The 41917-nt window shown below is 70.8% G+C and carries 33 protein-coding genes and 4 pseudogenes; 18 read left to right on the top strand and 19 right to left on the bottom strand.

Features of this window, described 5'->3' with window-relative positions; genetic code table 11:
* Positions 1-433: 433 nt before the first annotated feature.
* Positions 434-3115 (bottom strand): pyruvate dehydrogenase (acetyl-transferring), homodimeric type, encoded by a 2682-nt coding sequence (gene aceE, locus ACGF8A_RS33085; RefSeq protein ID WP_393114226.1) that lies wholly within the window; start codon positions 3113-3115, stop codon positions 434-436.
* 113 nt (positions 3116-3228) lie between these two features.
* Entirely contained in the window at positions 3229-3969 is a 741-nt protein-coding gene (locus ACGF8A_RS33080) for an SDR family oxidoreductase (protein ID WP_393114224.1), read from the bottom strand.
* Positions 3970-4352: 383 nt separating this feature from the next.
* On the opposite strand from ACGF8A_RS33080, the gene ACGF8A_RS33075 reads away from it, so the two are divergent.
* Together ACGF8A_RS33075 and ACGF8A_RS33070 are read left to right on the top strand one after the other, a co-directional pair.
* A complete protein-coding gene (locus ACGF8A_RS33075) occupies positions 4353-4724 on the top strand; it encodes a cupin domain-containing protein (protein WP_393114230.1) in 372 nt (123 codons plus the stop codon).
* Positions 4725-4959: 235 nt separating this feature from the next.
* Positions 4960-5256: a transposase gene (locus ACGF8A_RS33070; protein ID WP_393114222.1), complete on the top strand. Its 297-nt coding sequence runs from the start codon at positions 4960-4962 to the stop codon at positions 5254-5256.
* A 17-nt stretch (positions 5257-5273) separates the two neighbouring features.
* On the opposite strand, the gene ACGF8A_RS33065 is transcribed toward ACGF8A_RS33070, so the two are convergent.
* On the bottom strand, positions 5274-5558 hold the full coding sequence (locus ACGF8A_RS33065) for a hypothetical protein (protein ID WP_393114220.1): 285 nt from the start codon (positions 5556-5558) through the stop codon (positions 5274-5276).
* A 174-nt stretch (positions 5559-5732) separates the two neighbouring features.
* Between ACGF8A_RS33065 and ACGF8A_RS33060 the strand changes: the two genes are divergently transcribed.
* On the top strand, positions 5733-6272 hold the full coding sequence (locus tag ACGF8A_RS33060) for a MarR family winged helix-turn-helix transcriptional regulator (protein WP_393114217.1): 540 nt from the start codon (positions 5733-5735) through the stop codon (positions 6270-6272).
* A 59-nt stretch (positions 6273-6331) separates the two neighbouring features.
* Here the strand turns inward: ACGF8A_RS33060 and ACGF8A_RS33055 are convergent, their stop codons facing one another.
* From ACGF8A_RS33055 to ACGF8A_RS33045, 3 genes and pseudogenes are all read right to left on the bottom strand, one after another.
* Positions 6332-7297 (bottom strand): MFS transporter, encoded by a 966-nt coding sequence (locus ACGF8A_RS33055; protein ID WP_393114215.1) that lies wholly within the window; start codon positions 7295-7297, stop codon positions 6332-6334.
* A gap of 67 nt (positions 7298-7364) precedes the next feature.
* Positions 7365-7736 (bottom strand): annotated as a pseudogene (locus ACGF8A_RS33050) (MFS transporter); the annotation flags it as partial.
* A 193-nt stretch (positions 7737-7929) separates the two neighbouring features.
* Positions 7930-9051 (bottom strand): NAD(P)-dependent alcohol dehydrogenase, encoded by a 1122-nt coding sequence (locus tag ACGF8A_RS33045; protein ID WP_393114213.1) that lies wholly within the window; start codon positions 9049-9051, stop codon positions 7930-7932.
* A 401-nt stretch (positions 9052-9452) separates the two neighbouring features.
* Here ACGF8A_RS33045 and ACGF8A_RS33040 point away from each other — a divergent pair, with 401 nt between their 5' ends.
* The 4 genes from ACGF8A_RS33040 (at position 9453) to ACGF8A_RS33025 (ending at position 14851) form a co-directional block, all read left to right on the top strand.
* Positions 9453-10517 (top strand): MBL fold metallo-hydrolase, encoded by a 1065-nt coding sequence (locus ACGF8A_RS33040; RefSeq protein ID WP_365452457.1) that lies wholly within the window; start codon positions 9453-9455, stop codon positions 10515-10517.
* 808 nt (positions 10518-11325) lie between these two features.
* Positions 11326-13263, top strand: a complete 1938-nt coding sequence (locus tag ACGF8A_RS33035; protein WP_393114210.1) for an FAD-binding protein — start codon at positions 11326-11328, stop codon at positions 13261-13263.
* Between the two features lie 10 nt (positions 13264-13273).
* Positions 13274-14176 carry an LLM class flavin-dependent oxidoreductase gene (locus tag ACGF8A_RS33030; protein ID WP_393114208.1) on the top strand — a complete coding sequence of 301 codons (903 nt, stop codon included), beginning with the start codon at positions 13274-13276 and terminating at the stop codon, positions 14174-14176.
* Between the two features lie 147 nt (positions 14177-14323).
* Positions 14324-14851: a hypothetical protein gene (locus tag ACGF8A_RS33025; protein WP_393114206.1), complete on the top strand. Its 528-nt coding sequence runs from the start codon at positions 14324-14326 to the stop codon at positions 14849-14851.
* 246 nt (positions 14852-15097) lie between these two features.
* On the opposite strand, the gene ACGF8A_RS33020 is transcribed toward ACGF8A_RS33025, so the two are convergent.
* The 11 genes and pseudogenes from ACGF8A_RS33020 to ACGF8A_RS32970 all read right to left on the bottom strand — a co-directional run bounded on the left by ACGF8A_RS33020 (position 15098) and on the right by ACGF8A_RS32970 (position 26879).
* Positions 15098-15502, bottom strand: coding sequence for a hypothetical protein (locus ACGF8A_RS33020; protein WP_393114204.1), 405 nt, complete (start codon positions 15500-15502; stop codon positions 15098-15100).
* A 103-nt stretch (positions 15503-15605) separates the two neighbouring features.
* Positions 15606-15896: pseudogene (locus ACGF8A_RS33015) on the bottom strand (transposase); the annotation flags it as partial.
* Between the two features lie 112 nt (positions 15897-16008).
* A pseudogene (manB, locus tag ACGF8A_RS33010) lies at positions 16009-16362 on the bottom strand (phosphomannomutase/phosphoglucomutase); the annotation flags it as partial.
* Between the two features lie 15 nt (positions 16363-16377).
* Entirely contained in the window at positions 16378-18078 is a 1701-nt protein-coding gene (locus ACGF8A_RS33005; RefSeq protein ID WP_393114202.1) for a glycoside hydrolase family 13 protein, read from the bottom strand.
* A complete protein-coding gene (locus ACGF8A_RS33000) occupies positions 18075-19307 on the bottom strand; it encodes a Gfo/Idh/MocA family protein (protein ID WP_393114200.1) in 1233 nt (410 codons plus the stop codon). The genes ACGF8A_RS33005 and ACGF8A_RS33000 overlap by 4 nt, the downstream gene beginning before the upstream one ends.
* Positions 19304-20320, bottom strand: a complete 1017-nt coding sequence (locus ACGF8A_RS32995) for a glycosidase (RefSeq protein ID WP_393114228.1) — start codon at positions 20318-20320, stop codon at positions 19304-19306. The genes ACGF8A_RS33000 and ACGF8A_RS32995 overlap by 4 nt, the downstream gene beginning before the upstream one ends.
* Before the next feature lie 62 nt (positions 20321-20382).
* Positions 20383-21276 carry a carbohydrate ABC transporter permease gene (locus ACGF8A_RS32990; RefSeq protein WP_393114197.1) on the bottom strand — a complete coding sequence of 298 codons (894 nt, stop codon included), beginning with the start codon at positions 21274-21276 and terminating at the stop codon, positions 20383-20385.
* A gap of 1 nt (position 21277) precedes the next feature.
* Positions 21278-22240 (bottom strand): carbohydrate ABC transporter permease, encoded by a 963-nt coding sequence (locus tag ACGF8A_RS32985; RefSeq protein ID WP_393114195.1) that lies wholly within the window; start codon positions 22238-22240, stop codon positions 21278-21280.
* Between the two features lie 5 nt (positions 22241-22245).
* A complete protein-coding gene (locus ACGF8A_RS32980; RefSeq protein WP_393114192.1) occupies positions 22246-23517 on the bottom strand; it encodes an extracellular solute-binding protein in 1272 nt (423 codons plus the stop codon).
* Between the two features lie 111 nt (positions 23518-23628).
* Complete coding sequence (locus ACGF8A_RS32975; RefSeq protein ID WP_393114190.1) at positions 23629-24660, bottom strand: LacI family DNA-binding transcriptional regulator; 1032 nt, start codon at positions 24658-24660, stop codon at positions 23629-23631.
* 1019 nt (positions 24661-25679) lie between these two features.
* Positions 25680-26879 (bottom strand): hypothetical protein, encoded by a 1200-nt coding sequence (locus tag ACGF8A_RS32970; RefSeq protein WP_393114188.1) that lies wholly within the window; start codon positions 26877-26879, stop codon positions 25680-25682.
* Between the two features lie 84 nt (positions 26880-26963).
* On the opposite strand from ACGF8A_RS32970, the gene ACGF8A_RS32965 reads away from it, so the two are divergent.
* From ACGF8A_RS32965 to ACGF8A_RS32915, 11 genes and pseudogenes are all read left to right on the top strand, one after another.
* Positions 26964-27941 carry an ABC transporter substrate-binding protein gene (locus ACGF8A_RS32965; RefSeq protein ID WP_393114186.1) on the top strand — a complete coding sequence of 326 codons (978 nt, stop codon included), beginning with the start codon at positions 26964-26966 and terminating at the stop codon, positions 27939-27941.
* Positions 27942-28045: 104 nt separating this feature from the next.
* Positions 28046-29044, top strand: a pseudogene (locus ACGF8A_RS32960) (FecCD family ABC transporter permease); the annotation flags it as partial.
* A gap of 329 nt (positions 29045-29373) precedes the next feature.
* Complete coding sequence (locus ACGF8A_RS32955) at positions 29374-30381, top strand: FecCD family ABC transporter permease (protein WP_393114183.1); 1008 nt, start codon at positions 29374-29376, stop codon at positions 30379-30381.
* A gap of 20 nt (positions 30382-30401) precedes the next feature.
* Positions 30402-31223, top strand: coding sequence for an ABC transporter ATP-binding protein (locus tag ACGF8A_RS32950; protein WP_393114180.1), 822 nt, complete (start codon positions 30402-30404; stop codon positions 31221-31223).
* Between the two features lie 57 nt (positions 31224-31280).
* The gene (gene amiA, locus ACGF8A_RS32945) at positions 31281-31394 is read left to right on the top strand and encodes a streptamidine family RiPP (RefSeq protein ID WP_240499128.1); all 114 of its coding nucleotides are present in this window, start codon (positions 31281-31283) and stop codon (positions 31392-31394) included.
* 91 nt (positions 31395-31485) lie between these two features.
* Positions 31486-32334: a hypothetical protein gene (locus ACGF8A_RS32940; RefSeq protein ID WP_393114177.1), complete on the top strand. Its 849-nt coding sequence runs from the start codon at positions 31486-31488 to the stop codon at positions 32332-32334.
* Positions 32331-33812, top strand: a complete 1482-nt coding sequence (locus ACGF8A_RS32935) for a CocE/NonD family hydrolase (RefSeq protein WP_393114175.1) — start codon at positions 32331-32333, stop codon at positions 33810-33812. The genes ACGF8A_RS32940 and ACGF8A_RS32935 overlap by 4 nt, the downstream gene beginning before the upstream one ends.
* Entirely contained in the window at positions 33809-35188 is a 1380-nt protein-coding gene (locus tag ACGF8A_RS32930; RefSeq protein WP_393114173.1) for a YcaO-like family protein, read from the top strand. Before ACGF8A_RS32935 ends, ACGF8A_RS32930 begins: the two co-directional genes overlap by 4 nt.
* An 11-nt stretch (positions 35189-35199) precedes the next feature.
* Positions 35200-36417 (top strand): SagB/ThcOx family dehydrogenase, encoded by a 1218-nt coding sequence (locus tag ACGF8A_RS32925; protein WP_393114170.1) that lies wholly within the window; start codon positions 35200-35202, stop codon positions 36415-36417.
* Positions 36414-38153, top strand: a complete 1740-nt coding sequence (locus ACGF8A_RS32920; protein WP_393114168.1) for an ABC transporter ATP-binding protein/permease — start codon at positions 36414-36416, stop codon at positions 38151-38153. The genes ACGF8A_RS32925 and ACGF8A_RS32920 overlap by 4 nt, the downstream gene beginning before the upstream one ends.
* Positions 38150-39934, top strand: a complete 1785-nt coding sequence (locus tag ACGF8A_RS32915) for an ABC transporter ATP-binding protein (RefSeq protein WP_393114166.1) — start codon at positions 38150-38152, stop codon at positions 39932-39934. The genes ACGF8A_RS32920 and ACGF8A_RS32915 overlap by 4 nt, the downstream gene beginning before the upstream one ends.
* Before the next feature lie 486 nt (positions 39935-40420).
* Here the strand turns inward: ACGF8A_RS32915 and ACGF8A_RS32910 are convergent, their stop codons facing one another.
* A complete protein-coding gene (locus ACGF8A_RS32910; RefSeq protein ID WP_393114164.1) occupies positions 40421-40906 on the bottom strand; it encodes a Fur family transcriptional regulator in 486 nt (161 codons plus the stop codon).
* Positions 40907-40971: 65 nt separating this feature from the next.
* A complete protein-coding gene (locus ACGF8A_RS32905; RefSeq protein ID WP_393114162.1) occupies positions 40972-41799 on the bottom strand; it encodes a class I SAM-dependent methyltransferase in 828 nt (275 codons plus the stop codon).
* Positions 41800-41917: the final 118 nt, after the last annotated feature.

Genomic DNA, 41917 nt, shown 5'->3' with positions numbered 1-41917 from the left:
CTCGGGCGAGTAGACCTTCATCACCATAAAAGATGCCTCCTACCCGGCCCCTGCCGGGGCCGGGATCAGAGGTGTCCACCACTCGGGGACAGGTCCCACCCTCGGACGGCACTCCACCAGCTCCGGACCCGGCTGCGGCAGCAACGGCTCGATCAGCGACCACAGTTCATCCGACACAATCCACGGCCGTGACTTACGTTTTCCCACGAACACACCAACGAGCGGACAAGCCAACAGTCATATGATCAACCACTTCTGTCAGGATCTCTAAGCCAGCGCGTCACGGTGCCCTCGGTGACGGGTTCGCCGAGGGCCGCCGGGTCACGGAAACCGCCATGATGTCGTTCAGCACCTCACGGCTCGGCAGGGCGCGTCCCCCGAACCTGTCGTCCATGGCCTGCGCCATGCGGGGTCGGTCGCGGCACATCGCCGCTCACAGTTCGAGGCCGTAGCGCGCGCGGGCCTCCGCCACGGTCGCCTGAGGGATCTGCCCGGCCCGGGTCAGCCGGTCCAGTGCGGTCACCACGATCGACTCGGCGTCCACCCGGAAGTAGCGGCGTACGTCCTCACGCGTGTCGGACAGACCGAAACCGTCGGTGCCCAGGGAGTAGTAGTCCTGCTCGATCCACTGGCTGATCTGGTCGGGTACCTGCCGCATCCAGTCGCTGACGGCCAGCACCGGCCCCGGCGCACCGGCCAGGGCCCGGGTGACGAACGGCGTGCGCTCCTCACCGCGCATCCGGGCGTCGTCGGCGCGCATCGCGTCACGGCGCAGTTCGGTCCAGGACGTCACCGACCACACGTCGGCGTGCACGTTCCACTCGGAGGCGAGGAGTTCCTGCGCGCGCAGAGCCCAGTGAATGGCCGTGCCGGACGACAGGAGTTGCAGCCGGGGCCCGGTCGCCGCGCGTTCGGCGGGCCGGAACCGGTAGATGCCCCGGACGATGCCCTCCTCGATGCCCGGCACCGGCGGCATGGCCGGCTGGTGCTTGGGCTCGTTGTACACGGTCAGATAGTAGAAGACGTCCTCGGGTTGCTCGCCGTACATCCGGCGCAGACCGTCCCGGACGATCACCGCGATCTCGAAGGCGAAAGCCGGGTCGTAGCTGACCGCCGCCGGATTGGTGGAGGCCAGCAGATGGGAGTGCCCGTCCCCGTGCTGCAGGCCCTCACCGGTCATGGTCGTGCGCCCGGCGGTGCCGCCCACCACGAAGCCGCGGCCCATCTGGTCGGCGAGTGCCCAGAACTGGTCGCCGGTGCGTTGGAATCCGAACATGGAGTAGAAGATGTAGAACGGGATCATCGGCTCGCCGTGCGTGGCGTACGAGGTCGCCGCGGCGGCGAGTTCGGCCACGGAACCGGCCTCCGTGATGCCCTCGATGAGCAGCTGCCCGGTCTTGCTCTCCTTGTAGTGGAGCAACTGGTCCGCGTCGACCGGATCGTAGTTCTGGCCCAGCGGCGAGTAGATGCCGGCCGTGGGGAACATCGACTCCATGCCGAAAGTACGGGCCTCGTCGGGGATGATCGGAACCCAGCGTGCCCCGCTCGGCTCGCGCATCAGGTCCTTGACCAGTCGGACGAGCGCCATCGTGGTGGCGACCTCCTGTTGGCCGAAGCCCTGCTCCAACGCCTCGAAGGGCTTGGTGGGCGGCTGCGGCAGAGGCTTGGCGGTCACGCGCCGGAGAGGGGCGGGACCGCCAAGCGCGGCCCGGCGCTCGCGCAGGTACCGCACCTCGGGAGAGTTCTCCCCCGGGTGCCAGTACGGAACCTCGTCGCCGGCGAGCGCGCTGTCGGGGATGCGAAGCTCCAGCAGGTCGCGCAGGTCGCGGAACTGGCTCATCGTGAGCTTCTTCATCTGGTGGTTGGCGTTGCGGGACTCGAACGCCGAGCCCAACGTGTGCCCCTTGACCGTCTGGGCGAGGACCGCCGTCGGCGTGCCACGGTGCTCCACCGCGGCCCGGTAGGCGGCGTACACCTTCAACGGCTCGTGTCCGCCACGTGAGTTCGCGAACAGCTCGACCACCTGCGCATCGCTCAGCGAGGCGGAGACGGCGGACAGGGCGTCGCCGGTGAAGAAGTTCTTGCGTATGTAGGCAGCGTCCCGCGCGGCCAGCGTCTGCATCTGCGCGTCGGGCACCTCGCCCAGGCGCCGCACCAGGGCGCCGGTGTCCTGCTCCAGCAGAGGGTCCCAGGCCTCGCCCCACAGGGTCTTGACCACGTTCCAGCCCGCGCCACGGAACCGTGCCTCCAGTTCCTGTGCGATTTTCGAGTTGGACCGTACCGGCCCGTCCAGGCGCTGCAGATTGCAGTTGACGACGAACGTCAGGTTGTCCAGGCCTTCGCGGGAGGCCAGCGTCAGGGCGGCCATGGACTCCGGCTCGTCCATCTCCCCGTCGCCCAGGAACGCCCACACCCGCGAGGCGGAGGTGTCCTTGATGCCGCGAGCCTGCAGGTAGCGGTTGAAGCGGGCCTGGTAGACGGCGCCGATGGCGCCCAGCCCCATGGAGACCGTCGGGAACTCCCACAGCCACGGCAGCCGCCGGGGATGAGGGTAGGACGGCAGGCCGTGACCGCTCGCCTCCCGCCGGAAGGCGTTCAGTTGCTCCCTGCTCAGCCGCCCTTCGAGGAACACCCGGGCATAGATGCCAGGCGAGGCGTGCCCCTGGAGGAACAGCTGGTCGCCCGAGCCGTCACCGTCCTTGCCCCGGAAGAAGTGGTTGAACCCGATCTCGTACAGCCAGGCCGCCGACGCGTAGGTGGAGATGTGGCCGCCCAGCCCCAGACGCGAACCGCGGGTGACCATCGCCGCTGCGTTCCACCGGTTGAGCGCGGTGATCCTGGACTCCATCGCCAGGTCACCGTCGAACTCCGGCTGCGCGGAGGCCGGGACCGTGTTGATGTAGTCCGAGGACAGCAGCCCGGGCAGGGACGTGCCCGACTGCGCGGCGAACTCGTGCACCCGACGCATCAGGTACACCGCCCGCTCCGGCCCGGCGTGGCGCACGACAGCGTCGAGGGAGGCCTGCCATTCGGCGGTTTCCTCGCGGTCACGGTCGGGTAGCTGGTCGAGCTCACTGATCACGGGGTTCTCAGCGGGCCGGAACGGTTCACTCATGGCAGCCTTCCTGTCACGGCGTGGGTGTCGGCGACGCCGACCGCGGACACGGTGGCTGTCGCGGGGCGACTAGTGGGGAAGCATGGGCGACGATGTGTCGCCGTCCGGTGGACTCAGCGGCTCTTGAGCCACTGGGTGAACGTGTGATGGCCCACGTGGGCGTCCGTGCCGGGAAGCAGCGCTCGCTTCTCGAGCACCGCGCCGAAGAACGGCGCCCGCGCGTCGGCGATCACCGTGCCGGGGCGGCCCAGGGCGGTCAGCAGCTCGGCGGTGACCTCGTCGAGCCGGACCTCTTCGGGCCCGGCTGCCTCGAGGACCCCGAACAGCGGCAGGCCCACCGCGACATGGGCGAGCGCCCCCGCGACGTCGTCCGCCGAGACCGGCCGCAGCAGCAGCGGTGGCACATGCACACCGTCGGGCCGGATGCCGGCGGTCGCGGTCGCCTCCACCGACTCGTGGAACGGCGTGGCGCGCACCAGGGAATACGGAACGGTGGTGTGCCGTACCAGGTCCTCCTGTGCCGTCTTGGCACCGAAGTAGCCCGAGCGGACCCGGCCGGCGCCCACCACAGACAGTGCCACATAGTGTTCCACGCCCGCCACGGTGGCGGCCTTGAGGAGGTTGCCCGTCGCGGTGGTGAAGAACTTCGTGCTGACGTCCTGATCCTGTGAGGGTGCGTCGGTGACGTCCACCACCACGTCGGCCGTCCGCAACGCCTCGGCGAGGCCTCGTCCGGTGCTGACATCGACCCCTTCCCCTCGGGAGACCGGCACGACCTCCACCCCGTGGTCCCGGAGCCGGGCGACGGTCCTGGAACCGATCAGACCAGTGGCACCTGCAACGACGACTCTCATCCGGATCTCTTCCGTCGAGGGGGCCGATGACCCCGCTGGGTGTCCGTCGACGACGGTGGCGGACGTCGGCGTGCCACCGTGTACACCACATCTAGACAGAACTGGTCCGGATCGTGTGACACCGAGCCGGACGCCCTGGTGCCGGACGCGGCCGACCGTCGCGCCGTGTCACAGATCCGGCTGACATCCGGTCAGGAGGGTCGAGCGGTCTTCACGACCGGACATGACCACCTGACGGCGGACGATGTGCCGCCCGGACAAGGTGGAACCACGGAAGGTGCGACTCAGTGTCGGAGAGCTCACAGCACACCCAGCACGGCCACGACGGACACGGCCACGGAACCGGCGGCGAGGACGGGCCGAACTGGACCCGAGCGGCGAGGATGCTCCAGGACGCCTCCCCGATCATCGTTCCCGAGGGTGCCTCGGCGATGACCATCCACGTGCAGTGGGAGCCCGGTGACCCCGGCACCCCGCCGCACCGTCACTCCGGCCCGGCGTTCGGCTATGTCATCAAGGGCGCGGTTCGCTTCGAACTGGAAGGCGAGCCCGAGCGCGTCATCGAGGCCGGCGGAACCTTCTGGGAGCCGGGCGGCGACGCCATCCACTACCAGGACGGCAACGCCCTCTCCGACGAGAGGACCGAGTTCGTCGTCACCATGATGTGCGCCCCCGGCAAGCCCATGCTCGAGCTGGTCGCCGAGGAGGAGCTGAAGGAGCGCGCCCACCTGCGCGCCCCGCGGCCCACCGCCTGACAGTGAAGGTTGGCCATGGCATCGCCCGGAGGTCTGGCTCTCCGCCTGACTGACGCTTCGGTTGTCCTTCTGGGGAATCGTCGGCCTGCCGGGCGATGCCGCTTGGCGCGTGGCCGGCCGGGTGACTGTGACCTGATAAAAGCCTGGCCAGAGGTCCCATCACTGTCTTGTCCGTCTGCCCACTCTCGCGCGCGCCCTTGCGTACGCGAGAGTGGGCAGGGCAGCACACACCAGCATGGCAGCAGACGAGATAGGCGTCATCGGCGGGATCGACACCCACACCGATCTCCACCAGGCCGCGGTCATCGACGGCATCGGCCGGCACCTGGCCACCGAGCAGTTCGAGACGACCCCGGAGGGATACCAGCGGCTGCTGGAATGGCTCCGATCCCACGGAGAGGTCCTCGCCGCCGGGGTCCAAGGGAACGGCGCCTACGGTGCGGAGATCGCACGCTTCCTCACCCTGAACCAGGTCACGGTGGTCGAGGTGGACCGGCCCGCCGACCGCAAGTCGAGGCGGCACAACGGCTAGTCCGACCCCATCGACGCCTACGGGGCCGCGACCGCCGTGCTGTCCGGCCGGGTCGGCGGCACGCCCAAGGCCCGCAACGGGACCGTGGAGGCGATCCGGGCTTTGCGGGTGGTCCGCAAGAGCGCGGTCAAGTCGGCCAGGGACCGCTTCGCGGCGGCGACCGCCGCGCGGGCGTCGCCCTCGTCGGCAAGCCGCACCTCGCCGATGACCTGCTCTGTCGCGGGGTTGTGAAGCGGAGGTGTCTCGGTCCCGTGAGGGGTGAAGAAATGCCCGTCGATGTAGATCTGATGGATCTTGCGCACGGCTGTGTCCCTATCACTCGTGTGCGATAGCGGCGTGCTCCGCCAGTCGGCGGCTGCGGGGCGGGCGCCTGGGACGCCCGCAGCGATGTTGATGCGCCGCATAAAGTCTGACTAGCAAATCGTCTGCAAGGCCACCTATGTGTTGATCAACACAGTCTTTGGTAGGCTTCCTGCATGTCCACGGCTACGAGTGCGTCCCAGCAGCAGGATCCCGGCGGTCTCCAGCGAGGAACGAACTTCGGCTGGTCCCTCGGCATGGTTCTGCGCCGCTGGCACGAGTACGTCGAGGTGGCTCTCCAGGAACTGCCTCATGCCAGCCGCGGGTACCACATCCTGGCTGTGGTCGTGCACGAGGACGTGCCTACGCAAAGTGCGCTGGCCACACGTCTCGTGATCGACCGCAGCGTGATGACCTACCTCATCGACGATCTCGAGGCCGCCGGACTGATCGAGCGGCAACGCGATCCGCGTGATCGCCGTGCCCGGCGCATCGTGGCCACCGAGCTGGGCCGGCAGGCGCTGGCCGCTGCCGAGGAGCGCGTCGCTCACGCTGAGGACCAGGTCCTGCGCGGTCTTCCGGAGGAGCAGCGGGGCTTGTTCCGCGATGCCGTGGAGCGTGCCGCGGAGCACATCGTCGCGGCCACGCCGGAGACGGATCCGTGTCTTGCGGTGGCCAGGGTGTTCCCTCAGCCCGAGGTGACGCCCGGCCTCTGAGCGTCGAGGTGGCGCCCCGCGCGCCTCGCCGCCTGGCTGGACCATCCCCCCGTCGGGCTTCACCGCAGTGGGTGTGCCCCGTGCTTTTGAACAGGGATGAGGGAAGCGATCACAAGGGCGGCTGCTCCTGAGATCGCCAGGACCGCAAACCCGTAGGCGTATCCGCATTCGGCCGGCAGGCCCTCGGGAGGCGTGTGCGCGCTCAGGATGCCGCTCATCACCGCTACAGCGACCGGACCCCCGATGGTGCGGACGTTGGCTGTCACACCGTTGGCCACGCCGGTCTGGTCCGGGCGTACGGCAGCGACGATGACGTTCGACATCGTCGAGAAGGCGATGCCTAGGGACACGCCCATCAGCGCCAGGGCAGAGGCGATGTGCCAGGCCCGGTCGTGCGCGACCGCGAGGCCGACCACTGCGACGACTTTCAGCGCCGAGGCCGTCACGAGAACATGGCGCGCCCCCAGTCTCTCGACCAGCCTGGCCGAGGCGAGACCGGCGAAGAACATCGTCACAGTCATCGGCAGGAGCCGCAGGCCGGCTTGGGTGACGCTCGCCCCGAAGTCGTAGACGGCTTGCGGGGCCGTCTGTACGAAGACGGGCAGGAAAGCCATCACTGCGAACAGGCTGACCCCGAAGAGCAAGGAGACGAGGTTCGTCGTCCATACTGCGGTGCTGCGCATCATCCGGATGTCGACCAGAGGCCGGTCCGAGCGCTTCTCCACGACTACCCACCACGTGGCGAGCGCCACGGCGGTCACGAGGGGCGTGATCACCGCGGGCGATGCCCAGCCCCATCGGGACGCCTGGGCCAGCGGGACGAGCAGTGCCAGGAGCCGGCCGGCCATCAACGTGGCGGCGAGCCAGCTGACGGGAGTGGGGTTCCGCGTGGGGGAGGGCGGTATGACGACGCGGGCCGCCACGGCGGCCGCGACGATCAGCGCGACAGGGATCCGGAACGGCGAGCGGATGCCCAAGGTGTCGGTCAGTGGCCCTGCGAAGACGACGCCCACCCCACCGCCCACCGCGGCCAGGCTGCTGCAACACCGACGGCACCTGGTGTCTGTTCCTGTGGCAGCGCGTCGCGGATGATGCCAATGTCAGCGGTAGTACGCCACCGCCTGCGCCCTGGACCACCCGTCCGACGAGCATGAGGGAGATGTCGCGTGCCGCTGCGGAAATGACCGAGCCCGCGGCCAGGGTGAGGAGCGAGGCGACCAGGACGCGATCCTTGCCGTAGCGATCGCCCAGGCGGCCGACAAGGGGCGTGCACACCGAGGCGGAGAGCAGAAAAGCGGTCATGACCCAGGCGATCAGATTCTGCGTCGTGTCGAGGTCCTTCTGCAATGCGGGCAGCACCGGGTTGATCAACGACTGCAGCAGAGCGAAAGCGAAGACGGCAAGGAGAAGGACGAGCAGGGTCGTTCGGGTAGAAAGGGCACGGGAGGCCGACAGTGAACGCATGGGTCACCCGACAGCGCACAATGATGCGGCGAGGGGGCAAACGGCTGGCCGGCAAGCGCCTGTCATGTTTCGGCTGGCCGGTGAGATGAGAATCCGGGAGCGGGGAGTGTGATGTCGGGTGGCCGGGGAGCCGGCGGCGTGAGCACTGCCCGCGATGCGGTGACGCACCCGTACCCGGGGCGCGTCCGACCCGTCAGCTGACCGGACCGGCGAAGCGCAGGACAGGCTTGACGACTTCACCTCGGGCGGCGTCGTCGAACGCGGCGTTGATGTCCTCGAAGTCGTAGAAGCGCACCAGGCGGTCGACAGGGAAGCGGCCGGCCTGGAACAGCTCGACGAGCTGAGGGATGAACCGCTGCGGAACGGCGTCGCCTTGGACGATTCCCGCCACGCTCTTTCCGAGAGCGAGCTCTGAGGCGGGTACTGCTGCTTCCGGCGACCCGCCCGCGACGAGCCCGACCTGCCCCATCGACGCCAGGGACGCGACCGCGTGGCCGAGCATTTCTGGACGGCCCGTGGTGTCGAGGACGAAGTCGACGCCCCTGGGTGCGATCTCCCGGATGGCCGCGGTCACATCGCCCTGACGGACATCGATGGTGTGTGTCGCACCCAACTCCTTCGCCAGTGCCAGACGTTCGGCATGGACGTCGACGGCGATGATCTTTGCCGCGCAGGCCACCCGGGCTGCCATCAAGGCACCGAATCCGACGGCGCCGACACCCAGTACGGCGATACTCGCTCCCGCCGGGAGTGAGAACGAGTTCATCACGGCCCCGGCACCTGTCTGCAGGCCGCAGCCGAGCGGGGCCAGCAGTTCCAGCGGCGCGTCCTTGGGCACCTTGACGGTGTTCGAAACGTTTGTCAGGGCATGCGTCGCGAATGACGACTGCCCGAAGAAGTGGCCGTTGAGCTCTGTGGTCTCGCCGTCCTTCGTGCTGATGCGGCGGATCCCGCGGCTGCCATCGAGCCGGGCGCCGGAGAAGTTGGCGGTGAAGGCCTGATCGCAGTACGCCGGGTGCCCCTTGAGGCAGGGTTCGCACCGCCCGCACGACTGGAATGACAGAACGACGTGGTCACCGGGCTGCACGTCATCAACCGACTCGCCGACTTTCTCGACGACACCGGCGCCTTCATGTCCGAGTACGTGGGGCAGGCCGACCGGTATGCGCTGGTGCCAGGCGTGGGCGTCGGTCTGGCAGATGCCTGTGGCCACGAGCCTCACGAGGACTTCATCGTCCTTCGGTTCGTCGAGCTCAAGCTCATGGATCACCAACGGATCGCTCTGGCCCTCGGCTACTGCTGCCCGGATGCGCATGACGGGTCCTTACGGGTGACTGGCGTTGTGTTGGCAACGCAATGATTGATGTACGCAAACAATGTGCGGCAAAGAACGTCTTGTCAAACGAATGTGCTTCCAGCCACACGACGCCCAGTCGCGTCCGTGTGTGTCGAGTTACCTAGCGTGATAGAAGCAGCTCACGGGCGGTCTTGGCGCCCGATGGGCGACGGTCGAGTCGGTGGCGGCGGAGAATCGTTGCGATTGACAGATGTTTTGTCGCGCAACATGCTTGCCGGGCAAACGTTCCGCGGAGGCGTTGAAGCCCTCAGTGCGCGGCAGCAGACGCCGCCAAGAAGACTGCCTCTCCTCATCCGGTCCGCGCCGATGACACACCTGCCGGGCCCGGGGCCTCCGCCCGGTCACAGACAAGGACGACCATGGCTAGCAAGTACGGCGACTTCTACTCGACGAAGTGGGGCTTCCCGAAGGCTCTGGCTTCCGAGCACGTGCCGTCTCCGAAGCAGTTCATGCCGGAGTACCTCAACGACCCCTCCTTCTACGAGAAGGGTTACCACGTCGAGAACGTCGGCGACGGCGGCAACTTCTACTGGGTCACGAGCCCGTCCGGCTACGACGGCGGCTTCGTCGTCACGGGCAGCGGCGTCATCGTGATCGACGCTCCGCCCGGACTCGGCGAGAACATCCAGTCAGCGGTGCGCTCGGTCACGAGGGAGCCCATCACGCACCTGATCTACAGCCACTGGCACTCGGACCACATCGGTGCCGCGTCCCAGTTCGGGCCCGAGGTCAAGATCATCGCGCATGACATCACACGCGAGCTGCTGACCCGCTTCCCCGACAAGTACCGCCCGCTGCCCACCGAGACCTTCCACACGGACGCGGAGCTCGAGGTCGGCGGCGTCAAGCTGGAGCTGTCGTACAAGGGTGCCGACCACTGCCCGGGCAACATCTACATCTACGGCCCCGAGCAGAAGGTCCTCACCAAGATCGACATTGTGAGCCCTGGCTCCGTGACCTTCATGCACTGCGACGTCTCGGAGAACATCAGCGGTTTCTACCAGGCCCACGACGACATTCTCTCCTACGACTTCAAGGCACTCATCGGTGGCCACATCTCCCGCTGGGGAACCCGCGAGGACGTCGAGATCGTGCGTGAGTACTGGCACGACGTGCTGAACTTCTCCCAGGAGGCCCTCCGGGAGATGAGCAACAACGAGGCCCTGCTGGGCTTCATCGAGGGGCTGGGCCGTGAGCACCAGCTCGTCGGCGGCGAGAACTGGATCAACTCGATCGCGAACTACGTCACCGAGAAGACCCTCACCAAGACGACCTCCAACGGTCAGACCTGGCCCGAGCGGCTCGCCGGCGCCACCGTCAACACCAAGTACCACGCCTGGACCGTCGCGGAGACCTCTCGCACCGAGCGGAGCCACTTCGGTTACCAGAAGGAAGGCAACGGCGGTCCCTTCTACATCGCCTGAGCAGTAACACCGTCAAAGGGTGCGGCCGCCGTCCACCGGCGGCCGCACTCCGGGCCGAGTGATGAAGCGATCTTGTACGGGCCGCCGCCTCTCGGCCCCGGGGCCCCGGCCGAGGACCGGCTCGTCGCATTCGTCAGCGCTTACCTGGACTATCTGCTGGACAACCTGACTCTCCAGCGCACCTCGGAAACCGCCGCGGTATACGCCCGGTACCGAAACGGGGCCTACCGGTTCTGGTACCGCCACACCGCGATGCTGCTAAATGCCACACCCGACCCCGAGCACGCCGCTCACGCACTACTGGCCGCCCTGGCACCGAACACGTAGCCGCCCTCCTCCCAGAAATGGGCGAGCAACGGACACGCGCAGGCCTGATCCGCCTCGCCCGCTCAGCGACACAACTCTGTAGCCCGTAGAAGAGGAGGACTTCTATGTGGGGCACGCCGAGACCGGCGACCCCTTGTTTGTGGGCGTGCGCACCTGTGGCAACCGCGCAGCGCCTTGTCGCATGCGCCGGTGAAGCGGCCCTCACTGCCAGCAATTACGCATCCCACCTCTCGTCGCCTCCAAGGCGCCACTGAGTCTCGTCGCGCCATCCGTGAGCGCCGACGTCCGCTGGCGGCAGTGAACTGCATAACAGTAATTGCTCTCTGCTTTTGTTCGGACGCTCTGCGCAACAGTACGTGCCCCGAATGGAAGCTTATGCCTGATTGCTTCGATCATTCTGTGGCTGCCGCAATGATTTGCCGCTGTACATTATTGAGACAGCAACGCATTCTGGTGGCTCGCATCAGGGATAGGACAGGCAATGGAACTGGGAGTCGCCCTCAATCCGTCGGAGTCCGGCGGCGTCAGTGGCAGGCTGGTGGAGCTCGCCAGGCTGGCCGAGGAACGCGGTCTTGCTTTGGTCGTCGTGGACAGCTCCGGCGCGGCCGATCGCGCGCAGAACAAGTCCGATACGAAGCTGGGCCGGGAAGGGGACAGCAGCGATGCCCACCTCCGCACAGCCGTCATGGATCCTTGGACGGCTGTCGCCTGGCTGGCTGGGAAGACAGGCCGCATCAGCCTGGGTGTGCACCTTCAGGACGTGGTGGGATCCTCGCCTTCGGACGCCTCGGTGCCCTACCGCAGCGTGGTCGCGAAGGCCGCAGAGAGCTTGGAGGCGCTGGCGCCGGGCAGGATCATCACCGATTCTGCCGCGTGGGTGAACGCCCCTCACGACGCGTCGGCGGAGGAGTTGGCCGCCCTGGCGGAAGGCGGCCGGCCGGTCGTCGTACCCGTCGACTCTGCCAGCGAAGTTGAGCGGCTCGCGGCTCTCTCCGAGGCCGGCTCCGTGGCCTCCCGGCGTCAGCGACCGCTCGCGGCACGCTCTCGTCGGCGGCCCGGGATCGAGTACGACTCTGTTCCCCAGTCCCTCGTGGATGACGCGGTCGAACCGGGCGATCCCGGATATCGCGGTGTCGCGTCCAACTATCTGCGAGGTGGCGCACCTGGACTGGTCCTGCGCCCCAAGACAGCTCAGGAAGTCGCGGACGCTCTCAGTTTCGCGAGACGCCATACGCATCTGCCACTCGGCATCCGAAGCGCCGGCCATGGCGTGAGCGGCCGCTCGACCAACAAGGGCGGCATCGTTGTCGACGTGGGACGGATGAACGCCATCACTGTGCTGGACGCTACGGAGCGCCTGGTGCGGATAGGTCCTGGCGCGACCTGGAAGCAGGTGTCGGCCGCCCTGCACCCGCACGGCTGGGCGCTCGGCTCCGGTGACTACGGCGGTGTCGGCGTCGGCGGACTGGCGACCGCCGGGGGCATCGGACTGCTCGGCCGCGCGCACGGCCTCACCATCGACCATCTGCGCGCCGTGGAGATGGTGCTGGCCGACGGTCGTCACATACGGGCCAGCGCCGAGGAGCACCCTGAGCTGTTCTGGGCGGTGCGTGGAGCCGGCGCGAACTTCGGCGTCGGTACGGCGTTCGAGTTCCAGGTGGATGAGGTCGGGCAGGTCGGCTACGCACAGCTGGGGCTCTTCACGACGGACATTGCACAGGCGTTGACCGATTTCGGCAAGATCGTTTCCCAGGCGCCTCGTGACACCACTGTCTTCTTGATCACCGGACGTCCCCGGCAGGGCAACTGGAACATCCAGCTCCTCGGAATCGTCGACAACCCCGATCCCGACATCATCGTGGAGCGGCTGACGCCCTTTGCGCAGATCGGAACGCTCACCCAGCAGCAGGTTGTGGTCACGCCGTACGCAGGCGTCATGGGATCTGCAGCCGATGTCGGCCCGGAAGGCCACAGCGGCTTCGGTGACCCGGTCTCCCGCTCGGCCTTCCTGCCCGAGCTCACCTCCGAATTCGCCCGCGACGCCGCTGACCTCCTGCGCACCGGTCCGGTGTACTTCTTCGAACTCCGGGCGATGGGTGGGGCCATCGCCGAGGTCCCTGCCGACGCAACGGCCTTCCCCCACCGGACATCCGCCTTCCAAGTGACCGCCATGGGCGGGAACCACGACAACCTCAATAAGGTCTGGGACCCGCTGCGCCACCACTTCGACGGCCTCTACCTCAGCTTCGAGACCGATCCCCGGCCCGAGCGACTCCACGACGCCTTCCCACCCCAGGTCCTGAACCGGCTGCGGGAGGTCAAGCGCCGATACGACCCGGACAACCTTTTCCGCGACAACTTCAACATCGACCCCCACCCTGATCTGTCGGCCACCTCGGCCGACGCACGCGAAAAGTGAGGAGCTCCCCGTGAGCGATTACGGACACGAGCTGCTCTTCGGCTCGTTCATCACCCCGTCTGCCGGCGCGGCCCAGCAGGTCGTCGACCTCGCCGTGACCGCCGACCGCGCGGGCCTTGACCTCGTCACCTTTCAGGACCACCCCTACCAGGCTTCGTTCCTGGACACCTCCACACTCCTCACGTACGTGGCCGCCCGCACCGAGAACGTCCGTATCAGCGCGAACGTCACCAGCTTGCCCCTACGCCCGCCGGCCGTCCTGGCGCGCGCGGCGGCCTCGTTGGACCTCCTCTCCGGCGGACGCTTCGAACTGGGCATCGGTGCCGGTGCCTTCTGGGACGGCATCGAGGCCATGGGAGGCCGTCGGCTCACGGCCGCACAGGGCGTCGAGGCTTTGCGCGAGGGGATCACCGTCATCCGCGACCTGTGGGACACCGACGTGCCCGGCGAAGTCCGGCACCACGGCCGGTACTACGAGGTCAACGGGGCCAGGCGCGGTCCACGGCCTGCACACGACATCGCCATCTGGGTCGGCGCGTACAAGCCCAGAATGCTAGCCCTCACCGGCGCTGTGGGCGACGGCTGGCTACCCTCCATGGAGTATCTGCCCAGGGGAGTGGACTCGCTGCCGGAGATGAACGCCCGCATCGATGAGGCAGCGGTATCGGCAGGACGTTCTCCGTCGGCCGTGCGCCGCTTGATGAACTTCATGCAGGTCCAGTTCTCGCCCACCTCACGCGGGCTGCTCAACGGCCCTCCGCAGACATGGCCGGAGCAGATCGCCCATCTCGCACTCGAGCACGGCATCAGTGCGTTCATCATCGGTGGCGACCACGCGGCGACGATCGAACGATTCGGCGCCGACGTGGCCCCGGCCGCCCGCGAACTTGTGGCACAGGAGAGATCCCGCTGAGAACGCCAACCTCCCAAAGATCGCAACGTCAGAACGTGTGGCAGCAGTCGTCCTCCCGCCCTGCTTGTCACCTCTGCCTAGCTTGGATCCGCACTGAAGGCCATTGCCAGATGCCAGCATGAACAGGGGTCGGCGCAGGCTCGCCGATTGGCCAAGGCCGCTTATGTGGGTGCCACGCTCACCGGGAACCTGCGGGACGTCCCCCGCCTGCTCGACCACGCCCGCCGGGCCGCTCCCGGTCCGGAGTCTTTGCATGCCGCCGTCGCCACGGCGATCTACCTGCTGAACAGCTACGGAGACATCGACACCGCGCACCGCGTACTCAGTGCCGCGATAGGCCTCCAGCGCAAGCCGTACGGCCCGACCGACACCACGCTGTTGGACGCCATGTTCACTCTGCTGATGGTGTGCTTCTACGGCGGCCGGGCCGAACTGTGGCCGGCCTTCGACGAGGCCTTGGCGCACTTCATCTCGCCACCGAAGTCGCTGCAGGTCACCCGGGCCACCCTCGGTGACCCCGCACACGCCCACCCCGACAGCTTCGCCCGTCTGGACGCCCTGGTTGGCTCGGCGCTCAAGGCGTCGGATCCGGTGCAGGTCGTGCGGGTCGGTATCGCCGCATCGTGCGTCGACCGCTTCGGCCCGCTGGATGCGCCTTTGTGGCGCATCGGCTAAGGCGAACGGGCGGCCGACAACGCCTTCCCTGCCGGCACATGTCGTCTGTGCGTTCTGACGACTTCCAGAAAGAGCGCCGGCCCCAGTCGACGAGGCCGCCGGTGTATCCGCCGTCGGCCGAGACCAGACAGATGATGTCACGTGCAGACGGCGCAGCCGGGTCAGCAGGCCCACCGCGACGGCCAGCAGCAGGTCGAGGTAGTCGGTCACAGGCGGCAACGTCGATGCTCAGGCTTCCGGGATCGGTCATGATCCAGCGGACGATGCGGCGGGGCCGTGGAGCCGGGCGGTGCACAGGTGTCGCCGCGGTGGTGGCCTTGAACGGCGGAGGTAGCGGCGGACGGCCTGTATGCTTCCGGCGAAACCCAAGGCGACGATCTCCTGGTGGAGCTGGGCACTGTTGTGACAGCCCTCGTTCCACCGCTGGTGGAGGTAGGGCTTGTACTCGTCCAGGATGGTGGACCGGTTCGTCGCTTTGACCAGCAGCTCGTCGATACCGGTGGCGCGGGCGAAGCGGCGCACGGTGGACCGGTCCAGCTGCAGTGTCCGGCAGATGTGCTCCAGCGTGCTGCCGTTGTCCGGGAGCTGCCGCACGGCGGTGTAGCGTTCCCTGGTCCGGGTCACCCAGGCGGCGTTCTCGTCCGCAGACATCCAGCATCCCGGCAGCCGGTGCCGGCGGCGGTGGCGTCTGCCAGATGTCGTCGCTGGTCGGCGAACGGCCGGTACGGTGTTCTCGAAACGCGGTCCGGACGCGGGCGTGGTGGGCGGAGACGGTCTTTTCGACGGCCTCGCCGAGGTTGTGCCACAGATGCCACGCGTCGGCGACCTGCACCGCTTGCGGGGCTCCGCTGCGGGCGCCCTCGGCATAAGCCCCGGCCCGGTCCCGGCAGATGATCTCCACTTTTGGACGGCCCTTCAGCCATGCGGCCAGTGGTTCGGCATCCCGGCCGGGCAGCACGTCCACCGGGCGTCGTCTCTCCAGGTCCACCAGGATCGTGGCGTACGAGTCGCCCTTGCGCAGCGCGAAATCGTCGACCCCGAGCACGCGGACCTGTCCGAAGAGTCTTCCGGCGTGGCGCGGACCAGACGTAACAGGGTGTCCTTGGCGGCGCGCAGGCCCAGCACCCCGGCCAGGCGGACTCCCGCGCGGCTGGCCAGCGCGAGACGGGCGCCGCGCCGGCCCGGCACATCTTGATGCCGTTGTACTGCGCCGGGTTGTGGCTGGCCGTGAACATCGCACCGGGTCGCCCGAGCTTGCCGCTCGCGAAGTACAGCCCGTCGGTGGAGCACAGACCGATCTCGGTCACGTCGGCGCCGCGCTGGGCGGCGCCTTCGGCGAAGGCGCGGGCCAGAGCCGGGGAACTGGGGCGCATGTCGTGGCCGATGACGATGGCGTCCGCGCCCGTCACCTCGACGAAGGCCGCTCCGAAGAGCCGGGCGAGGTCGTCGTTCAGCTGGTCGGGGACGGTGCCGCGGACGTCGTATGCCTTCACCAGGGCCGGAGAGGTCAACGCTGGGCCTGCCACTCACTTCTTGCTCTCCTTGACAAGCGTCCACACGGCCGTGTCCTGCGGGATGCTCCGGCCTTCCAGCGGGGCGCTGGACAGCAGCACCTCGGCGCCGTAGTCCAGCGGCAGCGGCCGCTCGCCGAAGTTGACGACGCACCTCAGACCCGAGCCGCGTTCGAATCCGAACCACGCACCGTCGTCGGGGCCGTCCAGCTTCAGGACCGCGTCCGAGGCCTGGTGCGCGCGCCGCAGACGCAGCGCTGATCGGTACAGGGCGAGCATCGACTCGCCGTCGTTCTCCTGGGCCTGGGCGGAGAGCTCCGCCCAGTTGGCTGGCTGGGGAAACCAGCAGTCCTCCGCGGCGGCGGTGCTGAAGCCGTACGGGGCGACCTCGCCCTGCCAGGGCAGCGGCACTCGGCAGCCGTCGCGTCCGCGCTCCCGGTGTCCGGAGCGTTCCCACAATGGGTCTCGCAGCCGGTTGTCGGGCAACTCGACCTGCGGCAGGCCGAGTTCTTCGCCCTGGTAGACATAGGCGGCGCCGGGCAGCGCGAGCATCAGCAGCGCCGCGGCCCGGGCGCGGCGCTCGCCGACCGTGCCGCCGCCGTAGCGGGTGACCGGCCGGACGGCGTCATGGCTGGAGAGTACCCAGGTGACCGGGGCGCCCACGGCCTGCATCGAGGCGACGGACTGCTCGACCACGCCGCGCATTCTCGCCCCGTCCCAGGGACACTCCAGGAAGTCGAAGTTGAAGGTCTGCTGCATCTCGCCAGGACTGACGTACCGGGCCAGCCGCTCGGGATCGAAGATGCCGGCCTCGGCCACCATCACCCGTTCCCGGGGGGCGACCGCGCCCGCGGGTGCGGGATGGCTGTCCAGCAGAGCGCGCCACCGGCGGAAGAGCGGGTGTAGCTCTTCCTGGTCGTAGTAGGGCATCAGGTGGTTACGGAGGACGTCCTGGTGCTGACCGGGCCCCGCGTCCGGCAGTCCTTCGGCCTTGAACAGGGTGTGCGCGACATCGACACGGAAGCCGTCGACACCGGAATCCAGCCAGTGGGTCAGGATGTGTTCGAAGTCGGCGACGACCTCGGGGTCACGCCAGTTCAGGTCCGGCTGCTCCGGGGCGTGCAGGTGCAGGTACCACTCGCCGGGCCGGCCGTCGGGGTCGGCGACCCTGGTCCACGCCGGTCCGCCGAAAGCCGACTGCCAGTCGTTGGGCGGCAGCGTGCCGTCCCTGCCTCGGCCGGGGCGGAAGATGTACCGCTGCCGTGCCCGAGAGCCGGGCGCGTCGGCGACCGCCTCCCTGAACCACGGATGCTCCTCGGAGGTGTGATTGGGCACCAGGTCCACAAGGACCTTGATGCCCATGGCGTGTGCCTGGGCCACCAGGGCGTCGAAGTCGGCCCTCCTGCCGAGGTCCGGGGCGACGCCGGTGTGGTCGGCGATGTCGTAGCCGCCGTCCGCCAGCGGCGAGGGGTAGAACGGTGTGATCCACAGCGCGTCCACCCCCAGCCGGTCGAGATGGTCGAGGCGTGTTCTGGCTCCGGCGAGGTCGCCCACACCGTCGCCGTCGCTGTCGGCGAAGGAGCGCGGGTAGATCTCGTAGCACACGGCGTCCCGCCACCACGCGGCGTCCGGGCCGGCCGTATCGCCGGCCCGGGGCCCGGCGACGGCCGGGACCCGGCTTCCGGCGTCGACGGCAGGCTTCTTGAGCGTGCTCATGCGGCTTCACCCCGGGGCGACGGGACCGGGATGGTGACCGGCACGGTGCGCCCGGTCTCCGCCGAGCGGGTGGCCGCCTCGGCGACGGCGACCGTGGCCAGGCCTGACTGGGCGTCGGCCACCGGGGTGCCGCCATGCTCCGCGCACAGCAGCATGTCGGTGAAGGCTGCCCGTACGCTTTCGGAGTAGACGTACGGCTTGCGCGCCTCGCCGCCGAGGTCGATCACGAGGTCGACCCGGTGCGGGGCGGTGCGTCGGACACCTCGTCCGGAGGCCGGGGTTCCTGAGCCGGCGTCACGCGTCACCGATACTGTGACCTGCTCCTGACCGTGCGGGCGCAGGCCCGGGACCCGGAGGAGTTCGGCGGCCCGCTCGGGCAGCCGCTCCCAGCGGGCGGCGCCCGTGTCGTCGGTCCATGCTGTGACGGTGGCGTAGGTGGGGATCCAGCCGCTCACCCGGGCCTCGGCGAAGCCGTAGTCCAGCCTCATCAGCTGCCGTTCGGCGCGGTGCGCGTGAGTGAAGGAGTGGGTGTGGGTGGCCACCGCCCCGCCGGGGTGGACGGCGGTGGCCACCACGATGTCCACAGGCCCGCCCGGTCGCCGCACCGCGGTTCCCTGGACCTGGACCGGGTCGCTGCCCATCAGGGCCCTGGCCGCGTCGAAGAAGTGCACGCCGTGCTCGATGTGGATGCCGCCGCTGTGCGCCGGGTCCCAGAACCAGTGGTCCGGCCCCAGGTCCTCGTCGGACGCGTCGTTCTCGAAGGCGAAACGCCGCAACGCGTCGAGCAGCCCCTCCTTGCCGAGCCGCTGCAGCATCCGCAGGATCGGGTTGTAGCGGAGCACGTGGTCGACGACGAGCACGCCCGGAGCACGGTCGGCCTCCTCCTTGACCCGGGCGGCGTCCTTCAGCGTGACGGCCATGGGCTTCTCGCAGAAGACATGCTTGCCCGCGCGCAGGGCCGTGACGGCCGCGTCGGCGTGGGCGGCGGGCGGGGTGGCCAGGGCCACCCCGGCCACGTCAGGAAGAGCGATGGCCTCCTGGACCGTGGCGCAGACGGCCGCGCCGTGCCGCTCGGCGAGCGCGCGGGCGCGCTCGCCGTCGGGGTCGGCGCAGGCGACGATGCGCAGGTCCGGGATGTCCCGCAGCGCGTCCAGCACATAGGCGCCGAAGCCACCGCAGCCGATCAGCGCCAGCCCGAACTCACGTCCGGAGCGCGATGCGGTCCTCACTCGGCCCGGTCCAGGCGCGCGACGCCGATGTGCGCGTCGGCCATGCCGTAGAAGACGTACCGCACGCCGTCGATCTCTTCGATGGCGGTCGGGAAGACCACGTTGGGCACGGTGCCGGAGCGCTCCTCCTCGGTCTCCGGGGCCATCAGCGGCTCCGTGGTTCGGGCCACCACACTGGCCGGGTCGGCCAGGTCGAGGATCATGGCGCCGGCCGCGTAGTGGACCGTCTGCACCTGGGCGAAGGGGTCCTCGATGTGGCCCGAGACGCCATGGTGGATGAGCAGCCAGCCCTCTTCCACCCGGATCGGCGCCGGACCCGCGCCGATCTTGAGCTCCTCCCAGGGGTGCTCGGAGAGCGCGACCAGGCGGTGGTGGCGCGGCCGGGCCAGCGCACGGATGTCCTGCTTGACCTCGTCGACCGGGACGTAGGAGATCCAGATGCCGGGCCGCTCGTCCGTCACACCGGCGGGCAGGTGCACGCCCTCACCGGGACGGAACCAGCCCAGGTCCCACATCGGCCGGTGCAGCATGGCGTAGTACATCGCACCGTCCGGGCCGGGCACGGGTTCCGGGAAGTGCACGACGTCCTTGTTGGGGAACAGGTTGAGGTCGGTGTCCAGGTCGGGCTGGTACGCGAACTGGATCGGGCCGAGGCGCTCCCAGTTCACGAGGTCCTCGGAGACAGCGAGCGCCGGCTTGGGCCCGAGCGGGCCGTAGGCCACGTAGGACATCACATGCCGACCGAGGGACTCGATCCAGGTGACGCGGGGGTCCTCGACACCGGCGTTGTTCTTGCCGCGCTCCCAGCCCTCGTCGGGAGCGAGGACGACGCCGCGGCGCTCGACGCCCGTGGGGACGCCGTCCTCGACGACCACCTCGGCGAGGCCGACGCGGGAGACGTTGCCGCCGGCGACAAGCCGCGGCAGCAGGTGGAGCGTGCCGTCAGGGGTGCGGCCGGCGGCCGGGTTGAGGACGCCCTCGACCTCCATGGCTTCGCCGGGGAGCGGGGACATGACGACACCGACCCGGGTGAGGCGGTACGGAACGGGGTTGGTGGAACTGCGGGTCACAGGGTTCAGCCCTTCGTGGCGGAATCGATGTCAGTGGAGGAGAAGCGGCTCTGGAACGCGATGTAGAGCGCCACCGCGGGAGCCGCCAGAACGCACGCGCCGGCCAGGATCGCGCCGAAGGGGTTGGCGGCGGCCGAGGAGACGGTGCTGATGTAGTTGGCCAGCGAGACGGCCAGGGGCTGCATCTCGGCGTCCTTGGTCACGAGGAACGGCCAGAGGAACTCGTTCCAGGGACCGGTGAAGCTGAGCAGCACCACCGAGATCAGTGCCGGCTTGCAGAGCGGCACCGCGACGCGGAACAGGATCTGCAGCTCCGAGGCACCGTCGATGCGGGCCGCCTCGAACATGGCGGGCGGCAGTTGCAGGAAGAACTGCCGGAAGATGAAGACGGCGCTGGTGTTGATCGCGAAGGGCAGGATGATGCCCAGGTAGGAGTCGGCGAGACCGTAGTTCCGCACGATCAGCACGTACAGCGGAATGATCAGCAACTGGAAGGGCACGACCTGGACCAGCAGCACGAGGGCGAAGGTCGCGCCCCCGCCGCGGAAGTGCAGGCGGGCCAGCGCGTATCCGGCGAGAAGCCCGAAGACGGTGGTGCAGATGATCACGCCGCCGGTGAAGATCCCCGAGTTGATCAGCGAGCGCCCCAGCGAGATGGCTGAGTTGATCTCGGTGTAGTTGCGCAGTGTCAGGTTGCCGGGGGTGGGGAACGCCCCGGCCGGGCTGGAGTCCGGCTCCTCCTGCAGGGAGCCGATGATCATGTAGTAGAAGGGAAAGAGGAAGGCGAAGGCTCCGATGAGCAGCGCGATCTTCGATCCGATCGACATCCGGCCTCTCCCGGCCTCGTCCGACAGGCCCTTGCGCCGCTTCGCGTGGGAGGGTGCGACGTCGGCGGTCATGTCAGTCCCTCTCCGTGAAGCGGCGGTAGACGAGTGAGATGGCGGTGATCAGCACCACGAGGATCACGCCGATGGCGGCGGCCTCGTCGGGATGCCCTTGCTGCAGACCTCGCTGGTACATGAGGAGGACCGGCGAGGTCGTCGCTCCGTCGGGTCCACCGCCGCTGGTGAGCAGGTAGGGCTCGGTGAACAGGTTGGCGCCGGTCACCGTGGCCAGGATGAGCACCAGCAGCGTGGCGGGGCGTACCGCGGGCACCGTGATCGACCGGAAGATGCGGAACTTCCCGGCTCCGTCGATCGCCGCCGACTCGTACAGTTCGTTGGGCACGTTCTGCAGTGCCGACAGGTACAGCACCACGAAGAAGCCCAACTGCTTCCAGGCGACGAAGACCGCGACGAGCGGCATCGCCAGTGTGGAGTTCACCAGCCACGAGGGGTCCGGCGCGAGGGGGCCGAGCGCCTTGTTGACCACGCCATTGGTGTTGAACAGGAACAGCCACACACCCACGACGGCGACACTGGCCGTGATGTAGGGGATGTAGTAGGCCGTCCGGAAGAAGGAGCGGAACCGCATCCTCTTGTTGAGCGCGGTGGCCAGGACCAGCGAGCCCACCACCGTCAGCGGAACATTGATGACGAGGAAGACGGCGATGTTGGTGAAGGAGCGCCACACGGCGGGATCGGAGAGGACCGCGACGTAGTTGTCCAGACCCACGAACGGACGGTCGACCTGCACCCCGGGGGCGGTGAAGAAGTAGTCGTGGAACGAGATCCACACGGCGTAGCCGAGTGGGTACACGAAGACGGCGGCCAGGTAGAGCAGATACGGGGAGACCATCAGCGACCCGATGGGCTGGCGGCCGCCCAGCCGCCGCCACAGGGGCTGCCTGTGCTCCGCCTTGCTTCCGCCGGCTCCGGGAAAGGCACCCCCGGAGCGCCGGGCCTCAAGCTGTGTCGAGGACATGGTCGTTACTGGCCCTCTGCGAGCTGCTCGACCTCGTCGGCGGCTTCCTTGAACGCGGAGTTCAGGTCACCCTTGCCGAAGATGACGGACTTGGTGTAGGCGTCGCGGAAGGTCTGCCAGATCTCCACCGAGTTGGGGACGTTGGGGGACTCGATCGTGTGCGCGGCCTGCTCGGCGAAGAACTCGTACTCCTTGTTCTTGGCGAAGTAGTCCGGGAAGGCGCCGAGCAGGTCCTGGCGCATCGGCATCTGGCCCGTCGCCTCCAGGAGCTTGCCGTCCTGCTCCTTGCTGGTGGCGAACTTGAGGACGTCCCAGGCCGTCGCCTTGTTCTCGCACGAGGTGTACATGCCGATGGACTTCTGGTCGCTGAAGGTGCCCTTGGCAGGTGAACCGTCGGCCGTCGGTACGGGCGCGACGCCCCACTTGATCTTGTCGCCGTAGACGGATATGGCCCACGGGCCGACGGTGGCCATGGCGGCCTTGCCCTCACCGAAGGCGTCACCGTTGAAGGATTCCTTGGGCGCCAGCTTCTCGGCGTACATGGTCTTCCACATCTCCGCGGCCTTCACGCCCTCCTTCGAGGTGAACTGGGCCTTGCCGTCCTCGACCAGCTGCTTGCCGGTCTGGGCCGCGAGCAGCGGGTAGTAGTCGAACCAGGACTGGTAGAACTCGGAGGTGGGAGCCGGCCAGATGGCCGCCTTCGCCCCGCCGGCGCTCACCAGCTTGCGCGAGGTCTCCAGGAAGTCCGCGTAGCTCGCCAGCTTGGGGTTCTCGGGGTCGAGGCCGGCCTTCTTGAAGATGTCCTTGTTGTAGATGATCGAGACCGGGTTGCTCTTCCACGGCATCTGGTAGTACTTGCCGTCAGGGGAGGCGTACTGGTTGAGCCGGTCCCCGACGCGTGACTGCAGGTGTTCCTTGGCGCCGGGGAACTCGTCCAACGCGACCAGCCCGCCCTGCTTCTGGAAGCCGGGCACCGCGGCCGGAGCGGTGTTCAAGACCAAGCACGGCGCGTTGCCGGCCGCGATCGCGGCACCGATGACCTCCTCGGAACTCTTGCCCGCGGGAATCTCCTGAGCCGTCACCTTCTCGTCAGGATGCGCGGCGTTCCAGGCCGCCACCATGCTCTTCCCCCAGGCGACTTCCTGTGCGTTGTTGGAGTACCAGATCTTGATCGGTCCGCGCGCGTCGTTCGATGCGCCTGCGGAATCCCCTCCACCGCCGCACGCGGTCAGGGCCAGGGCGGCCGCGGGAACTATCGCGAGGAAAGCCTTCTTCATTGGAGGTTCCATTTCTCATTCGATGGGGTCAACAGGTGGACATCGGCGTCGCGTGACGTGTGACGAGATCTAGCTGAGGAAAACAACTCGTGACCGGCCATAGGCCGTGGGTCACGCGCTGGCCCCGCGGACGGGCGCCGGGCCGGTCGAGCCCCGCAGGAGCAGCGTCGCGGGGTCCAGTTCCACGTCCTCGGCGGTGCCTCGCTCGATGACCTCGACTAGCGCCAGCGCCGCGGCCCGACCCCAGGACGTCGGATCGGCGCGGCAGGTCGTCAGTGAAGGGAGGGTCCAGGAGGCGAGGGGGACGTCGTCGAAGCCGACTATCGACAGGTCCTCGGGCAGGCGCAGCCCGGCTTCCTGCGCCACCGCCATGCCCGCCGTGGCCGACAGGTCGTTGCCGTACACGATGGCTGTGGGCGGGGCGCTTCGGGCCAGGAGCGCCTGAGTCGCCCGTGCTCCGCCCTCGGCGGTGAATCCTCCGGCCAGGACGGACCCGGCCGGCAGCCCTGCTTCGGTGAGGGCGTCGGCCCACGCCTGACGGCGGCGCCGTGCGTGCACGAACTCCTCAGGCCCGGCCACGTAGGCGATGTCGCGGTGTCCGAGCTCCACGAGGTGCCGTACGGCGTGGCGGATCACTGGGCGGTCGTCCAGATTCACCGTCGGCAGTTGCGTCCCGCCCTCGACGGCTCCCACGACGACGGCGGGCAGACCCAGCTCGGCGACAAGCGCCAGTCGCGGGTCGTCCACACGCAGGTCTGTGAGGAACACACCGTCCACCCGCCGGTCGGAGTCGAGCCGACGGTAGGTCGCCTCCTCGTCGCCCGGGCGGCAGACGTGCAGCATCAGACCGTCGCCGGTTTCGGAGATCACCGACTCGATTCCCGCCATGAACGCCGGATAGAAGGGGTCGGTGCCGATGAGCTCCGGTTCACGGCTCAGGACCAGCCCGACGGCGTGGGCCCTGCCAGTGGACAGCGACCGCGCACTGCGGCTCGGCGTCCACCCCAGCTCCTTGGCTGCTGCCCTGACACGCTGCTGTGTGGCGGCGGCCACACCGGGCCGGTCATTGAGAACGAAGGAAACGGTGGCACGGGATACCCCGGCCAACGCCGCCACGTCCGCGATCGTGGGGCGGCGGGACATACGCAACTCCTGTCGTCTCCTGGCGGGCGGACCCATGACCACTGCAGGTTCCGAACGCTGCGGCCGGCATTACGGAACAAAACTTGCCGAGTACCAGAAATGCCGCGCACTCATGACCTGAAACGGTGTTCGGCGACTGCATGGCCAGGACTTGAACCGGTTTAAACGCTCCATAGCTTGAACTTCATTGTTGAACAAGTCAATGCACCTCAGGCGGTATGTGTACTTGCGGAGTTAAGTTACGCTTTTCTTGTATGCGTCTCTTGTGGCGATATGGCACTCTTTGCAAGAGGTGGCAGTCGGCGACGTCTCGCACCGGGACGACATGTGCGGGATCTCGGGCAGTGACCTGCACGGGCCGGTTGTTCTCGTCGCCGTCTCTCGGAATCGGCCACTACGCACCACTTCGCGATCCAGCACCAAGGCCGTCGAGCGCGGCATACAGGCCAGGTGTGACCGGCGGGCACGGCCGCAGTATGCTGACGCGTCCAGATCAACCGTTCCACCAGACATGGCCTGGGGTCTGTGCAGCCGGACGAACCAGTCAAGAAGTCGGCGACGGCAAGCACGGAGGAGGTCTGTGAGGTCCTTCAGATCCCGGTGCCGGCGGCGGTCTGGAACGCAGTGACGAGGCGACGGTGTCATTCACCGTGGATGGCCGGTCGCGGTCGCCTTCGATGCGGGCTTGCGCGCGGCGGACCAACTGCCGGGCAATCGATACGCTGGTTCCGGAGGCGGTGACACAGCCAGGTCCTCGAGCCGGGCCGCGTCGCGATCAGCCCCGCTACCGACAGCCGTCCCGAGCGCCGGCCGCTGATCGTCACGACGGGGGTGCGTCCGCGCCGGCCCCAGGTCCGTCCCCGGGGCGGCCGTCGCGTGAAGCCCGCTTCGTCCTCGAAGCAGATGTAGCCCCCGCACGCCGCCCGCGCTCTTTTACCTCCGCCCAGGTCGCCTCCTTCCAGACCGTGACGGCCCGCTCATCGCGTTCGGCCACCCGCCGCGCGGGCCCGAACGCGTCGTCAACGGCCCACAGGATCACCGTCGGCACCGTCGTCGCGGCTGCGCAGGGTCACGTGGCCGCCGTGGTGCAGCGGTGTGCCCAGCCGCGGGCGGGCCGCCTCGTGCCCCGTCTCCGCGTCGAACAGGTGCACCTCGCCGTGGCCGCCTCGGGTGACGGCGATCCAGTCGGAGCCCGGTGAGGCTGCCACCGCCCGGCGCTGGACGCCTTCCCAGGGGGTGCCGCCGCGGCGCGGTGCGCCGTCCATGGCGGGCAAGGAAATGCGGCGGACGGAGCCGTCGGCGCCCAGGAGCACGAGTTCGTCGCCGTCGGGGTGGATCCGGGTGAAGGCGGTGTGCCGCCGGGCGAGGGCCAGTCGGAACACGAGCCCTGGGCCGAGTTCCGTGTGGAGCGTGCGGCCGGTCTCCAGGTCGTGGTGCCATGCCTGGTTGGTCCACTCCGGCCAGCGCAGCGGGTCCGGGTCGCCGCCGCGCAGCGTGCTCCAGAGCGCCGGCCGGCGGGTGTCGAGCCGGAGGTACCAGCCCCGGGCGGGGGACCCCCAGGGGATGACCGCCTCGGCGGCGAGTGCGTAGCCCTTCCTCCGGGCCCGGTGTACTCCCTCGCCCGTGGCCGCGAACACGTCTCCCCTGCCGGGTGCGTACGCGTCCCCGTGCCCGTCGTCCGGCAGTGGCAGGACCGCGTGAGGTGTGACCGGAGGGCAGCCGGGCGGAGCCGCGAGGAGGTCGGCGAACCGGTGGACGGCAAGCTCGCCGGGCGCCCGGTGCCGCAGCACGACGAGCGGATCGTCGCCGCCCAGCACCGTCACGCCCGGTTCGCCGACGCGGGTGCGTACCCTCGCCGTGTCTCCGGTTTCCAGGTCGAGGACGGTCAGCAGGTCCGACCAGGGTTCGGTGTTCTCGCCCAGGCCGGTGGTGACGGCCAGTAGGCGACCGGACGGGTCGCAGCCGAGGTGCTCGGCCGGCACGGCGACCGGGACCGTGAGTTCCACGAGCTGCTCGGCGAACGGGTCGAGGACCAGCAGTTCCCCGCGACGGTCGTCGACGCAGGCCACCCGCCCGCCCGGCAGCGCCAGGAACCCGGCATGCTCGGAGAGATGACGGCCGGTGAGGCGTCCCACGACGGTGCCGTCCGGCACGGTCAGCACATGGACGGATCCGTCCACGTGGTCGGAGACGAGCAGAACGGGTGGGGCAGTGGGCATGGGTCCTCCAGGAACCGATATCGTGAAAACGATTATCATGTATCTTCGGTGCGTCCCGGTACCTGAGAAAGAGCGAGGGCATCGATGCTGCGCGCACCGTCGAGATTCGTCCGTAGTTGGATCACCGCAGCGGTGGTCGGTTCCTTCCTGGTCGGCTGCGGCTCGTCGTCCGGGGAACCTGTGAGTGACAGGGCCAAGCCGGCGGCGAAGACCGAAGTCACCGTCGAACCCATCACGGCGTCCACGGAGTTGACCGATACGAAGGGCGTCGAGGTCTCTCTGAAGAAGGAACCCGAGCGGATCGTCTGCCTGTTCGCGCTCTGCGATGACATCCTGACCGAGCTGGGAATCGTCCCGACGGCCACCAACAGCGCGTTGCTCGCCCACCCGGACTTCCTGGGGGAGGAGAAGGCCAAGGACGTCGACGTCATCCCGGGCGGGTTCATCGCCCCGGAGGTGGAGGCGATCCTCTCCCACAAGCCCGACCTCGTCATCGGACTGGGCGACACCCACGGCAAGCTCGCCCCGGCGCTCAAGGGCGCCACGACGTTCTGGGCGATGCAGCCCGCGACATGGGAGGACAGCGTCGGATACCTGCGCGACCTCGCCGCTCTCACCGGGCGCACCGCCGAGGGCGAGAAGGCCGAGATGAACTTCCGGACCAAGCTCGCCGCCGCCGAGAAGACTCCCAGCGACAAGACCGCTCTCGTCATCTACGGCAGTGACGAGAACTTCGGCGTCGCGACCCCGGAGACCGACGTGGCCGCCAGTCTCTTCCCCAAGATCGCCGACTATCCCTGGAAGTCCCGTGGTGTGGAAGGCAGTTACAGCCTCGAGGAGATCCTCGCCCAGAAGGTCGACGTGCTGTTCGTCGAGACGCTGAGCTTCGGCGACGCGGACGGCAAGCTGTCCGAGAAGCTGGCCGAGAACCCCCTGTGGGGCAAGATCCCGGCGGTGGAGAACGGCGACGTCCACGAGGTGGACTCGGAGGTGTGGGCCAAGGGCCGCGGCACCCGCTCGCTGGGCATCGTCCTCGACGAGGCCACGGCCGCGCTGCGGTGAGGACGCCCCGCTCGTCGCTCGCCGCGGCGGATCCCGTCGCCGCGGGCGGACTGCGGCCGTCGGGCGGCGCGCGGAGGGGGCAGCCGCTCCTGGTGGTCGTTGTGCTGGCCGTCTCCTCGGCCTGCGCGCTCAGCCTCGGCACCCCATACGTCCCACCGCACCGGCTGGTCGCCGCGGTGCTGGACGGGGACACCACGCTCGCCGGGATCGTCGTCTTCGAACTCCGCGTGCCCCGACTGGTGCTGGCGCTCGTCGCCGGAGCTTGTCTCGGGGCGGCCGGGCTGGTGCTACAGGAGGCGCTGCGCAATCCCCTGGCGGTGCCGGAGATGCTGGGCGTGTCGTCCGGTGCCGCGCTGGGGGTGGCTGCGCCGCTGGTACTGAGCCTGTCACTGCCCGCCGCCGTCCAGCCGATGCTCGCCATCGGGGGGGCCGCGCTCGGCGGCGGGCTCACGCTCCTGGCCGCCGGACTCGGCCGCAGTCCGTCCGCGGTGCTGCTGACAGGCGCCGCGGTGGCGGCGGCGTTGCAGGCCGCGCTGCTCGTTCTGATGGTCATGGCCGACCAGTTGGACCTCCAGCTCATCTACCGTTACCTGCTCGGCTCCCTGTCCGCCCGGACCTGGGACGACGTGACGGGACTGTGGCCGTGGCTGCTCGTCGCGCTCCCCGCGCTCGTGCTGTGCGCGCCGGTGCTGTCGGTGATGCGGCTGGGCGACCAGGACGCCGAGGCGCTGGGGGTGCGCGCCCAGCGCGCCCGGCTGGCGGCACTGGCCATCGCGGTGGTGCTGATCGCCCCGGTGACGGCCGTGTGCGGGCCCGTGGCATGGGTGGGCTTCCTCGCCCCGCACCTGGCCCGGTGGTTCAACCCCGCGGCGGGAGCGGTGCGCTGGCTTCCGTGGTCCGCGGTATGGGGCGCGGTCGTCGTGGTCGTCGCCGACGCCCCGGCCCGGCTGGCGCTGGCGCCCGTGGAGACACCGGCCGGCGCGTGGACGGCCCTGCTGGGGGTGCCGGCCGGGGTCGCGCTGATGCGGTCGCGCGGTCGCGACCGGTCGGCCCGGCGCCGGCCGACCGCCTCGGCCGCGGTGCGCGGGCCGCTGCCCGGACCGCGGAAGGCGGCTTCCGTCGCGGCCGACGACGTTTCCCACGCGGGGGTGCCGGAAGCGATCCCTCGTGCCGACGCGGCGAAGGACCTCCCTCGTGCCGACGCGGCGAAGGACCTCCCTCGTGCCGACGCGGCGAAGGACCTCCCTCGTGCCGACGCGGCGCACGACCTCCCCCGCGCCGGAACGCCGGACGCGACCCCCCGCGCCCATGCGGTCAACGACATCCCCCTCGCCGGAACGCCGGACGGCGCCGGCGGAGAAGCCCCCGGGCGCGGTGGGCTCGACGACGACTGCTCGCCCCCTTCCGGGGCGTTCGGAACGGAGGACGTACGGTGACCCGGCGATTCACGGCTCTCGCCGTACTGGCCGTCGTGTGCGCCGGCGTGGAACTGGTGGCCGGGCGCGGCATGTCCCCGGGCGTGGCCTGGGAGGTCCTGAACGGCGGCGGGGACGCGACGGAACGCCACATCCTGTTCCAACTTCGCCTGCCCAGGCTGCTGGTGGCTCTCTGCGCAGGCGCCAGTCTCGCCGTGGCGGGGCTGGTCCTGCAGTCCGCTCTGCGCAATCCCCTTGCCGGGCCGGAGGTGACGGGCGTGACCCCGGGGGCGGTGCTCGGCGCCGTCACCGCGACCGCCCTGGGACTCGCCGGGTGGGACTCACCCCTGGCCGTGGTGCTCGCCGCGTGCGTGGGCGGGTGCGCCGGAGCCACGCTGCTGTGGTTGCTCGCCGGGCGCGGGCGCGGTGACCCGGCGCAGACCGCCGTGCACGGGGTGCTGGTGTCGGCGGTGCTGGGCGGACTCACCGCCATGGTGCTCCTGGTGGAGCCGGGCGAACTCGGCAGTGTCGTCCAGTGGCTGGTGGGCACCACGGAGGGCCGGGTGTGGCAGCACTGGCACCTGCTGTGGCCGTGGGCCCTCGTCTGGGGGGTCGCGGCCTGGCTGCTGGCCGGGCCGTTGACGCTGCTGCGCTGCGGGGACGACATCGCTCTGGCCGCCGGTCTCTCGGCTCGCCGGGCCCGGACCTTGGCCCTGCTGTGCGCGGTGGCGCTTACGGCGGGCGCGGTGGCCGCCGTGGGAGCGCTGGGTTTCGTGGGGCTGCTCGTCCCGCACGTGGCCGTGGCCGCCTTCGGCGCGGACCTGCGGGTGAGTCTGCCCGGCGCCGCCCTGGCGGGCGCGGTGGTCGTGTGCGGGGCGGACGCGGCGGCGCAGCTGTCCTCGCGGCTGCTGGCGGGGGTGCTGGACCTCGGACGGCTCACGCTGCCGGTCGGGGCGCTCACCGCCTGCCTCGGGGCCGCGTTGCTGCTGGTCGTCGTGCGCCGCACGCCGAGCCGTTCGTTCTGACGTCGAATCGAGGACAGAGCATGACCGAGCCCGTGGGGATCCACGTCGAGGGGGTCCATTTCGGCTACCCCGGGCGACCCGTGCTGCGGGGCGTCGACCTGACCGTACGGCCGGGTGAACTGACCGCCCTCATCGGCCTGAACGGTTGCGGCAAGTCGACCCTGCTGCGACTGGCTGCCGGGCTGCTGCAACCGGACGAAGGGCGCGTCCGGCTCGGCGGGGACGACCTCGCCCGGCTGTCCCGGCGCGCGACGGCCCGGAGGGTGGCCCTGCTGCACCAGTCCGCCCCGGGCGTTCCCGGCATGACCGTGCGTCACCTGGTCCGCCAGGGGCGGTACGCGGCGCGCGGACCGCTGGGCATGCTGCGTGAGGGCGACGATCCCGTCGTGCACCGGGCGCTGCGTGACGTCGGGGTCGCGGAGTGGGCCGACCGTGACGTCGACGCGCTGTCCGGAGGCGAGCGGCAGCGGGTGCGGCTCGCGATGGCGCTCGCCCAGGACACGCGCGTCCTGCTGCTCGACGAGCCGACCACCTACCTGGATCTGCACCACCAGCTCGACGTGCTGCAGACGGTGGTCCGCCTGCGTGAGGAGCGCGGGCTCACCGTGGTGATGGTGCTGCACGACCTGGCCCACGCGGCGCGGTTCGCCGAACGCGTCGTCGCCCTGCGCGATGGCCGTGTGGTGGCCGACGGGGCGCCGGGGGAGGTGGTGACCCCGGGGTTGCTGGCGGACGTGCTGAAGGTGGCCGGACGGGTCGGCCGGGACCCTGAGGGAGGCTGGCCGGTGTGTTACCCAGATCACCCTCTCCCAGATCTAGAATATGAAAATCAGAGTCATTAGATTGTCATCGCGGCGCTCACTCGAACGTCGTAACTCCCGCTCTAACAAGGAGAGTTCATGGAGAACGAGCAGATCTTCACGCCGATCGCCGACCAGGGCCAGCTGGCGCACGCCTCGGCCTCCCACTCCAACGCGCTCGTCGAGAACCCCTTCGACGACAACGAGGAGTAAGCGAGGGCCTAGCCACCCTCGACCGTGGGCCCGCCCGTTGCCTTCCGGGCGGGCCCACGCCCATCCCCACCCTTTCGTCAGGAGGATCGTCGTGTCCCGCAGCCGACTCGCCCCCGGTGTCGACGTCGTCGCCGTGCCCGGCCGGGGGCTCGCCGTCCGGACCCCGGAAGGGGAGTTCTTCAGCGTCAGGACAAGGGGCGCCGACCAGGACGTTCTGCTCTCCCGGCTCACGGGCGGGTCCACAGGCCCGGCGGACGACGAACTCGAACGTGTGGTGCGGGCGTTCGAGGAGACCGGCTATCTGGCGGAAGGGCCGCGGGACGCGCGATGGCCCGCCGCTCGCCAGGACATCCGGATCCTCGGCAACCCGGTACTGACCGAACCGCTCGCGGCGCAACTGGCCGCCCTGGGCGCCCGGCCTCGCGTGACGGAGACCGCCTCGGGCGGATCACCGGTGGCCGTCGAGGACCTGCTCGACGGAGACCCCTCCGCGGTCGTGTGGTGCCTCGACGGACCCGTTCCGGACGGGTTGTGGGACGCCGCCGACCGCCTGCCCGACCACGGCGTCGCGTGGCTGCGCTGCCACCGCGAGGGCTGGCAGGCGTACGTCGAGCCGGTGGCCGCCGCTCCCTCGGACGTCACCTCGGGGCACGTCCGGTCCCGCCGGCTCGCCGCCACCCCCGCCCACCGCGAACTGGCCGCGTACTGGAGCGGACCACGTACCTCCGGCGCGCCGGTCCGGCTCACCCCGCCCGCCGCCACGCTGCTCGCCGCCCTGCTCGCGGACGATCTCCATCGGTGGGCCACCGGCGCACCCGGCACCGTCGGCCTCCCGGCCCGGCGCCGGCTCCGCCGCGTGGACCTGCGCACGCTGGCCGTCACCGAGCACCCCGTCCTCCCGGTGCCCACCGTCGCCCCGATGCCCAAGAAGGACGGATGACCGCGTTCGACGCGGCCGTGGAGGAACTGGCCACCGACGTGGTCCTCCCGGCCGGTGGCGGTCCCTTCCCGGCCGTCCTGGTGCGCACCCCCTACGACCGGACCCGGCACCGGGCCGAGGCGCGTGGCTGGGCCCGCCGCGGATTCGCCGCCGTCGTCCAGGACGTGCGCGGCCGGTTCGCGTCGCCGGGGGAATGGCACCCCTACGCGAACGAGGCGGCCGACGGCGCGGCGGCCGTCCGCTGGATCCGGCGGCATCCGTGGAGCGACGGCCGGCTGGTGGCCGCCGGCGCCTCCTACGCGGCCCACTGCGCCCTCGTCCTCGCCCTCGACGCGCCTGAGGACGCCCGGCCCGACGCCGTCCTCGCGGCCGTACCCGCCCTCGGCCTGGCGGAGACGGCCCGCGAGGCGTCCGGTGTGGAGCGGCTGCTGTCCCGCGCCGGATGGTGGGCCGCCCACGGTGACCGACCGGACTCGGACGAGCGCGCGCTGGACAAGGCCCTCGCGGCGGACCCCGGTCTCCTCACCCACCTGCCGCTCACCGGCCTCCCCGAGCGGCTGGGCCGCGCCCTGCCCTCCTGGGCAAGCCTGTGGCGGCACCGCGACCGCGGACGCCTGACCGCCCGGGCGGCGCAGGCCGCCGTGCCCCTGCTCGCGGTGGGCGGCCACCACGACCACTTCACAGAGGAGACCGTCGCACTCTGGCACGCCTGGGGCGGACCCTCGGCGCGGCTGCTGCTGGGCCCCTGGGGCCACGGCCTCGGTTCCACACCCGGCCCCGACGCCGGACCGGCCCACCGGGTGAACCTCGGCGAGCTGTACGTGAGCTGGGCCCGCCGCGCCCTGGCCGGCGAACTCGCCCCCGGCGGCCACGGCGCACAGGGACTGGGCGGGGCCGACCTGTGGCTGCCCGCCGGTACGAACGGCGAACCGCGCACCCGGCGGCCGCGGCTGCTGCACGGGGCCGCCTTCACCGCCGACCCCGACCGGCCCGTCCGCTCCGACGACCTGACCGTCCCCACCGACGGCCCGCCCGACCGCTGCCTGCTCATCACCCCACCGCTGCCGCGTCCGCTCGACGTCGTCGGCCCCGTGAGCGTGCACCTGCGGGCCACCGCGCACACGCGGTCCGCCGACTGGGCCGCCCGGCTGGTCGCCCTCACGCCGGAAGGAGTCGCCGAGCGGCTCGCCGTCGGCATCGTCCGGCGCGCCGAACCGGCCGGCCGTGACGCCGCGTTCACCCTCGCCCTCGGCCGGCTCGCTCGCCGGCTGCCCGCCGGCACCCGGCTGCGCCTGGAGATCGCCGGACACCACTTCCCGGCCCATGCCCGCAACCCGCACACCGGTCAGGACCCGGTGAAGGCCGCCACGCTGCACGCCTCCCGGCGCGAGATCGATCCGGACAGCGTGGTGCTGAGCCTGCCCGTGCTCCCCTCCCGCCCCACCCCCGTCGACCCCGCAGAGGAGATCCTGAGATGACGACGCTGCCGCTGGAAGCACTCGTCGACCCCGTCTGCGGCATCGTCCGCAACGTCGAGCCCGTCGAGCACCCGGCGGGCACCCCGCCCCGCTACACCGCGCTCACGGCCGAGATATCCGACGCCCGCAGACACGGCCTGTGGCCCGCCGACCGGGTCTCCCTCGGCACCACCTTCGGTGACCCCGCCCAGGCCCGCGTCGCCGCGATAGCCGAGGGGGTGGAACGGTACTGCGGCAACCGCGTCCCGCCGCCCGGCCACCCCGACGCCCCCGTGCGGGCCACCGCCACCGAACTGGCCGACAAGGGCCTGCGGCTCTACGGCCCCGGCGACCTGCCTGCGTACGCCGACTGGCAGTACGCCCGGGAGAAGTTCCCCTACCGCCCCCTCACCCCCGACACCCCGGCCCTGTGGACCCGCGGCACCGAACTGCTGCCCGGCGGAGGGACGACGGAGGTCTGGGCACCCGTCGCGCTCACCCACCTCAACTGGCGCCAGGGCGCACTGCGTGAGCTACCCCGCACCCACCACCTCAACTACGCCGGGATCGCCACCGGACAGGGCCTCGACGACGCCGTCGAACGCGGCCTGCTGGAGATCGTCGAACGCGACGCCCTGGAACTGTGGTGGCATCTGGACGGCCCGGCCCGCGGCATCGACCCGGCGAGCGTGCCCGGCCTCGCCGACGACCTCACCGGCTCGGCGTTCGACGTCCACATCGTGCAGATGCACTCGGAGTTCGCCCCCTGCATGGCCGCGCTCGTGCACGATGCGCGCCTCGGCCTGTACGCCGCCGGGTTCGCCTGCAAGTACGACCCGGCCGAGGCCGCCCGCAAGGCCGTCCTGGAGGCCGTCCACACCTGGGTCTTCACCCAGGGCCTGACCGGCTCCGACGGCTGGGTGTTCAAGGCCGTGGAGGCCGGGCTGCTCGCCCGCGGGCTGTACCTGGACCACCGGGCCGACGCCCGCTACCTCGACGCGTGCGGCGAGCAGTTCGAGCACGTACGGGACCTGGGCGCCCACGTGCAGGTGTGGCTCGACGAGCGGATGGCCGCCGAGGCCAGACGCTTCACCGAACCCGCGCTCGGCACCGTGTCCATCGGCGAGGTCGAGCCCGGCAGCCGGCAACGCCTGGACAGCGCGCTGCGGACGGGCGGCCACCGGGTCATGACCTTCGACCTCACCACGGAGGACGTGGCCGAGACCTCCCTGCGCGTCGCACGGGTTCTCGTCTCCGGACTGCTGCCCAACGCCCCCGCCGCCTTCGGCTACTTCGGCTGCCCGCGCCTCGCCGCGGCCGCCGTCGCCCGAGGGTGGCGCACGAGCCCGCCGAGCGCGCCGGAGGACTTCACGCTGGCGCCTCCGCCGCACATGTGAGGGCCGCAGCCGTGGAAGAAGACCTCCGCGAGGACCGGCCGGTGGACCTCGTCGCCGCCCTCGCCCGCGCACGCTCCCCGGAGCCACCAGGACCCGGCACCCCCGCCGGGGGAACGGTCCGGGCCTGGCCCGGACCGCCGAGCCCCCTCCCGCCGGCCGGCCCGGCCGACCTCGACCTGGGGGCCCTGCTGCGCCTGTCGCTGGCCGCGGCGGACGCCTCCGGACGCCTCCGGCCCGTGGCCTCCGCCGGTGCGCTGCACCCGGTGGACACCGAACTGGTGGTGGGCGCGGGCTGTTCCCTGCCGCCCGGCCGCTACGGCTACGACCCGCTGCGCCACCGCGTCCATCACCTCGGCCGGCCTCCGGGGAATACACCTCCCGGCGTGACCGCCGAACTCTCCGTCACCGCACGGCGCACGGTCTCCCACTACGGGCACCGCGCCTGGCCGCTGCTCCTGCTGGACACCGGGCACGCAGCCGCGGCCCTGTTCCTCGCGGCCCGCGCGCTGGGCACGGACGAGCCCGAGGCACGGCTCGACGGACTCGCCGGGAGCCCGCTGGCCGCCGTGCACATCCCGCCGCCCGACGGGCGGGGCGGCCCGGCGGCGCACCAGGCCGGTGGGCGGGGCCCGGCGCACCAGGCCGGTGGGCGGGGCAAGGCGCGCCCGGACGGCGGCGCCCGTGTCCCGGACCCGCCGGGGGGCCCGCCCGCGCCCGCCGAACTGCTGGCGCGCCGCAGTACCCCACCGCCGATGCCGGGCACCCCGTCCCAGGACGCGCTGCGGGCGGTCCTCACCGCCGCCGTACAGGCGGGCACCGGCGACCTGCGCTGGTGCGCCGCGGTCGGCCCGCCACGACCCGTCCTGGTGGCACTGTCCGCCGACGGCACGACCCTGCGGCGGCACGCGGCGGGAGAGGCCCGCCCGACGCTCGCCGCCTGGGCCGCGGGCCAGGCGTGGCTCGCGGACGCGGGCGCCGTCCTGCTCGCCCACGGCTGCCCCGCGGACGCCGACGCCATGCACATCCGCCGCGCCCACCTGCAGGCCGGCTTCGCCGTCCACCTGGCCCATGTCACCGCCTCGCGCCACGGGCTGTCGGCCCGGCCCGTCGGCTCCTGGCAGCAGGCGGACCTCGGCGCCGCCCTCGGCGCCCCTCCGGGCCGGGACTGGGTCGTCCACGGACTGGCCCTCGGCACCCGCCACGCCGCCGACGAGGAGAACATCACGTGATCGTCCACCCCGAGCTGCGCCGCGCCGCCGGGCGCACCCGGCGCCCCCTGCTCGCGGCCACCCTCCTGCAGGGCGCCGTCACCCTGACCCACCTGGTGCAGGCCGCACTGCTGGCCCTCGCGCTCGCCCACTTGGCCCGTGGTGACACCGGTGAGCTTCCGCGGCTGCTGGCCGCGGTGCTCGCCGTCGTCGCCGCCCGCGCCGGGCTCACCCTGTGGCAGCGGCACACCGCCACCCGTGCCGGGGCCCGCGTCAGGGTGGCCCTGCGGGACGAACTGCTCGTCCACCTGGGTCGGTTGGGGCCCGCCCACCTGACCACCGCCCGAGCCGGGGCGGTCCGCACCACCCTCGTCGACGGGGTGGAGGGCGTCGACGCCTACGTCTCCCGTTACCTGCCCCAGCTCCTGGTCACCCTCACCGTGCCGCCCCTGGCACTGGCGGCCCTGGCCGTGGTCGAACCGTGGGCACTCCTCGGCCTGGTCCCCGCCCTGCTGCTGGCCCTCGCCGGGCCGCGCGCCTGGGACCGGCTGCTGGCCGCCCGCGGCAAGGAGCACTGGGACACCTACGAAGGGCTCGGCGCCGACTACCTGGAGGCACTCCAGGGCATGCCCGCCCTCCGTGCCGCCGGCGCCGTCGGACGCACCCGCGCACGCCTGGAGGAGCGGTCCGCCGCGCTGCACCGGGCGACCGTCGCCAAACTGCGGGTGTCCCTGGTCGACACCGCCATCACCGACCTCGCCATCCAGGGCGGCACTGTCGCCGCCGCGCTCCTGGCGTGCTGGTCGTCCGCCACCGGATCCACCACGGCGACCGGCACCTATCTGGTGCTGCTGCTGGCCTCCGAGTGTTTCCGGCCGGTCCGCGACCTGGCCCGCGAATGGCACGCCGGATACCTGGGGGTGTCGGCCGCGGACGGTCTCGCGGCGCTGCGCACCGCCGAGCCGGCCGTACCCGACACCGGGGAGATGCGCGCCCACTGGACCACCCCGCCCGAAGTGCGCTTCGACGACGTCCGGTTCGCCTACGACGGCACACCCGCGCCCGCCCTCGACGGCGTTTCCTTCACCGCGCCGGCGGGACGGACCACGGCGATCGTCGGCCCTTCCGGCGCGGGCAAGTCCACGCTGCTGGCCCTGCTGCTGCGCCATCACGACCCGCAGGAGGGCCGCATCACCCTCGACGGACGCCCCACCACCGCGTACGCACTCGACTCTCTGCGGCAGGGCATCGCCGTCGTCTCACAGGAGACCTACCTCTTCCACGCCACCATCGCCGACAATCTGCGCCTGGCCAGGCCCGGCGCCACGGACGACGACCTGACCCGTGCGGCGTGCGTCGCCGGGGTCCACGACGAGATAGCCGCCCTGCCCGACGGCTACGCCACCGTCCTCGGGGAGCGTGGCGCCACCCTCTCGGGCGGCCAGCGCCAGCGTCTCGCCCTCGCGCGTGCCCTGCTCGCGGACGCCCCGGTGCTGGTCCTCGACGAGGCCACCAGCGCGGTCGACGAACGCCGCGAAGCGAACATCCTCCGGGAACTGATGAACGCCGCGAGCGGCCGGACCGTCCTGGTCGTCGCCCACCGGCTGGCCGCCGTCCGGCACGCCGACCGCATCGTCGTCCTCGACCAAGGACGCGTGGACGCCGTCGGCGAGCACACCGGCCTGGTCGAGGCCGGCGGCGTCTACACGCGGCTCGTCGACGCCGGCCGCGCCCACCGAGGAGAACTCGCCGCATGAGCACCGCCACCGCTACCACAAGCTCAACCACAACCACCGCCACCACTGCGAAATCCGACGCGGACATACCTGCGCGACGCGCACTGCGGGCCCTGCTGCCCGCCCTCGCCGCCCACCGCGCCATGACGGCCCGCACCTGCGCCGCCGCCCTCCTCGAACAGGGCTCCCTCGTCGCGCTGGTGACCCTGGCCGCGCACACGGTGGGGACCGCTGTCATCGAGGGACGCGTGCCTTCGGCCACCACCGTCACCGCGCTCGTCGCCCTGGTCCTCGTCCGCGCCCTGACGACCTGGCGGGAGATGGACCTCTCGCACGATCTGGCCTACCGGGTGCTGGCCGTCCTGCGGGTGCGCGTCTTCGACGGACTCGCCCGCAGCGCGCCCGCCCGCATCGCGGGCCGGCGCAGCGGCGACCTCGCCGCCACCGCCATGGCCGACGTGGAGGCGCTGGAGTTCTTCTACGCCCACACCACCGCCCAACTGCTCGCGTCGGGAACGATCCTCACGGGCGGCTCCCTGCTCCTGACGGTGGTAGAGCCCTGGCTGCTGGCCGCCGTACTCCCGGTGGCGGCCCTGCTCGCCGCGGCGCCTTTCGCCGACGCGCGGGGACGCGCGGTACGCGGCGGCCGCACCCGGACGGCCACGGCGAGGCTGTCGGCCGACACGGTGGAGACCGTCGACGGACTGCGCGAGCTGCTGGCCTTCGGCCGGCTCGCGCAGCGCCGCCGCACGCTGGCGGAGCGTGGGCGCCAGGTGGGCGACGCCCAGCGTGCCGAGGCCAGGTGGGAGGCGGTCGCCGCATCGGTCCGCGACCTGCTCATCGTGGCCGCCGTCCTCGGCACGGTCGCCGCGGCGGCGCAGTCCGTGACCTCGGGACGGCTGCACGGCGCGTGGGCCCCGGCGGCGATGGCCCTGGCCCTGTCCGTCCTCGGTCCGGTCGCGGAGTCGGCCCGCGCCCTGAGCCAGGCCGTGGCACTGCGCGCCGCGGCCTCCCGCGTCGGCGCGGCCGTCAAGGCCCCCGCCCTCGCCCCGCAGCCCGCGGCGCCCCGCCCCGTGCCGCCCGGTCCGCTGGGTGTCCGGCTGCACGGGGTGCGGTTCGACTACGGCGGACAGCCCGTGCTGGACGGCGTCGACCTGACCGTCCCCCCGGGGCAGACACTCGCCCTGGTCGGTGTCTCGGGCGCCGGCAAGTCGACCTGCGCTCACCTGCTCGCCCGGTTCTGGGACCCTTCCGAGGGAGTGGTCCAGCTGATGTCCGCCCACGGCGACCCCGTGGACGTCCGGGACGTGAGCGATTCCGAACTGCGGCGCACGGTCGTCCTCGTGGGACAGGAGACCCCCCTCTTCCACGGCACCCTCGCCGAGAACCTGCGGCTCGCCGCACCCGAAGCGGACGACGACCTGCTCGCCACGACAGCGCGTCGGTGCGGCGTCGACCGGATCGCCGCTATGGACACCCTCATCGGGGAACGCGGCGCGACGCTCTCGGGAGGCCAGCGGGCTCGTATCGCACTCGCCCGCGCGCTGCTGGTCCGCCCGCACGTCCTCGTCCTCGACGAGTCCACCGCCCACCTGGACAACACCGGCGACGCCCAGCTCGCCGCCGCGCTGCGGGAGGAGGGCCGCACCACGATCGTCATCGCCCACCGGCCGGCCACCATCCGCCGTGCCGACCGCATCGCCGTCCTCGAGAAGGGCCGCATCACGGAAGAGGGAACCTGGGACGACCTCACCGGCCGCCCCGGCAGCGCACTCAACCGCGTACTCACCACTCCCTCCTGAGCAGGGGGCGCCACCTGGCCTCCGGACCGGGAACCAATGAGGGCCGGCAGCCCTGCTCGACGCGCACGGGTCGCGCCGTCGCGCGCGACACCCTCTCGCATACGGCATGAGGGCGGCGCCCACGCCAGCCCGCGAACGCGCCGTCCCAGGTCGCGAGGAGCAGTCTGCTCTGGTCCGGGGAGAGGGCGTGCGTGATCCTCTCGACCCGCCGGCCGGAGTCCGGGCCTTTCGGTCACCGACGGGAGGGGCAGACCATGGATACGACGGCTCCTCCGGCGTTGACGACCGCCGCCCACCTCGCGGTAAGTTACCGCCGGACGGCCGCAGTGGCATCGTCGGCCGGCTGATCTGTGCGGTCACGGGACCCGTCCTGCCTCATTGCTGTCACACTCCGAAGCCTGCCAGCCGGGTGAGGCCCCGTGTGCTGCTGTCCCGGCCCGCCCTCGCCGCCGGAGGCGGTGCAGCCGCCGGGCCCTGTCCCGCGCGTCACCGGCCGGGTGTGAGTCGCCGCTCAGTGTGCTGCCCGGACGAGTCCTGCGCGGTCGAGGTGACGCGACAGCGGTCGCAGACGCCGGTCAGTTCCACGATGTGCTCGACATCGGCGAATCCCGTGCTCTCGGCCACGTCCTCCGCCCAGCGTTCCACCGCGTCCGCCTCGACTGCTGTGCTGAAGCCGCAATCGCGGCAGACGAGATAGTGGCGGTGCCCGTCGGTGGGCCGGGTGCGGTAGAGCCGTTGCCCGGTCTTCCCCCGGACCACGTCGACCTGCCCGGCGCGCTCCAGGGCGCTAAGCGTCCGGTACACCGTGGTCAAGCCGATGGTGGTGCCGTCGGCTTCGAGCGCCTCGTGCAGTTCCTGGGCGGACGTGAAGCCGGCGCGCTCGTGCAGGGCGCTCAGAACGGCCTTCCGCTGCCGCGTCGGGCGCCAGTGCGCCGATGACTGTGTGGCCGATGCGTCGCGCAGGACGCCCACCTCCCACGGAGCGGGGTCAGTCGGATCCAGGGCGAGTGCGGTGGGTTCCGGGACCGGTCGTGCTGTCAGGGCAGGCGCACGAGGTTGAGCCGGTAGCCCTCGGCCTGGGGGAGCCGCTGCGCGGCGAGCACGGACAGCATCTCCTGGCAGGAAACCGGGAGTTCCGCGACCAAGGGGCCGGGAAGGGTGGTGAGCGTGTGCGACGCCAGTACCCGCGTGCCCGGCCGCCAGTCGGCCAGCCGGGCCGGGTCGGGGCAGTACCAGTGCATGCGGGCGTCGACCTTGCTGAGGGCGTCGTGCTGCTCCTGGGCGTCGAAGAAGCCGGGGCCCGCGGTGTCGAGGGCCAGCAGCGAGCCCGGGAAGCGCTCGGAGAGAAGGCCGACCACTCGGCGGACCTCCGGTTCGTGCAGGTAGGGCAGCACTGCTTCGGCGACGAACAGATACGGCCCCGCGGCCGGCGAGGCCACCTCGGCGGCCCATGCCTCGTCCGTCACCGAGGCCGCGATCATGGTCCGCCGTGGAGTGTCCGCGAAGAAGTTCCGGCGCAGGCCGATCACGTCGGGCAGATCGATCTCGAACCACCTCGCGCGGCCGTTGTCGAGGCGTTCGTGGCGTGTGTTCAGGCCGGTGCCGATCTCGACCACGGTTCCGTCGGGATGGACGGACAGGAAGTCCGCCACCCAGCGATCGAAGAGCACGGTGCGCAGCATCGCCCCGGTGAGGCTGGGCAGGCCGTCGAAGCGCGCGAAGTCGTAGTCGAGCGCGGCGACGATCTCCTCGGCAGGGGCGTCGCGCAGCAGGGGGAACTGCTTGCGGTTCTCCACCGCGCGTGCGTACAGCGGAATGAGGAGTGTTTCCTGCACCACACCCAGATGCGGCTTTTCCCGGTTCATGAGTGGCCTCCCTGCCGCAGTCGGTGTACCGGGCCGGACGGTGCCGTGGCTGCGACCAGCGTCCGGCCCGGAGTCTCAGTGCCCCGTCACGGTGGTGAGGGGGTCGTGTTCGTGTGCG

It is taken from the genome of Streptomyces sp. NPDC047706 (assembly GCF_043204795.1).
GTDB lineage: Bacteria > Actinomycetota > Actinomycetes > Streptomycetales > Streptomycetaceae > Streptomyces.
Note: the sequence above shows the minus strand (reverse complement) of the source record. Positions and strands in the feature narration are given on the sequence as shown.

Coding starts and splice junctions, on each gene's coding strand:
- ACGF8A_RS33045 (WP_393114213.1), bottom strand. CDS start 9,051: ATGCGCATCCGGGCAGCAGTAGCCGAGGGCCAGAGCGATCCGTTGGTG.
- ACGF8A_RS33080 (WP_393114224.1), bottom strand. CDS start 3,969: ATGAGAGTCGTCGTTGCAGGTGCCACTGGTCTGATCGGTTCCAGGACC.
- ACGF8A_RS32975 (WP_393114190.1), bottom strand. CDS start 24,660: ATGTCCCGCCGCCCCACGATCGCGGACGTGGCGGCGTTGGCCGGGGTA.
- ACGF8A_RS32985 (WP_393114195.1), bottom strand. CDS start 22,240: ATGTCCTCGACACAGCTTGAGGCCCGGCGCTCCGGGGGTGCCTTTCCC.
- ACGF8A_RS33060 (WP_393114217.1), top strand. CDS start 5,733: ATGTCCACGGCTACGAGTGCGTCCCAGCAGCAGGATCCCGGCGGTCTC.
- ACGF8A_RS32970 (WP_393114188.1), bottom strand. CDS start 26,879: ATGCCCACTGCCCCACCCGTTCTGCTCGTCTCCGACCACGTGGACGGA.
- ACGF8A_RS32930 (WP_393114173.1), top strand. CDS start 33,809: ATGACGACGCTGCCGCTGGAAGCACTCGTCGACCCCGTCTGCGGCATC.
- ACGF8A_RS33070 (WP_393114222.1), top strand. CDS start 4,960: ATGGCAGCAGACGAGATAGGCGTCATCGGCGGGATCGACACCCACACC.
- ACGF8A_RS32950 (WP_393114180.1), top strand. CDS start 30,402: ATGACCGAGCCCGTGGGGATCCACGTCGAGGGGGTCCATTTCGGCTAC.
- ACGF8A_RS32905 (WP_393114162.1), bottom strand. CDS start 41,799: ATGAACCGGGAAAAGCCGCATCTGGGTGTGGTGCAGGAAACACTCCTC.
- ACGF8A_RS33020 (WP_393114204.1), bottom strand. CDS start 15,502: ATGTCTGCGGACGAGAACGCCGCCTGGGTGACCCGGACCAGGGAACGC.
- ACGF8A_RS33035 (WP_393114210.1), top strand. CDS start 11,326: ATGGAACTGGGAGTCGCCCTCAATCCGTCGGAGTCCGGCGGCGTCAGT.
- ACGF8A_RS33075 (WP_393114230.1), top strand. CDS start 4,353: ATGCTCCAGGACGCCTCCCCGATCATCGTTCCCGAGGGTGCCTCGGCG.
- ACGF8A_RS32915 (WP_393114166.1), top strand. CDS start 38,150: ATGAGCACCGCCACCGCTACCACAAGCTCAACCACAACCACCGCCACC.
- ACGF8A_RS32990 (WP_393114197.1), bottom strand. CDS start 21,276: ATGACCGCCGACGTCGCACCCTCCCACGCGAAGCGGCGCAAGGGCCTG.
- ACGF8A_RS33040 (WP_365452457.1), top strand. CDS start 9,453: ATGGCTAGCAAGTACGGCGACTTCTACTCGACGAAGTGGGGCTTCCCG.
- ACGF8A_RS32980 (WP_393114192.1), bottom strand. CDS start 23,517: ATGAAGAAGGCTTTCCTCGCGATAGTTCCCGCGGCCGCCCTGGCCCTG.
- ACGF8A_RS32965 (WP_393114186.1), top strand. CDS start 26,964: ATGCTGCGCGCACCGTCGAGATTCGTCCGTAGTTGGATCACCGCAGCG.
- amiA (WP_240499128.1), top strand. CDS start 31,281: ATGGAGAACGAGCAGATCTTCACGCCGATCGCCGACCAGGGCCAGCTG.
- ACGF8A_RS32995 (WP_393114228.1), bottom strand. CDS start 20,320: ATGTCCCCGCTCCCCGGCGAAGCCATGGAGGTCGAGGGCGTCCTCAAC.
- ACGF8A_RS32935 (WP_393114175.1), top strand. CDS start 32,331: ATGACCGCGTTCGACGCGGCCGTGGAGGAACTGGCCACCGACGTGGTC.
- ACGF8A_RS33005 (WP_393114202.1), bottom strand. CDS start 18,078: ATGAGCACGCTCAAGAAGCCTGCCGTCGACGCCGGAAGCCGGGTCCCG.
- aceE (WP_393114226.1), bottom strand. CDS start 3,115: ATGAGTGAACCGTTCCGGCCCGCTGAGAACCCCGTGATCAGTGAGCTC.